We start from the raw sequence: 53,331 nt of genomic DNA, 5'->3' as shown, positions 1-53,331 counted from the left end.
ATGGGACGCCCGACGACGAGATGGTCGGCGCCTGCGCGCATCGCCTCGGTGGGTGTGAGCGTGCGCTTCTGGTCGCCGGCGGCGCTGCCGGCCGGACGGATGCCGGGGGTGACGATCACCATGTCCGGCCCGATCACCTCGCGCACGATCTCGGTTTCGGCCGCCGAGCAGACGATGCCGTCGATGCCGGCGCTGCGGGCCTGCTCGGCGCGCAGCCGTACGAGATCGCGCACGGCCAGGCCATAGCCGGCATCCTTGAGATCGCCATCGTCATAGGAGGTGAGAGCCGTGACGGCGAGCAGCTTCAGATCGCTGTCGCCGCGGCCTTCCACCGCCCCCCGCATGGTCTGCGGATAGGCATGGACGGTGAGAAAGGTGACCCCGAGCTTGGTCAGCGACTCCACGCCTTCGGTGACGGTGTTGCCGATGTCGTGGAGCTTGAGATCGAGGAAGACCTTCTTGCCTTCGGTCACCAGCTGGCGGGCGAGATCGAGCCCACCCGCAAAGGCGAGGCGATAGCCGATCTTGTAGAAGGTGACGCCGTCATCCAGCGTCGAGACGAGGCGGTAGGCGTCCCAGACGGTCGGCACGTCGAGCGCGACCATCAGGCGGTCGCGGAGGTCGTTGATCTTCTGCGCCATGGCAGGCTCCCGAGTTTCGAGGCAAGGCGCATGATTCGATCGGGGATGCAAGGCCGCTAGCCGCAGCGCGGCCGGTCCGCCGCGTGAGCGCGATCCATGTCCGCGGCTGATCGGTGCCATGACGGGTTGTGGCTCGATAGGGCGCGGCCGCCGCGCTAGAAGCGGGTACCCCGTCACCCTCGCCGGATCATGATCGCGATGAAACAGGACGATGCACGCCGAGGCCTGGACGAAGGCTTTCAGCCGCACAGCTCGCATTGGGGCGTGTTCTCCGCGCGCATGAAGGACGGCCAGATCGAGGTGCGCCCGCATCCTGCCGATCCCGACCCCAACGGCATCATCGAGAATTTTCCGGGCGCGCTGCGTCACCGCGCCCGCATCGGCCAGCCGATGGTGCGGCGCGGCTGGCTGGAGAACGGGCCGGGCCCCGACCGGCGGCGCGGCCGCGACGACTTCGTGCCGGTGAGCTGGGAGAAGGCGCTCGACCTGCTGGGCGGCGAGCTGAAGCGCATCCGCGACGGCGCGGGGCCGGGCGCGATCTTCGGCGGCTCCTATGGCTGGGCGAGCGCCGGGCGGTTCCACCACGCGCAGAGCCAGATCCACCGCTTTCTCAACATCGCCTGCGGCGGCTATGTGAAATCGGTCAACAGCTATTCCTCGGGCTCCTCGCAGGTGCTCGTCCCGCATATCATCGGCGACTACGAAGGGTTGACGAAGCGCAACGTCTCCTGGGAGCAGATCGCAGAGCACAGCCAGATCGTACTCGCCTTCGGCGGCATGGCGCTGAAGAACTCGATGGTCGCGGGCGGCGGCGTCAGCCGCCATGTCGAGCGCGGCGCGATGGAGCGGGCGGCGGCGCGCGGCTGCGAATTCGTGCTGGTCGGACCGCTGAAGGCCGATCTGCCGGAGGAGGCGAAGGCGGAGTGGATCGCCTCGATCCCGGCGAGCGACACGGCGCTGATGATGGGCATCGTGCATACGCTCGTCAGCGAAGGTCTGCACGACAGGGCATTCCTCGAGCGCTACACGGTCGGGTGGCCGGTGTTCGAGCGCTATCTGATGGGTGAGGCCGATGGGCAGCCCAAGGACGCCGCCTGGGCTGCCTCTCTCACCGGCGTCGCGGCGGAAGAGATCGTCGCGCTGGCGCGGCGGCTCGCGGGCAAGCGGGCGGTCATCGTCGTCTCGCATTCGCTGCAACGGGCCGAGCATGGCGAGCAGCCGGTCTGGATGGGCATGGTGCTCGCGGCGGCGCTCGGCCAGATCGGCCTGCCGGGCGGCGGCTATGCCTATGCGCTTGGAGCGATCGCCTATTACGGGCGGCGTTTCAATGCCGTCCCGCTGCCGACCTTTCCGCAGGGGCGCAATGGCGTCAGCGATTACATTCCCGTCGCGCGCATCGCCGACATGCTGCTGAAACCCGGCGAAACCTATCGCTACAACGGCCAGACCCGGACCTATCCGGCGATCAAGCTGGTCTATTGGGCCGGTGGAAACCCGTTCCACCACCATCAGGATCTCAACCGTCTTCGCGAGGCCTTCTCGCGCATCGACACGCTGGTCGTTCACGAACTGGCCTGGACCGCGACGGCGCGCCATGCCGATATCGTGCTCCCCTGCACGATGACGCTGGAGCGGGAGGATATCGGCGCCAATTCGAACGACCCGCTGCTGGTGCCGATGCGGCCCATCGCCGAACCCTATGGCCAGGCGCGAGACGATTACGACATCTTCGCCGATCTCGCGGAGAGGCTCGGCGCCCGAGAGGCCTTCACGGAGGGGCGCACGAGCCGGCAATGGCTGGAGCATCTTTACGAGCCGACGCGAGCGGGCCTCGCGGCCAAGGGGCTGCCGGCGCCGAGCTTTGCCGAATTCTGGCAAAGCGAGGGCTATGAGCTGCCGCAGCAGGAGGATGATGGCGGGCCGCTGCGCGCCTTCCGGCACGACCCGGAGGGCAAGCCCCTGCGTACGCCGAGCGGCAGGCTCGAAATCTTCAGCGAGACCATCGCAAGCTTCGGCGAGGCCGATTGCCCCGGCCATCCGACCTGGCTCGGGCCGGTGCATGTGCCGGACGAGGCCTCACCCTATGTCCTCGTCGCCAACCAGCCGCGCACGCGGCTGCACAGCCAGCTCGATTTCGGCGGGCACAGCGAGGCCGCCAAGCATCGGGGCCGCGAGGTGGCGCGGATGCATCCTCAGGACGCGGCCCGTCATGGCATCGGCGACGGCGATATCATCCGACTGTTCAACGAGCGCGGGGCCTGCCTCGCCGCGGTGAAGCTGACGCAGGATATCCGTCAGGGCGTCATCCAGCTGCCGACGGGTGCGTGGTACGATCCCGCCGATCCGAGCGAGGACAAGCCGCTCTGCGTCCATGGCAATCCGAACGTGCTGACCAAGGATGTCGGCACCTCGTCGCTGGCGCAGGGCTGCACGGGGCAGCTGACCACCGTTCAGGTCGAACGCTTCGACGGCAATCTGCCGCCGATCCAGGCCTTCGAGCCGCCGGGCGCGGCGATGGCGGCGGAGTAGCGGGGCTGCTGCGGGGGCTCCTCAGGATGAGGGCTGAGTTAATAGCCCTCAGAACTGCGGCTGCTCGTCCCGCTGGCGCTCGGCGAAGACCTGCTGGAAGACCTGGGCCCAGACATCCGGTGGCTGGGCGCCGGAGAGAGCGAGCTTGCCGTCGACGATGAAGAACGGCACGCCGGTGACGCCGATCTCGCGCATGCGGTTCTCCAGCCCGATGACGGTGTCGCGCAGCTCCTCGCTGGCGAGCTGGTCGCGCGCGGCCTGCTCGTCGAAGCCCTGCTCGACGGCGATCGCGACCAGCGTGTCCAGATCGCCGACATCGCGGCCGTCCTGCCAATAGGCCTTGAACAGCGCCGCCTTCATCTCGCTGCCGCGCTGCACCGTCGAGGCAGCGGCGACCAGCATATGGGCGAGGCGCGTGTTGACGCTCTTCGTGACCTTGCCCCAGTTGAACGTGACGCCGCTCTCCAGCGCCGCTTCCGACAGCCTGACTTCGATTTCCTTGCGCTTGCCCGGGCCGAATTTGGCGTCGAGATATTGCGTGCGGTCCATGCCCGCCGCCGGCATCTCCGGGTTGAGCTCATAGGGTAGCCAGGTGATCGCGAAGCGGTCGGCGAGGCCGAACTGGGCCAGCGCCGTCTCCAGACGCGCCTTGCCGATGAAGCACCAGGGGCAGGCGATGTCGGAGACGATCGCGAGCGAGAGCTTCTCCTGCATGTCGAAATCCTTCGTCAGGCGCCGGCACTGGCGCGGGCGGCGTGTGGACCCGGTAAACCCTGCTCACGACCTCGGATTCGAGGCCACGTCCGGTCTGAAGGCGGTGCTCTAGACGATCGCGCCGCCGAGGGGAATTGCCTGCCGGGCCCGAGCGATGCGACGGGCTGTGCAGGCCCGGGCCGGCGGCGACTCTCGGGCAGATGATGCTCGCGCTGTGCCGATTCCAGCCATCAGCCGCTGTCCGGCGGCGCGATCCGGCATCGGCGGCGGGCGCTGACCCCTTCCCGCCGTCAGGCGCCGGCCGGGATGCCGTAGAAGTCACGATACCAGGCGACGAAACGCGGTATGCCGACCTCGATCGGCGTGCTCGGGCTGAAGCCGGTCCGCGCGGCGAGGCCCGAGACATCCGCATAGGTCGCCGGTACGTCTCCAGGCTGGGCCGGCAGATGGTTCTTGATCGCCTTGCGCCCGCATGCCTCCTCGATCACCGCGATGAAGCGGTCGAGCCGCAGCGGCGTGTGGTTTCCGATGTTGTAGACGCGGAACGGCGCCGACGCCGTCGCCGGATCGGGCTTGGCGGGGTCGAAGGCTGGGTCCGGCTCGGCGGGCAGACCCGCCAGCCTGACGATCGCTTCGCGGATATCGTCGACATAGGTGAAGTCGCGGCTCATCTTCGCCTCGTCATAGACGTCGATCGGCCGGCCTTCGAGGATCGCCTTGGTGAACTTGAAATAGGCCATGTCCGGCCGGCCCCAAGGGCCGTAGACCGTAAAGAAGCGCAGGCCCGTGGTCCGAATGCCGTAGAGATGGGCATAGGAATGCGCCATCAGCTCGTTGGCGCGTTTCGTCGCGGCATAGAGCGAGACCGGGTGATCCGCCCTGTCGTGCTCGCTGAAGGGCACCTTGGCGTTGGCGCCATAGACCGAACTCGACGAAGCATAGACCAGATGTTGGACGGGGTGCCGGCGGCAGGCTTCAAGCACCGACAAAAAGCCGTCCAGATTGGCGCTGGCATAGGCGCGCGGATTGTCCAGCGAATAGCGCACGCCGGCCTGAGCGCCGAGATGGATCACGACCTGCGGCCGGAACGCGGCGAAAATCGCTTCCAACCCCTCATAGTCGGAAATGTCCTGCTGGTCGAAGGTGAAGCGCTCATGCCCCAGCAGCAGGTCGAGCCGAGCCTGCTTGAGGGCCGGATCGTAATAGGGGGTGAGATTATCGACGCCGCGGACCTCGATGCCGGCATCCAGAAGGGCCTGCGTGACATGGAAACCCACGAAGCCGGCCGCTCCCGTCACGAGAACCCGTTGGAAAGTGCCGGGGTTGTGCATGGGTCATCCTCGCAGGGTCAGCCGGTCGGCGTCGGCCCGATGGTGGAAAAGGGTGAATGGCCGGCTCACGCCGGGCGCGTCTGCGCAGCGGCGAAACCCAGATATTGGGCCATCAGCGCCTCCGCCTGCACCTGATCGGCGGCCTCGACATAGACGCGCAGCTCTGGCGCGTTGCCGGACGGGCGGAAGTGCACCGTCGCGCCGCTTCCCAGCGTCAGACGCAGGCCGTCGCGATCGTCCCGTGCCGCGACGCCGCCATGATCCGCAAAGGCACTGTCGCGGAAAGTCGGGTCCTCCGCGTCGAGCCGCGCGATCAGAGCCGCGGTCCGCTCCTGCGGGATTTCCTGCAGTCGGTTCGACAGGGCCACCGCGAAGCTGGCCTCGCCGGCGAGCGCGCCCAGCGTCGTACCTTGGCTGCGGGCCAGAGCCAGCGTCGAGAGGATCGGCAGCATGGCATCCCGCGTCGGCAGCGCAGGCAGGGTCTTGCCATTTCGGGTGACGTCGGAGCCGAGCAGGACGCCGCCATTGGCTTCGAAGCCGATGACGATCCGCGCGCCCTGCGCCTTCGCCTGGGCCATGCCGGCGATCACATAGGGCGAGCCCACGCGGGTACGGACCACCTGCGCGAAGGCGCTCGGCCGGTCCAGCGCGGAATTGGAGGTCACAGGGGTCACGATGGCATCAGCCCCGAGCAAGCGCGCGGTGAGCGCGCCCACGAGATCGCCGCGCAAAAAGCGCCCGCTTTCATCCGCGACCAGCGGGCGGTCGGCGTCGCCATCGGTCGATACGATGGCGTCGAGCCGGCGTTCACCCGCCCATTGGGCGGCAAGCTGCTCGTCCTCCGGCCGCAGCGCTTCGGTATCGACCGGGATGAACCGGTCGCTGCGGCCGAGGCTCACCGGAGTGGCGCCCAATGCGGAGAGAACCGTGCCGATGACGTCGCGACCGACCGAGGAGTGCTCGTAGACGCCGATGGTCATCCCGGAGAGGGCCTGGCCGAAAAAGCCGGAATAGCGGGCGACATAGCCGGAGAGCACGTCGCGGCTCGTGGGCGAGACAGTCACCTCCGGTGCCGTTTCGAGCCCGAGCGCTTGATGCTGCGCGAGGATGCGCTGTTCATCAGCCTTGTCGATTTCGCCCTCAGCCCGGTAGAATTTCAGCCCGTTGCGATCGTCCGGGATATGACTGCCCGTGACCATGATCGCCGGGCTGCCTGCCGTCATCGCGGCGAGCGCCAGAGCCGGGGTCGGCACCGCACCGCATGCGACCGGCACGAGCCCGACATCGGCCACCGCCTGGGCGCACTGGCTGGCGATCAGCGGGCTGGACGAGCGCAGATCCTGCCCGATCAGGATTTCACCGGAGACCCCATCCTCGCGCAGAACGGCACAAAACGCCCGGACATGCGCATAAGTCGGCAGGCCGACGAGCTCGGTCACCAGCCCGCGCAGGCCGGAGGTTCCAAATTTCAAGCTGGTCATGTCAGGCCTTATCGGGATCGTGTTCGCAGGTGCAAAATAGCCTGCGAACACGCTCGATGTCACGCCCCTAGACCGACACCGTCGGCGATGCCCCGATCAACCCGGCTCGGGTGACTGAGCCGGGTTGATGTCTGGGTCGTTCAGAACAGCAGTGCGCTCGCCAAGGCCTGAGCCTCGTCGGCATAGCCGGGTTCGGTCTCGTGGATCGCGTCGCGCATCAGCCCGAGGGCGTTGGCGTTGGCGAAGTTGACGAAGCGGGCTGCGTGATCGACGACGATGCAGCCCTGGCTGGCGCCGAGGCCGATCAACGCCTGGCGGAAGGCCTCGCGCTGGGCATCGGTGCCGTAGCCGCCGCTATTGCCGAAGGTCGCGACCTCCAGCACGACATCCGCTCCGGCCGCCTTGGCCTTGGTGATGATGTCGAGGATGTTGGCGGTGTAGGTTTCGACCGAAACGCCCGTGTTCAGGTCGTTGGAGCCGAGCTGGATCACGACCAGATCAGGCTGGAGCGTGGGTAGGAAGTTGGCCGCGTTCCAGTAGTTGGCGTTGCCGTTCGACGAATGATAGGCCGAGACCGTGCCGAAGGCGCCGCCATTGATGACATCCACGGCCGGGACCGTGCTGTCATAGGCGATCTGGCCGGCGAGCGAGACATAGCCGCCCGAGGTTCGCACCATGTTGAAGGTATGCGTGCCCTTGGTCAGCGTGGTGGTCGTCTTGATGAAGCCGTCCACGGTCGAGCCGCCATTGGGCGAGCCGTTGATCGTGGAGAGCGCCGATCCACCATCCGCCGACACGGTGAGGATGCCATCGTTCGCCCGCTGCTTGGAGAAGGTCACGACGGTGTCGACCTGACCTTCCGGGGTGAAGTCGAGGCGCGTCGTGCCATTGGTCGCCCACATCACGCCGCCGAGCGTCTGGTTGCCGCCGCTCCAGCCCGTGTTGATGACGAGGCGCGGGTCGTAGCCGACCTTGGCGGCCGGGCTTGCGAGCCCCGAGGAGGCGAACCACGCCTGCCGGTTCGCCGGGATGCCCGCCGCGTTCAGCAACCTAACGAGATGCGCGATCTTGGAGCGCTTCTCGGCATCGGTCGTCCAGGTGTTGGTCGAGTTGGTGCCTGCGCCGGCCGCCATCGTCTTGCTGTCACCGATGAAGACGATCCTGGGCCGATAGGTTCCGGCGCGGAGCTTGGCGAGCGCGGCCTGCCAGCGGCGCAGATTGGCAGGCGAGCGATAATAGACGGGCACGTTCTGCAGGGGCAGGATGGTGGGGAGGGCGCCTGCGGTCAGGGCGGTGCGGGTGTTGAAGCCAGCGTTCATGGTGCTCACCTCACGCATAGAAGGCGAGCGAGCCCTTGCAGGCGACAGACGCCCGAAGGACCAAGTGGGTCGGGACGGTGGTGCCGTCCGCCAGCGTCGCCGGAATGCGGCGCGCCGCCGGGTTCAGCTCGCTGCCGGACCCGTCGCTCGTCGAGGCGGCCGGCAGGGTGAAGCTGGTCGTGCTGATACCGGGCTTGGCCCTGAAGTCGCCGTCCACGGAAAAGAGCACGAACTGGGCCCCGGCCGGGATCGCGATGCGGACGAGGGTGTCCGCGGCGAGAACGACGTCTTCGACATAGTCCGACCAGGTCGGCGCCATCGACAGCCGCGAGGAGCTGAGCGGGAAGGTTTCGTAAAGGTCGCGCATGGGCCTCTCCATTGAAGGGAGGCGCAAGATAGGAGCACGCGGAGCGCCGGGGATAAGTCGGGCGGGCTCAGTTCGCCCGGAAGGCGCGCTTCACCTGATCGGCCAACGGGCTCGTCAGATAGGACATCACCGAACGATCCGAGGTCTTGATGAACGCTTCCACCGGCATGCCCGGCAGCAGCTTGCGCTCCCCGAGGCGCAAGAGGGCGTCCGCATCCAGCCTGATGCGCGCCGTATAGAAGCTCATGCCGCTGCGCTCGTCGCGTGTAACATCGGCGCCCAGACGCACGAGCCTTCCTTCGACGTCGGGCGTCGTGCGCTGGTTGAAGGCCGCGATCTTGACCATTACCGGCTGATCGGCATGCAAATGACTGATCTCGCGCGGCGTGACTTGCACGTCGATCATCATCGCGTCGCTGTCGGGGACGATCGTCATCACCGTCTCTCCCGGCGCGATCACGCCGCCGACGGTGAACACCGACAGGTCATGGACGATGCCGGCCTGCGGTGCGCGCAGATCGACCCTGGAGAGCTGGTCGCGCGCCGCGATGCCGCGCTCCACCAGTTCAGCCCGCTTGTCCTGCAGCTCGCGCAGTTCGCGCGCGGTCTCGCTGCGGATGTCCTGCTCAATCTGGAGAATCTGCAGATTGATCTCGTTGATCTTGCCTTTGGCCGCAGCCGTCGCGGACAGCAGCAGCCCGCGCTCCCCGGAGAGACGTGCCGCGTCGCGCTCCAGAGCGTTGACGCGCGTCACCGGCAGGAGGTTCTTGGCATAAAGCTCCCGCACGCCCGTGAGCTCATCGCCGATCAGTGCCGTCTCGCGCTCTTTCGCCCGCAGCTGCTCGCTCTGCCCGGCGATTTCGTTCTCCAACTGCCGGATGCGCTCTCGCAGCTGTGCCACCTGTCCCTGACGGGCAAGCCGGCGCAGCTCGAAAAGGCGGATCTCGTCGTCCAGCAATGTCACCCGCCCCGGATCGACCGGGCTCGCGGCGAAGCGCGCTGGCACCGTGACCGCCATGCGCCCATCGCGCTCGGCCAGCAGCCGGGCTTCCCTGGCGGCGAGTTGATCCAGCGTGTTCTCGACGATGGCGAGATTGGCGCGCGCGACCGTCGGGTCGAGCTTGAGAAGAATGTCGCCGGCATCGACCCTGTCGCCTTCGCGGACAGCGATGGCTCCGATCACTCCGCCGGTCGGGTGCTGGACCTTCTTGACGTGGGTTTCCACGACGACCTGCCCGGAGGCGACCACGGCGCCAGATATCTCCGTCGCGACCGCCCACCCGCCAAGGCCGAGGACGAGCACGCCGGTCAGCGCATAGCCCAAAAGAAGATATCGCTTCAGGGAAACGGCCGGGTCGGGTCGTTGAGCGCGCAGCATGGCTCAGACCGCCAGACGTCGTTGGTCGGAAGCGGGGCGGCTCGCCGGTTCGGGCCTGCCCGTCACCGCGGCGAGGACCTCGTCGCGCGGACCGAAGGCCTGGGCGCGGCCACCGGCCATCATCAGCAGCAGGTCGCAAGCCGCGACGGCGGCGGGGCGATGGGCGACCACGACGGCGATGCCGCCGCGAGCCTTGATGCCCTCGATGGCCTGCGTCAGCGCCAGATCGCCTTCCTGATCGAGGTTGGAATTGGGTTCGTCGAGCACGACCAGGAAGGGGTCGCCATACAGGGCGCGCGCCAGCGCCACCCTCTGGCGCTGGCCGGCCGATAGCATGGTGCCTGCCTCGCCGATCACCGTATCGTAGCCATTGGGAAGCCGCAGGACGAGATCGTGAATGCCTGCGGCGCGGGCGGCCGCAATCACCGCCTCGGCCGGGGCATCCTTGGCGAAGCGCGCGATGTTCTCCGCGATCGTTCCGGCGAAGAGCTCGCTCTCCTGGGGCATGTAGCCGAGATGAGGACCCAGAATCTCTGAAGGCCATTGCGCGATGGCAGCCCCGTCCAGCCGCACGGCGCCCTTTGCCGCCGGCCAGATCCCGACCAAGGCCCGCACCAGCGACGACTTGCCTGAAGCGCTTCGCCCGATCACGCCCAGCGCCGTGCCGGCCTGCAGCACGAACGACACATCGACGACGCTCGCTGTCTCGGCTCCGGGCGGGGCCAGCATGAGGTTCTCGACGGCCAGCGTGCGGCAGGGCGCGGGCAGCGCCATCGCCGCCATGGGTTCGGCGCCGAGCGTCGCATCGAGGCGTCGCCAGGCGGAGCTGGCCGCGACGAAGCCCTTCCAGTGGCCGATCACCGCCTCGACCGGAGCGAGCGCGCGGGAGACGAGGATCGAGGCCGCGATGATGATGCCGCCCGTCGCTTCCTGGCGAATGACCAGCCAGGCGCCCAGAGCGAGCACCATCGACTGCAGCGCCGTGCGAAACACCTTGGAAAAGGCGCCGTAGCCTGCGACGACGTCCGAGGCGCGACCGCTGGTTTCGAGATAGGCGCTGTTGGCCGCATGCCAGCGCTCGCCCATCGCCTGTCGCATGCCGAGCACATGAATGGCCTCGGCCGAGCGGCGAGAGGCCTCGGCCGCGAGGGAGCGCCGCATCGCATGGGCGTTGCTCGCCTGCGTCGCCTGTCGGGCGCCGCGATCCGTCATCAGCGTCAGGACGACCAGCACGGCCGCGCCAGCCATGGCGGCGGCGCCGATCCAGGGATGGAATGCGAAGCAGATCAGCAGATAAACCGGGATCCAGGGCAGATCGAGAAAGCCGACCGGGCCACCGCTCCAGAGGAACTGGCGCAGCTGATCGAGATCGCGTGAGGGTTGCTGCGGGTCACCCGCGCGCCGGCGCAGCGCCAAGTCGAGACCAGCGCGATAGGCCCGGTCGGAGAGGCGAGCGTCCAGCAGCGCTCCCATGCGAACGAAGACGCGCCCGCGGATCAGATCGAGCACGCCCTGAAACCCGTAGACGACCAGCGCGATGACACAGAGAGCGGCCAGCGTCGGCAGGCTGCGGCTCGGGATGACGCGGTCATAGACCTCCAGCATGAAGAAGGAGGAGGTCAGATATAGCATGTTGATGACGGCGCTCAGCAGCGTGACGCCGATCAGGGCCTGCCTGCATTCGGCGAGAGACTGTTCCGGTGCGGGAGCCGAGGCCGGCCTCGGCGCGAATTCGCGCTCGACCCTGCTTCTGAGCTGCGAAACGGAATTCTGGTTCAACAGGGCGATCTCCGCCGCGCGCGCCGTCTGGCGACCGCCCTGCCATTATGGACCCGCGAGTCACCAAAGCTTTAACCGGGGGAGTTTTTGCCGGGTGGGCGCAATCTCGACGGCTTGGGCCTGCATTCCGATCGCCGCCGCCCCGGGGTTGATGCTGCCGAAGCAGCTGAGCCCTGATGCGCCGGCATGCGAGGGGCGATAGCGCTTGCGGCTCACGGCCGAACGAGCCGGCGGCGCGAGGCAAGCTGAGCTGGGCAGTGTGTTCCCGGCGCGGGCCGCTACAGTGCGGAGGGGGGAGCGTCTGCGATCGGGCGCACCCGGCCCATTCCTTCGTCGCAGATGGTCGAGCCGCAGGCTCTTCCGCGCCTGCGATCAGTCGTTTCCGGGCCGAGCCGGGCATGAACCCGGCCGCTGCGAAAGTGTATGCACTTTCCGGCAGACCCCCGACGCCGCAGCGGGCAGGCGAACCTGGATCAGCCGGCTCGATGGCGCGCAGCGGCCCCAGCATCGATCAGCAGAGATAGCGCCCGCCAGCCCTATGGAGAGACGGCGGGCTGTCCATGCCGGCTGGCCCGGATCAGGCCGCGTCGCTGTCGGCGACGGCGGGAGCGGCCGTGCCACGCCCGATATCGGCGTAAACGAAGCCTTTCGCCCGCACCTGATCGGCCCGATAGACATTGCGCAGATCGACGAGGACCGGCTTCTTCATCAAGGTCCTGGCCTTGTCGAGGTCGAGTGCGCGGAAGATGTTCCATTCCGTGACGAGCACGGCGGCATCCGCGCCTTCCAGGCAGTCATAGGTGCTGGTGCAATAGGTCACCTGCGGCGGCAGCATCGGCTTGGCCTGATCCATGCCCTCCGGGTCGAAGGCCTTGATGATGGCGCCGCCATCGAGCAGCGTCGCGATCACCGACAGCGAGGGAGCGTCGCGCATATCGTCGGTGTCTGGCTTGAAGGTGAGGCCCAGCACCGCGATCGTCTTGCCGCGAACGGAACCGCCGCAGGCGGCTACGACCTTGCGGCCCATCGCGCGCTTGCGCTGGTCGTTCACGGAAGCGACCGCCTCGACGATCCTCGACGGCGTGCCGTAATCCTGAGCCGTCTTGATCAGGGCCAGCGTGTCCTTGGGAAAGCAGGAGCCGCCATAGCCCGGCCCCGCATGCAGGAACTTGCCGCCGATGCGGTTGTCGAGGCCCATGCCGCGGGCGACGTCCTGAACATTGGCGCCCACCTGCTCACACAGATCGGCCATCTCGTTGATGAAGGTGATCTTGGTCGCGAGGAAGGCGTTCGCCGCATATTTGGTCAGTTCGGCCGTGCGGCGGCTGACGTTCAGGATCGGCGCGCTGTTGAGATAGAGCGGCCGGTAGACCTCCGCCATCACGCCGGTGGCGCGGTCGTCATCGGCACCGATGACGATCCGGTCCGGCCGCTTGAAGTCCGCGATCGCCGCGCCCTCACGCAGGAATTCGGGGTTCGACACCACCGAGAATTCGGCGTCCGGCCGCAACTCCCGGATAATGCGCTCGACCTCGTCACCGGTGCCGACCGGAACGGTCGATTTCGTGACGATGACCGTGTAGCCTTTCAGCGCCTGAGCGATTTCCCGCGACGCCGCGTAGACATAGGACAGGTCTGCAAAGCCGTCGCCGCGCCGGGAAGGCGTCCCCACCGCGATGAACACCGCGTCTGCCGCGCCGACGGGGCCGGACAGGTCTGTGGTGAAGGACAGCCGTCCGGCTTCGGCATTGGCGGCGACCAGATCGGCAAGGCCGGGCTCGAAGATCGGGATCTCGCCGCGCTTCAGCGCCTCGATCTTGCCCTCGTGCTTGTCGACACAGATGACGTCATGCCCGAAATCGGCAAAGCACGCCCCGGACACCAAGCCGACATAGCCTGATCCCACCATCACGATCTTCATCGAACGCTTAATCCTCTTCCAAAGAGCGAGAAGAATAGATCCCCTTGGCCAGCGAAGGCGAGCCTGGGCCGCCAACGAAACAACCTATGATGGCCCGGAAGGCGACGAGCAAGAAAGAGCTCTCATCGGCAACCGGGGTCGATCGCGTCTCACCGGACGGGCTTTAACGCGGGAGCTTGGTGTTCTTGTGACGAAATGAACTGCACGGTCGTCAGCCTCGTCTCTGCAAAGGGGACGGTTGAAGGCAGCAAAGCGCAAGCCTCGTCGTTCACTCCCGCGCCTCTGTAACCAGCGTGCCGCGCGAACTTGAGATGTCTCGCTCCAGAACCGCTCAGTAGGCGGTTTTCTGCCTGAGGACGACGACCATCGTGCGCAGGATGATCGAGATGTCGAGCCAGATCGACCAGTTGTTGATGTACCACAGATCCTTCTCGATCCGTGCCTCCATATTCTCGATCTTCGGCGTCTCCCCGCGCAAGCCCTTGACCTGCGCCCAGCCCGTCAGGCCGGGCTTGGCATGGTGGCGAAACGCATAGGATTCGATGAAGCGGGCGTAATAATCATCATGCGCGACGGCGTGTGGCCGGGGGCCCACGATCGACATCTGCCCCGCCAGCACGTTGAGCAACTGGGGCAGTTCGTCGATGCTGGTGCGCCGGATCAGCTTGCCTACGCGGGTGACGCGCGCATCGTTCTTCTTGGCCTGTTCGATCGAGGCGCCATTGTCGGCGACGGTCATGGACCGGAACTTCAGAATGTTGAAGGTCTTGCCGCCGAAGCCCCGGCGCCTCTGCTGGAAGAGGACAGGGCCCGGCGTGTCGAGACGAACGAGGATCGCGGTCACGACGAAGAGCGGGCTCAGCAGGAGGAGGCCCAGGCTGGCGACGACCAGATCGAGGACCCGCTTCTGCACGCGCTCCAGCGCCGTAAGGGGAGCGCGCTGATACTCGGCGATGAGGAGCCCGCCGGCCCGGATCATGCTGCGGTCGTAAATGGCCTTGATCCGCGGGGTCAGCATCAGCCGGATCGGCACGGGTATGACCCGAAACGCTTCGAACAGCGGATCCACCTTAGCGGCGGTCTCATCCGTCGGCGCGACGATGATCTCCTGAATATGGCCCTGCCGCATCAGCATTTCGGCCCTGGCGACGGCGGCGGCAATGTCTTCCGCGGTCGGTTCCGCGGGCAGTTCCTCGACGAAGGCTGGGCGCAGGCCGCGGGTGTTCAGATCCTGCAGCCGGCGAAGAGAATCGTGCTCCTTGCTGCCCCCGACGCGGAAGACGATGACCTTCGTCACGAAGACCAGATCGCGGGCGATCGCATGTCGGACGACGTCCGGCCACCAGCGTCGGAGACCGATCAGGGCGATACCGCCGCTTGCGGCGTAAATCGCGACGGTTCCGCGTGAGAAATCGGCGCCGATCTTCAGCATGAAGGCGCACAGCGCCATGAAGCCGAGAGCGACCATCCAGAGGCGAAGCGCTAGAAGTGCGCTGCGCCAGACGCCGTATCGTCCCGGCTTTCGCGGCTCGTAGGCGCCGGTGAGATAGGACAGCGACACGAATGTCAGGGTCGAGACGAGGCCGAATCCGATGAAGCCGCCGATATCGGCCGTTCCCGGCACCAGCGCGCCATAAATCCAGGGTGCCAAAAAGGCCGAGGCCATCAAGACGAAGGCGTCGGCCGCGCAAGCGATCGGAGCGAGCGCTCCCCACCCCAGGGACACAGGGGCACGCCGCGCTTGGGTGCCGTCAAAATACAGCGTGTTTCCGACAGGTTGCATAGTCGCCTCTTCGGACCGCTCAATCTTCGAGTTCACGTTAGCACAGGATTAATCATGGAAACAGGCAAAATTGTGCGCCGCATCAAAAATGGCCGCCGGGCGAGTTTCGTCTGCTGATCCTCTCGCATGAGGGCCGGCTGATCCTCTCGCATGAGGGCCGGCGCGGACCGGGAGCGGTGCCGGCTCGCGGCTCACCATCTATGCCAAGGCCGTCGAAGTGTATGCCTTTGCCGGTATTCATGGCTTTTCTTGGCCTTGATCGCGCAAAATTGATCGCTGCCTAATTCGGCGCCGAGCAGGAACGGGGCCGCCCGGTCATCCGCCGATTGTCGCGTCGCATGGGGGCGGCCGAGGGGGCAGGGGGCCTTCCAGAGCCCGCAGCATATGGTTTATTTTGCAGTGCGACATAACTATGCCATACAGTTTCGCTCTGGAGATGCGCGAGCGTCTCCATGAATGCGATGCAATGAGAAAGACCCTGTGCCGAACACGACGTTCCGGATCGCGCTCTGCCTGGCTGCCTTCCCCCTTGCTGCGCTGATGCCGCAGGACGTGGCGGCCGAGGCCAGTTGCCTCCCGGTCGGCGACCGCACCGCCCGCTCCGAACTCGATCGCTTCAAGCAGGCGCCCGGCGGATTTCTGGCCGATATTCGCAATGACCCCGAGAAGATCAGCGGACTGATTTCGAGTTTCGTCGCGAGCGATCCCGGACTTCTGGACGCTGTAAGGCAGCTGGTCGCCTCGTCCGGAACAGCGCAGCGGCGCGCCATCGGCATGGGCCTTGCCAGCGCTGCCGCACGCTGTACAGCCACCCGTCCGGTCGCCGCATCGACGATATCGGACTTCGCGCGCAAGGGTGAGTCGAACGTGACGGTGGGCTTCCTGTCACAAGGCGATGTCGGCCGGGCTGCGCTTCCCCCCAGTTCGCGCCCCAGGCCGTCACAGGGCGGAGCCTTGATCGAAGGCGAGTTCGGCGAGAAGCTGAAAGACCCGTTCGCGGATCCCGAAATTCCATGATCCAAGATTCCCTGATCCGACACCTGACGAAAAACGGCCTGGCGAGGCACGGAAAGACAGAGGCTTGACGATGTACATGCCGCGCGAGCCGCTTCAGCCGACGGGCCAGGCTTCATCGATGGGGCTTCCCGCCATTCTGACGCCCAGTCAGATCCTCGATGTCTTCAGGCGCCAGTGGCCCTTGATCGTGGGGTTGGCGGCTGCGGTCGTCGTCATCGTCGCAGCCTATGTCCTGACGGCCGCGCCTCGGTTCACGGCCAATGCCCGCATCCTGATGGACACGCGGCAGAATCAGCTTCTGGAAACCCAGAAGATCGTCGGCGCGGCGTTCATCGATACCGGCGTGGTCGACAGCCAGGTCGAACTGCTGATGTCCGAGAACCTGATCTCGTCGGTCGTCCGCACCAACAATCTTGTCTCCGACCCCGAGTTCAATCCCAAGCCCGGCCTGGTGTCGACGCTGCTGTCCCATCTGTCCTCGGGCGGCAGCGCTCCTGCCTCCGAAGAACGGCGCGTCCAGAAAGTCGTGGAAGCGATCCAGAGCAATCTGAAGGTCGATCGCGTGGGCACGACCTATGTGCTCTCCGTCAATTATACCGCCCTCGATCCGGCCAAGGCCGCCAGCATCGCCAATGCGATCGCCGAGGCCTATATTCTCGGCGGCCTCGAAGCCAAATACGAATCGACGAAGCGCGCGGGGCAGTGGCTGCAGGCGCGCAGCGTCGAATTGCGGGACGCCGCGACACAGGCCGACCGGGCGGTCCAGACCTTCAGGGCGCAGAACAACATCGTCGGGACGAGCCGCGGCCTGATGAGCGATCAGGAACTGACGGACGTCAACAGTCAGCTGACGCAGGCCAAGGCCGCGACAGCCGAGGCGAAAGCCCGACTCGACCGTGTCAATTCCGTCATCGACAAGGATGTCGTGCAGGCGACGGTCAGCGAGGCGCTGAACAATTCGGTGATCACCCGTCTGCGGGCGCAGTATCTCGATCTGTCCGCGCAATATGCCGATTGGTCGAGCCGCTTCGGAGCCAACCATCAGGCCTCGATCAACCTCGCGAACCGCATGACGGAGCTGCGCAAGTCGATCCAGGACGAAGTCAGGCGCATTCGAGACGGAAGCCAGAGCGATTACGAAATCGCGCGGGCCCGGGAGCAGAGCGTCCAGACCCAACTCGACACGCTGGTGAAGCAGGCCAGCAGCTCCAGCCAGACCCAGGTCGAACTGCGCAATCTGGAAAGCGCGGCCGACACCTCGCGGACGCTCTACAACAACTTCCTCGAGAAGTACCAGCAGGCGACGCAGCAGGAGACCTTCCCGATCACCGATGCGCGCATCATCGCCACCGCGGTTCCGCCGGACAGGAAGAGCTCCCCCAAGACACTCCTGCTGCTGGCGGTCGGCAGCGTCGCCGGCCTGCTTCTGGGCACAGGAGCCGCCTTCGCCCGAGAGTTGATGAACGACGTCTTCCGTACGCCGGGCGATGTCGAGGACAATCTCGGCATAAAGTGCCTGGGAATTCTCCCTGCCGTGCCTGCCGCCGCATCCCTCGAGCGGCGCGGCAATGACGGTGCGGACAGCCGGCGCTACATGTCGGATTTCGTCGTCGGCAATCCATTCTCGCGCTATGCGGAGACACTTCGCAGCATCAAGGTGTCGATCGACGCCGCCCAGATGGGCCGGCCCATGAAGGTCGTCGGCATCGCGTCTTCGCTGCCCAAGGAAGGAAAGACGACGGTTACCGCCAATCTGGGGCATCTCGTCGCGATGACGGGGCACCGCACGATCGTCATCGATGGGGACCTGCACACCTGCTCTTTGACCCGCACGCTCGCGAGCGATGCCAAGGCAGGGCTGCTGGAGGCGCTCGCGGCTCCCGCGGATGTTGCCAGCTTCATCCAGACAACGGGCACATCGGGGCTGCATGTGCTGCCGGCCGTGGTGCCGCAGCGGATGATCAATGCCGCCGATGTCATGGCTTCGACCGCGATGGCGGAGCTGCTGGGCAAGCTGCGCGAGAGCTACGACTACGTCTTCGTCGATCTGGCGCCTCTCATGCCGGTGACCGATGCCAAGGCGAGCAATCACCTGCTGGACGGCATGGTCTATGTGATCGAGTGGGGGCGCACGCGCCGCAGCGCCGTGGTCGAGTCGATCGGAGGTGCAGGCGCGGTGTATGACAAGATCCTGGGCGCGGTGCTCAATCGGGCCGAGAGCGGTGCGCTGCGCCGGATCGAGGGCTACAAGGGCGTCTACTACAACCGGTATTACGTCGAGAAATAAGGTCCGCCGGGCCGAGTGATCGGCCTATCGGCTGCCCGCCGCTCGCCTGCGGGGCAGTCGAATTCTGCCCCACGAGGCGAGGCGCGCTCGGTGCAGAAACCCTTCATTGCCTTTCGCATGACGTGCTGGGTTCTGGCGTTCGCAGCGCTCGGCTGGGCTGTGCTCACTCTGAGGCACATCCCAGCGCCGGGGCTGCTGGGCATGGCGCAGGCGGTTCGGCTCGGGCAGACGTTCGATACCGAGACGCTGCATGCCATGGCTGCGGAGGAAGACCAGCACATCTGCCTCGGCGAGGAGGGAAACAGCAAGCTGCTGATCGAATTCGCGCTGTTCGATCGGCTCCATCTCGCCGGTGGGCGTGTCTCCGACGAGGCTCTTTCCGGCCTTCGCGATGCGGCACGGATGCGCTTGCGGTGCAGCCCGACCGACGCGCTGGCATGGCTCGCGCTTTATGTCGTCGCCATTCGCCAGGAGGGACTCGGCCCGAGCGCCCTCGCCGCGCTGAGAGCGGCCTATCGCAACGGGCCGCACGAGGCGTGGCTGCAGATGCTGCGCCTCCCAGCGGTGCTCACAGCCTGGAACGGTCTGCCTCAGGACTTGCGAGATGCCGCCCGGACCGATTTCGCCGATCTTCTCCAAGCGGGGCTGGACGGTGCGGTGGCCGGCGTGATCGTCAGAGCTCCAGCCGCGAGGCGCGAAGCGCTGCTGGAGACGATCTGCCCCCTCAACCGGGCGCGGAAGCTGGCGATCGCCTGGCAGATCACAAATCTGCGCGCCCATGTGGAGCATCGTTGCCTGGTCGATCCAGCGCTACCCGTCTTCCTGCGCTGAAGGTTAATTTTCGACAAAACGCTGATCGTTCAAATGCGACCTGACGACTTAAGGCTCCTCTGTCGGGTTGCTGTGTATATCGTCTTCCGCATCCCATGGGATATCGGAACGACATGGCACTCTCTTCTTCGAATACTCCGGTGTTATCTGCCGGTCAGTTCGTCGGCTCGATTGCCGTCAATACACATGTCGGCTTCGGCTGGCGGGGATACGATAATTCCGCCCTGGTCAGCAAAAGCATGGACTATCTCGGCATCACCACGATGCGCGATGGGCTGGCAGGGTTGGCACAAGCTGCACCGGTGGCCTCGGCCTTGGCCCAGGCAGGCTACAAGTTCGATCTGGTGGTGGGTTCCGGCGTCCCGGGCGGTGGCAGCACGGCCCTGAAATCCTATGTGGCCTCACTCCAGGATTTCGCCAAGGCGAACCCAGGCAGCGTCATCGCGCTCGAGGGCCTGAACGAGGCCAACATCCAGGCTTTCAGTTATAATGGCTCATCGAGCATGGCGGCAGCCGGGGCGTTCCAGCGCGACTTCTATCAGGCGGTCAAGGCCGACACCGTTCTGAAGGATATTCCGGTCTATAATCTCACGCTCGGGCATAACAGCGCCGCCGACTATGCCGCGCTGGGCGACATGTCGCAGTGGTCGGATTATGCCAACGCCCATTCCTATGTGAGTACGAATTCGACGGTTTCGGCGGCGCTCGAGACGTCTCTGGGCGTCGCGCGGCCGAGCGCGGGGCAGGCGCCGACCGTGATCACCGAGACGGGTTATACGACCCGCGCCGCGACACCCGAGATTGGCGCGAGCGAGACGGCCCAGGCCAAAACAATTCTGAACACCGTCGTGACGGCATTCAAGGGCGGGGTGGAAAAGACCTATCTCTACGAATTGCTGGACCGCAACGTCGATCCGGCCATGGTCGACAAGGAGGCGCATTTCGGTCTGTTCGAGCTCGACGGCACGCCGAAGCTGGCGGCCAAGGCGATCCACAACCTGACCTATGTGCTTGCCGACGACGGCAAGGGCGGCGTTCAGGGCGGGAGCGGCCCGAGCTATCAGATCAATGGGCTGCCGCCCGCCGGCGATGCGATGATGCTCGCCAAGAGCAATGGCGCGTTCGATCTGGTGGTCTGGGCGGCGCCCAAGGTCTGGAACGACGCCAGCGACCAGGACATCGCCAATCCCACGAGCCAGGTCACCGTGCAGTTCGGCTCCGTGCAGTCGAAGGTCTATGTCTATGACCCGCTGCAGGGCTCGAGCCCCGTCGCGGTCTACGACAATGTCGCGCAGGTGGTGCTGCCGATCAGCGATCATCCGCTGATCGTGGAGATCGGCGGGCCGGGTCCGCGCGTTGAGACGCCGGTGACGACCGCGCCGATCGTGACCGGCAGCGGAGCGCAGATCGTCGCGCAGCTGGCCACGCTCGATGCATCGACCACATTGCAGAAGATCACGCTCACCGACGGGCCGACCATTCCGGTTTCGTCCAAAGCGACGCTCTCCTACATCCTCGATCATTATCAGGGTGCCTTGGCCAAGATCGCCGGCGCACACCAGTTCTCGATCACCCAGACCAGTTCCAACTGGCAGAAGGTCGAGGTCTACGATGCGGCGGGGGCGTGGCTGTCGACGACGGATCGCGGACTGAAGAACGGCATCGTCACCACGGAACAGACGAAATTCGCCGATGGCACGATCGACAACGCCAATTACGCCAATGGCGTGAAGGTCAACGAGCAGATCAAGCACCTCGATGGCTCGAAGGAGAGCTATGTCTACGGGGTCAAGGGTCTCGATTATGCGACGGAGCATTCGAGCTTCGATGCCGCTGGAAAGCTGACGGCTTTCGAAAGGCTGCGCGCGGACGGAACGAAGTCGTTCAGCGAGGTCCAGAGCGGCGGCCATAAGGTCGCGACCTGGTACGACGCTGCCGGCCTGCCGAAAACGGTCAATGACTGGGCGCCGGATGGATCCTTCAGCTCGAAAATCTATGTGCAGGGTGTCCAGACCCGGCTGTTCTTCACCAACGCCGACAAGAGCGGCTACAATACCAGCTACGGCATCAAGGGCCAGAGCTACGTCACGGAGACGCAGAAGACCGATGCGTCCGGCAAGGTCTACGAGGTCATCCGCTCCCATGCGGATGGCTCGCCGGATTATCGGGCGCTGACCAAAGCCGACGGCACCAAGATCACGACGGTCTACGATGCGACCGGCCACAAGCTGAACACGGTGACCGTCGCCACCAATGGCGACCGCTCGACCGATTTCTTCAATCCGGCCAATGGCGCGCTGACCCGGCAGGTGTTGCAGAACAAGGCCGGCGACTTCACGACGAAGGAGTATGCGGTAGGCGTGCTGACCACCGCCACGACGGCGCATGCCGATAAGTCAAAGGACACTCTCTGGTATGACGCCAAGGGTCTCGTCACCAAGAGCTTCCATCTGGAAGCCAATGGCTATGCCGAGACCAAGCTGTACGAAGCAGGCGCGCTGACCCGTCTGTTCGTCACGAATCCGGACAAGAGCGGCTCCAGCACCAGCTACGGCATCAAGGGCCAGAGCTATGTCGCCGAGACGCAGAAGACCGATGCATCCGGCAAGGTCTATGAGGTGATCCGGTCTCATGTCGATGGGACACTGGATTATCGGGCGCTGACCCAGGCCGACGGCACCAAGATCACGACGGTCTACGATGCGACCGGGCACAAGCTGAACACGGTGACCGTCGCCGCCAATGGCGACCGCTCGACCGATTTCTTCAATCCGGCCAATGGCGCGCTCACCCGGCAGGTGTTGCAGAACAAGGCCGGCGATTTCACGACGAAGGAGTATGCCGCGGGCGTTTTGACAACCGTCACAGTCGCTCACGCCGACAAGTCCAACGACATCGCCTGGTACGACGCCAAGGGCATCGCCACCAAGACCGTGCATCAGGAAGCGAACGGCCTCGTCGAAACGAAGCTCTATGCCGGCGGGGTCCTGACCAGGCTCTCGATCACCTATGCCGACAAGAGCGGCTCGAACACCAGCTATGGCATCAAGGGCCAGAGCTACGTCACCGAGATGCAAAAGACCGATGCGTCCGGCAAGGTTTATGAGGTGATCCGGTCCCATGCCGACGGCACGCCGGACTACCATGCCGTCACCAAGGCGGACGGTGCGAAGATCACGACGGTCTACGATGCGACGGGGCATAAGCTGAACACGGTGACCGTCGCCGCAAACGGCGATCGCTCGACGGATGTCTTCAATCCGGCCAATGGTCTGCTCACCCAGCAGGTGCTGCAAAACCAGGCCGGCGACTTCACGACCAAAACCTATGCGGGCGGCATCCTGACGACGGTGACGGTCGCGCATGCCGACATGTCGAGCGATGTCACCGCCTACGACGCCAAGGGCCTGGTGACCAAGGCGACGCATCAGGAGGCGAACGGCTTCATCGAAACCAAGATCTACGAGGCAGGCGTCCAGACCCGGCTCTTCGTCACCAATCCCGACAAGAGCGGATATACGACGAGCTACGGGATCAAAGGGCAGAGCTACGTCACCGAGACGCAGAAGATCGATGCCGCCGGGAAGGTCTACGAAGTCATCCGCGCCCATGCGGATGGCAGCCCAGACTATCACTTCGCGCTGGCGCCCGACGGCAGCAAGATCACCACGGTCTTCGACGCGGCCGGGCACAAACTGAACTCCGTCCTCGTGGAAAGCGACGGTGATCGTCAGACCGAGATTTTCGATCCGGCCTCAGGCCTTTTGACGCGGCAGATCCTCCAGACGGCTGGCGGCGAGACGACGACGCGGGACTATGTCGGCGGCACCCACACCACCACGCTCGTCAACCATGCCGACAAAACGACCGATATGAGCTGGTACGACGCTTCGGGGCTGATGACCAAGGCGACGCATCAGGAGCCCAACGGATATTTCGAGACCAAGCTCTATGTCGGCGGCGTGCAGAACCGCCTCTTCGTCACCAATGCCGACAAGAGCGGATACACGACGAGCTATGGCATTCAGGGGCAGAGCTACGTCACCGAGACCCAGAAGACCGACCCTTCCGGCAAGGTCTACGAGGTCATCCGCTCCCATGCCGACGGCACCTTCGATTATCACTGGACGCTCGGGGGCGACGGAACCCGCACCACCACCAATTTCGATGCGGCCGGCAACCGGACGATGGAAACGATCGTCAATCCCGATGCGTCGAAGGATGTCTTCAAATTCGCACTGGCCGACCAGCCGGGTGCCAGCCGCCACGAAATATACGACATCGGCGGAAAGTTGACCTCGATCGATGTCACGAACGCAGATGGAAGCCACACGCTCTATGCGCAGACGGGAGGCGTGACCCTCGCCGGCGGTGCCGGCAACGATGTCGTGCAGATGTTCGGGCAGGGCACTTTCGTCTTCACCGGGGGCCACGATGCCATCACGAATTTCCATGCCGACGAAACACTGGCCAATCACGATGTGATCAAGGTTTCGACCAGCATGGCGAGCGGCTTCGAGGCTCTCCATGTCTCGTCCGTCGGGGCCGACACGCTGGTGGCCTTCAACGACCACGACTCGATCCTCCTCAAAGGGATCGCGGCCGCGCAGCTGAGTTCGGCTGACTTCCTCTTCGTGTGATCGGACCTTTGTGCAGGGGCCGACGATGCCTGCGCTTCAGAGCAGCCGCAGCCTGTCCTCCTCGATCACGAGGCAGGACAGGCGCCCTGTGGCGTAGGCGCCGGTGTCGATGTTGAGGCGATTCCGGTCCAGGACGACGGCCTTGGTCGGCGTGTGGCCATGCACGAGAACCACGCCCTTCTCGGATAGCGGGTCCGGTCCGGAGTCCCGGATCATGGTGACGATCGACTGATCCTGCTCCGCCACCGGCCGGTCGGGAGCGATCCCGCCATGCGCGAAGAGATATCCGCCCAGGCTGAAAGTCAGGCCGAGCGTCGTCAGAAAATAGAAGTGCTCGTCCGGCAACGCCTCGGCGAAGGCTTGCGACGCCGCTTCGAGGCCGGCAGGGTCAAGCTGCCAGGGTGGCGAAACCCCGTAGGATGTCAGGGTCTGACGGCCGCCGAGCTCGAACCAGGCCTGTCCGGTTGCCGGCGTCTGCAGGAAGCGCAAGGCATAAAGTTCGTGGTTCCCGCATAGGCAAACCGTCGCCACGCGACGCCGCAGCGCCAGAATGATGTCGATCACCCCGGCGGAATCCGGACCGCGGTCGAGATAATCACCGACGAAGACGATCATCGGCATGCGGACGGGGTGGTCGGCGAGGTCCTGGACCAGACGGCTCACCACGCTCTTCAGCAGATCAGCGCGCCCATGGACGTCCCCGATCGCGTAAATCCGGGTGTCAGCAGGAAGCCAGCCGCCGTCCGGCACGGCGAAGGCCGCTTCGCCTAGGTTTGAAGCCACGCGCCACTCCTTGAGGCTGCAACGATCCGAAGGACAGGCCAAGCCTTCGCCTTATCCCCGCCAAGACCGCGAATCGCGCCATTCCGAGATGCAGGATTGGGCACACGCCACGGTTTGAGAAGCCGCTCAATCATGTTGCAGTGCCGCAAAAAACGGTTGATCTGCGATGAGGCGAAAACTATGCTCCGGCCATGTCTAATGTCGGCGCTATAGAGCCGACGCAGGCTGTATCGAACTGGCTCGATCTCTTGTCGCACCATCGGCACTGCGCCGGATCGACCAAACCGTCGCAGCCTCAGGTCGCGACCTCTCGAGCGCCGAGGCACAGTCCGTCTTGAAACTGATCTTCGTCAATACGCTCTACCCGCCGACTATCATCGGGGGGGCCGAGGTATCGGTGTCGCTGCTCGCCCAGGCTCTCGCGAAGCGAGGGGCGCAGATCGGTGTCGTCACCTTTCATGACGCTGACGAGGAGACCGAGGAGACGGTCGAGGGCGTGAAGATCCATCGCGTCCCGCTGGATAACATTTACTGGCCCTTCGGCCTCACACAGCGCCCCACGGCCGGACAACGCCTGCGGTGGCACGCCCACGACGTCTGGAATAGCCGAGCAGCCGCGCGATTCGGTCACATTCTCGACCGGGAGCGTCCCGATCTCGTACATACCCACAATCTGATCGGATTTTCCGCGGCGATCTGGGCCCAGACCAAGAAGCATGCCGTGCCGCTCGTCCACACCCTTCGGGACTATACGGCGATCTGCAAGCGCTCGACGCTGTTTGCGCGAGGCCGGACCTGCGAACGACGCTGCGCGCCCTGTGTCGCGATGACGGCCGGTTTCAAGCTGCGCGCCTCGGCCGTCGATGCGGTGATCTCGAACAGCCAGTACATGCTGGAGGCGCACACCAAACGCGGCTATTTTTCGCAGGCCCGCCAAGCCGTGATCCGCAATATCGTGAACACGAGCGCGGCCGGAGCGGGCCCCGGAGAGACCGACATTGTTTTCGGCTATATCGGGCGCGTGGAAGACGAGAAGGGGATCGAGGTCGTTCTGGAGGCGACGAGGCTTCTGCCCCCCACCGGATGGAAGCTGCGTGTCGCGGGGCGCGGCATCGACACCTATATCGAGGCGCTGAAGCGCCGCTACCCCGATCCCCGGATCGAATGGCTCGGCTTCACCCGGCCGGCGGATTTCTATGCCGGGGTGGATGTCTGCCTCATCAGTTCGATCTGGCCCGAGCCGCTGCCGCGCACATTGATCGAAAGCATCGGCGCAGGGCGGGCGACGATCTGCTCGACCGCCGGCGGCATCCCTGAAATCGCGGAGCATTCCGCTCTCATCGGCATGTATGAACCGCGCGACGGCAAGCGCCTGGCGGACCTCATGATCAGTGCGATGGAACAGCCTGATCGCTGGCGCGGCAGCCATCCTGCTTCTGACGAAGTGTTGAAGATGTTCTCGGCCGAAACCATCGCGACGGCTCATTTAGATATATATGCTTCAGTCCGGTCCAGTTTGTCGACCTAACCTTTGAGAAGGCCTGCCACAGTGACGATCGACCTCGGCCGGATGCGGCCTGGCTTGGGCGACGTATGCGTATCTTGATGAGCACTTCGCTCTATCCGACACCGAGGGCTCCTTACATTTTCGGTGGCGCTGAGCTCTTCGTTCAGCGGCTTGCGGAGCGTTTCGTGGCAGAGGGGCATGAGGTCGAGGTCATCCGCGCGCATCCCCAGGGCGATGGAGCGCCGGAGACGGTGAATGGTGTTCCTGTCCATTCCGCGCGCCAGAGCAATATCTACTGGGCCTATGGTCCGCGCAAACCGGCTCCGGTCAGGTTCGCGTGGCACATGATCGATGATCGCGCCGGTGCCGATGAGTTGATGGCGCAGCGGATCGAGACGTTTCGCCCCGACGTGCTTCATTCGAACACGCTGGTTGGGCTCGGCGCCGATATCTGGCGGGTGGCGCAGGACCGGAACGTGCCGGTTGTCCACACTCTGCACGATTATTATCTTACCTGCGCGCGCGCGTCGCGGTTCAGCGGCGGCAAGGTCTGCGCGACGACTTGCGTCTCCTGCTCGGTGCTGACGCGGACGAGACGCCGCAGAACACGCAGCGTTTCGGCGGTGGTCGGCGTCAGCCAGCGCATCATCGACATCCATCAGCGCGAGCAGCTCTTTCACGATACGCCCATCCGAGCGGTGGTGCGCAATGCCTCGCCATGGTCCGGGCCGGTGCCGCGGGATCTGGCTGGCCCCGGAGGCGGAGCCTTCTCGATCGGCTTCATGGGCCGGCCACATTACGAGAAGGGCATCAGCCAGCTCGTGCAGGCTGTCGCGAGGTTGCCTGCGGGGATGGTGAGACTCGTCATCGCCTGCCGGCTCAGCGACGACGAAAAGGAGGCCCTGTGCAAGCTGGCGGCGGGGGCCGATATCCTTTTTCTCGGCTACGTCCAGCCGGATGTCCTGCTCAGCCAGGTCGACATCGTCATCGCGCCCTCGCTCTGGGAAGAGCCGGGCGCGCTGGTGATCGAGGAGGCGCTGTCCGCCGGCCGTCCCGTCATCGTTTCGCCCTATGGCGGATCTCCGGAAGCGATCGAGCCAGGCATCAATGGCTGGATCGTCGCGCCCGAGCCCGATGCGATGGCCAGCCTCTTGGCGACGCTGGCGCGCGAGCTTGAGAAGATCCGCGCGATGCATCACCGGCTGATGGCCCGTGGCGCCCGGCGCACGATGGCCGATGTCGATGCGGCCTATCGCGAAATTTACGACCGTGCCATCGCCGCCGCGCGGGCCGGCTCGCGCAGGTGAGGCCGTCCGGTCCCTGGACGAGGTTATCGCTGCGCGTCGGTGTCTGCCGATGACGAAACTCTTCGTACTGGGCGGCTATCTTTACCAGAGCGTGGCCGCGATCGGGCTCGTCTTCGCTGTCAGTCATCTCGTCGAGAGCAGCGCCTACACCCAGTTCTCGCTCGTGGTCGCACTCAGCCAGTTCATCGCGGTCCTTGCCTTCGAATGGCTTCAGATCGCGGCGACCCGCTTTCTCGCCGGCGCGCCCGAGGGCCGGAAGCAGCGACTGCGCAGTGCGGTTCTGAGCGCCTTCGCACTGAGTGCCGCCGCCTTGCTGGTGGTGGGCCCGATCACCTTTCACTTCACCGCGGCGCATCGGCTGACGGCGGGGCTGGCGCTCGGCGTGGCCATCGCCCAGAGCCTGGCGGACCTCCTGCTGACCGTTCTGCGGGTCGATAATCGCCTCGCGGCTTCGGCGGGGCTGGCGATCATCCGCTCCACCTGCCTCGTCACCTTTGCCGCGATCGGTGCCTGGCTTGGCGGTGGTGCCGAAGCAGCATTGGCGGGGATGCTGCTGGCGCAGATCTGCGGCGTTTCGGCGACCCTCGCCTATGACCGGACGCTGATGCGCTGGCGGCGCGATGAGGTCACGAAGAGTAATCTGGCCGCCTTCGCAGGCTACGGCATGAAGGCTGCCGCCGCCTCGGTCATGCATCTGGGCGCCGCAGTATCGCTGCGCTTCCTCGTCGTCGGCAGACTCGGGCCGTCGAGCACGGAGGCGGCTGGGTTTTCGCTCGCCTTCGACCTGTTGCAGCGGCCGTTCTCGGTGCTCGTCGCTGCTGTCCATATGGTGTCCTTCCCCGAGGTGGCGGCGAAATACGACCGCGGCGGCCGGGCCGAGGCGCAGCCGGCGACCGCCAAGCTGTTCGCCTTCCTGTTCTGCTGCACATCCCTCCTGATGGCGGGCATGATCGCCTTTACGCCCGATTTCGCCTGGCTGTTCGTGCCGGCAGCGGCGCTGCCGGCCTTTCTCGCCGTTGCGCCGGCGGTCACCTTTCTCGCCTTCGTCAACACCCATCTCCAGGTGACCGGCGCGGTGGTGGTGCATCTCCTGAAGCAGACCCAGCGGCTGATTCTGGTCGCCTTCGGACAGTTGCTGTTCACGGTGCCGCTCTGCTGGTTCGTACTCGCGCAGCGCGGTTCGGCTGCCTCCGCACTCTGGCTGGTGGGCACGGCGACATTGCTCTGGGGCTTGGCCATGGCAAAGCCCACGATCCGGTTCGGAGCCCGCCCGGCGGCAGGGCCGATGGCGTTGGGCGCCGCAGCCTCGATCGCCGTTCTCGCTTTGGGGCTGGCTCCCTCGGCGCCGGTCCCGCTGCTGGTCGCCAAGCTCGTCTTGGCCGGGGCCGCGACGTTGTTCGTTCTCTGGCGCGGGCGCTTTCTGCACAGTGGGGTGGCGCCAAGCTAGTTGCGATCACGATGCTGCCATGCTTTCATTGTGCAGTGCAGCAGGGATCGGCGGATGACCGGTCGGAGGAGATGCGGCTGGCCATGCGCGCCCTGAAGACGATCGCGGCGACTGCGCTGCTCATGGCTGTGTCCGTTTCGACATCGGCCATGGCGAGCGACTTCATTTTCGGTGTGGGAGCGCATTTCGCGTTCACTCCCCAGCGCGGTTATCTGCCCGAAACGCAGAAACCACTGCTCGCCGATCTCGGCGTCAGCAGCTTTCGCGACGACGTTCATGAAGGCGCTTTCACCGTTGCCGAGCCGGACCATCCGCTCGGAAGGCAGCTGGGGCGCCTGAACGAGGTTCTTCTCAGCCGCACGCTGCAGCCCGTTCTCATCCTGAAGGGGCGCCAGCTCGCAGCCACGCCGATCGTGCGCGACGCGCCGACCTCCCCGCGCGAACGCGAACTCTTCGCCAATTTCGCATCGCGCGTCGTTGCCGGGACGCGCGGATACAACGCGATCTACGAGATCTGGAACGAGTGGAACATGGGTTGGCGGCCGCGCAAGCCTGTGATCGGCCCCATGGGGCCGGTCTCGGAGAACAGCGATTACTCGCCCGAGAACTATGTCGAAACCGCCAAGGCCGCCTATCAGGCGATCAAGGCGAAGAACCCCGACGCGCTGGTCCTGACCGGCTCCATCGGCGACGATGACGGCTGGGTCTGGTCCAAGCGGGCCATGGCGGCCGGGCTCGCCGAGACGGGCGATGGCATTTCGGTCCATTTCTACAATCATTGCAACCGCCCGCCCGATCGCACCGCCGAGAATCTGATCGGGAAAGTCGAATCCTTTCATCAGGCGATCCGTTCGGCGGCGCCGGGCCGCATGCTGCCGCTCTACATCACGGAGTTCGGCTGGCCGACGGATAAGGGCCCTTGCGACATCCCGCCCGATCTGGCTGCCGCCAATCTCGCCCAGTTCACGCTGTGGGCGCCGACGCAGAGCTGGATCAAGGGCATCTGGGTATACGAGCTGCGCAACAGCGGCACGAACCCGATCGAACGCGAAGATAATTTCGGCCTGTTCGACTACGACAACAAAGCCAAGCCCGGAGCCTGCCTGTATCGGGAGGCGATCAAGCTCTCGCGCTCGCTGGAGGGGGCGCAGTTTCGCCGGACCCAGCCCGGCCTGCGTTGGCTTGATGGCAAGGACAAGAGCGGCCGGCCCGTCTGGGTCATCTGGACCACGGCGCGCGATTCCGCCGGAAAGATCAGCTATCGCGACGGGTCCCCTGCAGCCGGCCGGCGTCTTTGCGACCCGGGGCAGGGCGGGAGCGATCGTCTTTCCATGGTGCCGCTGGTGATCGAACCCGGTTCCAAGTCCGCAGATCAGCTGGTGGTCCAGCTCACGGCCCCTTGACCTGTCCTGCAATCGCCTTCCGGCGGGTCCAACCGCGCGCGCCGGTCGAGATCATCGTCTCATGAGCCAAAAACGCATCCTGATCCTGACCTACGAGTTTCCTCCGCTTCTGGGTGGGGTCGGGACCTATTGCGTCGAGATCGCAAGGGCTGCGACCGAGCTCGGCCATCAGGTGACGGTGGTCGCGCCGGCCCATGACACCGACAATGCGGCGTTCGATGCCGCATTGCCCTTCGCCGTCGAACGCCTTCCGATCGCTCATTACACGCGCCATTCCTTGCGCTCGCTGCTGACCTATGTCCGACGGCTGCTCGCGGCGGATGTCGGCCGCTACGACATCGTGCATCTGGCGGATTGGCCGCTGATCATCGCCGCGCGGTTCGTCGCCCTGCTGCGGCCGCTGCGGTTCCGCGTGATCCTGCATGGCACCGACGCGCTGCTGCTCAACCAGGCGCGGCTGCCGCGCCTGGTCGGAGCCGGTCGCACGCTCGGTCTTGCCGAAAAGGTCGTCGCCAACAGCCGCTATACCCTGACGATTGCGCGCCGCGAGCATCCGGCGATCACCGATGCGCGGGCGCAGGTGGCCCTCCTGGGCGTCGGACGCAACTGGTTCGCGCCGGCCGGCGACGCGGCCGAGCTGCGCCTGCGCCTTGGCATTGCGGCCGACCGGAAGCTGCTCCTCAGCGTCTCCCGGCTCGACGAACGCAAGGGTCATCGCCATGTTCTCGCCGCGCTGGAGCATCTGGCGCCGGAGGAAAAAGACCAGCTCGCTTACGTCGTCGTCGGCAAGGCCGGCGATCCGGCCCATGCCGACGCGCTGAAAGCGCAGGCTTCGACGATCGGGCTGCCTGTCATCTTCACCGGGCCGCTGGCCGAAGAGGATGTCCGCGGCCTCTACGCGCAGGCTTACCTGTTCCTGCTGCTGGGCGAGGACCGCAGCGACAAGATCGAAGGGTTCGGCCTGGTCTATCTCGAGGCGGCGGCCCAAAGCGTCCCCAGCATTGCGTCCCCGGTCGGGGGCGTGCCGGAGGTCGTTCTCGACGGCAAGACCGGGCTGCTGGTCGATTATCGCGACCCGCGGGCTGCCGGGATGGCGATCAGCCGCCTGCTGGCCGATCAGCCCGAGCGCGACCGGCTCGGCGAAGCGGCCCGCGCCTGGGCCGAAAGCCTGACATGGCGCCGCTGCGCCGAGCAGACGTTTGGCTGAGTTGTGACCCCGCACCCCCCGAAAGGCATGAGCATGTCCTCCCCCGTCGAGGCCGAAACGCCTCTCGTGACCGTTGTCATCCCGGCCTACAACGCCGCCGGCTGCATCGGGCGCGCGGTGAAATCCGTCCAGGATCAGAGCTTGCAGAATTTCGAGCTCGTCATCGTGGACGACGTCTCCAGCGACGCAACGGTTGAGGTCGTCGAGGAGATGGTGAGGATCGACGGTCGCATCCGGCTGGTGAAGGCGGAGACGAATGGGGGGCCCTCGGCAGCGCGCAATCTCGGCTTTCGCCATGCGAGAGGCGAGTGGATCGCGATCCTGGACGCTGACGATGCCTTCAAACCCACGCGGCTGGAGACGTTGATCGCCCGTGCGCAGGCAGAGAAACTCGACGCGATCGCGGACAATATCGACATTCACGATTATCATGCGGATGCCACCATCCCCGCGGTCATCAACCGGCTGAAGGACTTCGGTGGGGCCTATTTCACGCTGACGCTTGAAGAATTCCTCCGCTACGATTTTGTCGAGAGCGGCTATCAGTTCGGCCTGATGAAGCCGATATTCCGGTCGGATTTTCTGAAGGCCAATGATCTCGCCTATCCTACTGCCTATAGGCATGGTGAAGATTCGTATCTCTACTCCGCGCTGCTCGCCTGCAAGGCCAGGATGGAGATCGCGAAAGAGGCATTTTACATCTATACGCCGACCTTTGGGCCCGTATCGCGCAAGATATCCGAGTTCTCCCGCACCAAGACCGATTACATCAAGAAGGCCAAGTCGTGCGACGACTTCCTTCAGGCCTATGGCGCCCGCATTTCGATGGCGGCCCGGCGCCTGGTCGAACAGAGGCGGGCGCGGATGCTCGCCTTCAACGAATTCCTGATTACTCTCGAGGCGCGACGGAATCTGGGTATTATCGGCACCCTGAAACGGCTGGCCGCGCATCCGTCTTCAATCCAGTTCCTGCCCTCACTGGTCCTCCGAAAGCTGCGCTCGCTTTTGCCTTTCGGTGCTCAGACAGCGGTTAAATCCTGATGGCGGCTCGGGGCGCAGGGCGGACGGCGTCCGGCGTCGTCTGGATGATGCTCGGGACGGGCGGGCAGACCGTCTTCCAGTTCGTGCTGTTCATCGTGCTGGCGCGACAGCTCGGGCCGGAGGCGTTCGGCCTGGTCGGGATCGCGGCGGTCTTCATCGAGCTCAGCGGTGCGCTCGGCAGGGCCGGGCTCACCGAGGTCGTCATCCAGCAGAAGGTGCTGCATGACGACGAAGCGAGCACGGCTTTCTGGTCCAGCATCGGCATTGGCGGGTTTCTCACCGCCGCGCTCTTCGCTGCCAGCGGCCCGATGGAAGCGGCATTTTCGGCGCCGGGCCTGCAGCCCGTGATGCAATGGCTCTCCCTGACCTGCCTGCTGTTCGCGGCTGGTGCGGTCTACGAGGCCATGCTGCGGCGGGAATTCGGGTTCAAGGCGTTGGCGGGCCGCAATGTCACCGCGACATTCGTGAGCGGGGTGGTTGCGCTGGCCATGGCGCTGACCGGCTTTGGCGTCTACAGCCTCGTGGCGCAGAGGTTGATCTACATGGTCTGGCTGCTGGTCGCGATGATCTATGCGACCGGCTGGTGGCCGCGCCTGATCTGGAAGGCCGGGGTCGCGTCGCGCCAGCTCGCCGGCGGGTCGACATTGGCGGTCGCCTCGGTGCTGGGCAGCGGCAACCAGCGGATCATCGATCTGATCGTGGGCTATGTCCTGGGTCCCGTCGCCCTCGGCTATCTGCGCATCGCGTGGCGGGCGCTCGATCTCCTGCAGGAGCTTTCGATCCGGCCGATTACGGCCGTGACGCTCACCTCTCTCTCGCGTCTGCAGGACGACAGGGCCGCATTCGGCCGCGCCTATCTGCGCCTCGTGCAGATGACGGCGGTGTTCGCCTATCCGATGTTTCTCGGCGCGGCCATCATCGCGCCGGAGCTGATTGCCCTGATGTTCGGCGCGAAATGGGCTCCGAGCGTGCCGCTGATGCAGATCCTGACGCTGACATCAATCTTCATCCCGCTGATCTTCTACAAGTCGAATGCGCTGATGGCGGTCGGTGCGACGCGCATGGTTCTGGCGATCAACGTTTTCGAGTTCGTTGCCAGCGCGCTGGTGGCCTATCTGTGCGCCCGCCATGGTGTCGAGGCTGCTGCTGCCGGCAACATCATTCGCCTAGCTGTCGTGACACCCGCGATCTTCTGGACGATGTCGCGGTCGACGGGGGTGCAAGGCGTCGCGACCTTGCGCGCGGTCGCCGCACCGCTGCTCGCCACCGGCGTGATGATCGCGGCGCTTCTGGGGCTGAAGAGCCTGCTGCCGGCCTTCGGGCCCGTTCCGACCATTCTGCTCTTCGCGTCGGCCGGTGTGGCGATCTATGCGGGTGCGCTGTTCGTCTTCAAGCCTGCCCTGGTGAAAGAGGTCGTCGGCATGGTCCTTGCGATGGCCGGCAGGCCGGCCCGCATCTGACAGGAAAACGAGCAGGCCATGTCATTCAACACCTTCCGTCGCAAGTGGGGCTGTCAGATCGGCAATCTGGTCGCCAATCTGCTGCCGGCCGACAGCGTCAGCAAACATCTGCGCAACGGCATCTATCGCCTCATGGGTGTCAGCATCGGGCCGGGCACGGCCTTCGCCGGTGACAGCTACATCAATCTCGGCCCGGTCGCGCGGCTCTCGGTCGGGCGCGACTGTTTCGTCAATCGGCAGTGTTATTTCGACCTTTCGGCCGATATCGCCATCGGCGACGGGGTCTTTATCGGCACCCATTGCGCCTTCGTAACCGCCGATCACGAGATCGGACCCGCTAGCCGGCGAGCGGGCAAGGTCGCGGCCAGGCCGGTCTCGGTCGGCGCCGGGGCGTGGATCGGAACCCGGGTCACGATCCTGCCTGGTGTGACGATCGGCCGGGGTGCGATCGTGGCCAGCGGCGCGCTCGTGCGCGAATCCGTGCCCGACAATGTTCTGGTCGCCGGCGTTCCGGCGGTGATCAAGAAGTCGCTCGAGGCCGACGGCGTAGCCCCGACAGCCGTTCCGCTCCATCAGGAGCCGACGTCTTGAACCCTGCGCAGCCGCCGGAGATCTTCATCAACGGGCGCTTCCTGTCGCAGGCGCTGACGGGTGTGCAGCGTTATGCCACCGAGCTCGTGAAGGCGCTGGACGAGCTGATCGTCGCGGGTAGCCTGCCAGCCCCGCTGAACGGCGCCCGCTTCACCCTGCTGCTGCCGCCGAATGCCGCGACCGAGCTGCCGCTGGCGGCGATCCGGCAAAGGCGGGTGGGGCGCATGAAGGGCCATGCCTGGGACCAGATCGACCTGGCGCGCGCCGCGCGGGGCGGAATCCTCGTCAGCCTGGCGAATTCCGGGCCTGCTCTGCACCGGCGGCATCTGATCGTGCTCCACGACGCCCAGGTCTATCGCCATCCGGAGTTTTTCAGCCGCAGCTACCTGCTGCTGCACCGCACGCTGGGCCGGCTCTATGCGCGCATGGCGCAGCTCGGGACGGTCTCCTATTTTTCGCGCCGGGAGCTGGCTGCGGCCCTGTCGGTTCCCGAGGATCGGCTCAGCGTCATCCCGAACAGCGCCGAGCATCTGCGCAGCATCGTTCCGGACGGCTCGATCATCGGCAAGCTCGGCCTGGCGCCAAAGCGTTTCTTCCTGGCCGTCGGCTCGATGAACCGCAACAAGAACATCGCCGTCGCGATCGAGGCGGCCAAGCTGTTGGCGCGCCCGGATTACCCGTTGGTCGTCGTCGGAGGCGGAAACCAGCAGGTCTTCGGCGGCGGGCAGGGCTCGGGAGACGGTGCGATCTGGGCGGGGCGGCTGTCGGATGCCGAGATCGCCGCGCTCTACCAGAATGCGACAGCCTTCGTGTTTCCGAGCCTTTACGAGGGCTTCGGCCTGCCGCCGCTGGAGGCGATGACGTTCGGCTGCCCCGTGCTCGCCTCGACCGCCGAGGCTCTGATGGAAGTGTGTGCAGAGGCGGCGTGTTATTTCGATCCCCGCGATGCGGCGGCTCTCGCGCGGTTGATGCAGGAGCGGATCGATGGCGTTCCTCCGCTCGATCTGCTCGAAGCGAAGCAGTCGCAGCGGCTCGCGCATTATTCCTGGCGAGCCTCCGCCGAAGCATTGACCAGGGCCGTTTCGGCCCTCGCGGGGCGCTAGAATGACCGATCCTGCCCGTATCGGCTCATCGTCAGCGCGCCAGCCCATCCTCGCGGCTCCAGCCGTGCCGATGCACCACGTCGCCATCGCCAGCCTGCGCCTCGCGGCTATGGCGGCTTCGACGTCCGACCTTGCCTGCGGAGATTTCTCATGACCGACCGCTCGAGGCCGCCGAGAATCCTGCATGTCGCCGAGACGGTGCGTGGCGGCATCGCGACCTATCTGAACGAATTGCACCGCCACCACGCGGTCGCGCTCGGCGAGGAGAATCTCGCCTATGTCATTCCCCAGGATCACAAGCGCGACCTCGATGCGGTGCCGGATGCAAGCATCACGACCTTTGTTCGCAAAGGCCGGGATGTCAGCAGCATGTCCGGCATGGCGGTCAGCACCTGCAGGGCCATTCGCCGCTTCCGACCGGACGTGGTGCATCTGCACTCGACCTTCTCGGGCATCCTGCGGCCTATGCTCAAACTGCTGTTTCCGAGGCTGGCAGTCGTCTACTGCCCGCATGGCTGGGCGTTTCTGCGCGAATCCAGTACGGCCAGCCGGGTCGTCACGCGGACGATGGAGCGTCTGCTCGCCCCGCTGGCGGACCGGATCGTCTGCATTTCCGACTGCGAACGGCGCGCGGCCCTCGAGGCAGGGATCGCGGACAGGCGTCTGGCGTTGATCTACAACGGCATGAGCAATGAGCGACCCGACTATCCCGCCGCCGAATGGTCCGATGAGCGCCTGAAGGTGCTGTTTATCGGCCGTCTCGATCGGCAGAAAGGATACGATATCCTGTTGGAAGCCGCGGCCGATCTCCAGACAGAGGTCCACCTGCGGATGATCGGCTCGACGGTGGTCGGGCGCGAGCAGGCGCTGGAGCATCCCGCCAATGTCGAGATGCTCGGCTGGCAGTCACCCCAGATCATCGAGGCCCAACTCGATGCTGCCGATCTCGTGGTCATCCCCTCCCGTTGGGAGGGGTTCGGCCTGGTCGCGCTGGAGGCGATGCGGGCACGGAGGCCCATCGTCGCATTTGCCGTCGGAGCCTTGCCGGAAATCGTCGAGGACGGCGTGACCGGAATTCTCTGCTCGCCGCCCGGCGCAGAAGCGTTGGTCGCCGGATTGAAACGGGCTCTGGACATGCCGCTCCGGCCGATGGGCGAGGCCGGCTTCCAGCGCTTCAGGCGCCTTTTCCTGGTCGACACCATGCAGATCAAACTTCAGGAACTGTATCGGGAAACCTCTCCAGCTCATGAGCCAGCCAGTCATTCAGCCGCTAACGTATCGGCAGATGCAAGGAATCCGGCTAGAAACGCGGCACGGTGATCGAGTCCCGGCCGTCGCCGACGCTGGCATTGCAGAAACAATGCCGTGGCCCTCGTGCCACAGATTCCGGCCTATACTGCAGGTGCGAACGATAAAGGTGGTTCGAGGTCGATTTAGCTGTTAAGGCCGAGTGCCGGATCTATTCATAAAGGAACGGGCGTGAGTGAGTTGATTACCATCGGGTCTTCGGTCCAAGCGCTTGGCAGGCGGACCCGCACTTACGCCGTTAGCTCGCTCGCGCTTTTGCTGTCCGCCTGTGCGGGCGTCACACCGCAAGATACGCCCAACATCCAGTCCGTTCAGGCCAATGCGCAGCTCTCGGTGCTGTCGGATGAACGGGTCAATTACGCGCTGGTTTCGCTCACGCCGGAGCTTCTGCGCTCGACCAATGGCGCCACCGCTTCGTCGCTCGGCTCCATGTCGAGCCTCGGTGGCGGCAAGCGAAGCGGCGACGTCACCATCGGTATCGGCGATATCGTGACAGTGACGGTTTTCGAAGCCGCCGCGGGCGGGCTTTTCATCCCGCGCGAAGCCGGCTCCCGGGCCGGTAATTTCGTCGATATCCCGCGTCAGCAGGTCGACCAGTCCGGCAGCATCGTCGTGCCCTATGCCGGCACGATCCGGGTCTCGGGCCTGACCGCGAGAGAAGTCGCCGCGGTGATCCGCGAGCGCATCAAGGATCGTGCGATCGATCCCCAGGCGGTCGTTTCAGTGGTCGAGCAGCGCGGCAACCAGATCAGCGTCCTCGGCGATGTGAGCGCGCCGCTGCGCTTCGCCATCGATCCCGGCGGCATCCGTCTGCTGGGCGCGGTCGCCCGCGCCGGTGGTGCCCGCTCCCCGTCCTACGAGACCGTGGTGACGGTGAAGCGCGGCAGTCGGCTGGTCCGCCAGATGCTGAGCGATATCATCAAGCGACCGGCCGACGATATCTTCATGGCTCCAGGCGACGTGATCTATCTGTCGAAGGAGCCGCGCTTCTTCCTCGTCTTCGGCTCGACTCCCTCGCCCGGTTCGATCGGGGGATCCAACAACCGTCGCTTCAGCTTCGAGAATGACCGGATGATGCTCGCCGAGGCCCTCGCCAAGGCTGGTGGGCTCGACGGCTCGCGCGCGAACTCGAAGGCGGTCTATGTGCTGCGCGCCGAATCCCGCCGGATGCTCGAACGTGGCGGCGTCGATATGTCGAGCCTGATCGGCGAGACGATCCCGACGGTTTACAGCCTCGATTTCAGCAAGCCGGACGGATTGTTCCTCGCGAACTCCTTCCAGCTGCGCGACAAGGATGTGATCTTCGTGTCGGAAGCGCCCTCGATCGAAGTGATCAAGCTGTTGAACGTCGTCAGCCCGATCACCTCCAGTGCCGCGAATATCGACGGCATCGGGCGCTGAGGATCGGTTGGAACTGAGCTGTCGCAACGGATCGGGAACAGCTTCGGCGTGAGCGTCCTCGCCAAAATCCGCATGGATATCGAGGCTTACGCTCGTGCCGAACGCTGCGAGCCGAACGCGGCCTTCTGGCTGCGGATGGTGCTCGTGACGCCGGGCTTCCAGTTCGTGCTGTCGCACCGCTTCCAGGAGGCCTTGCTTGCCATTCCGGTGCTCGGCCGGATCGTGCGGCGTGTGGTGTGGTGGCTGACCTGTCTCCTCTTCAGCGCCGAAATCGCGATGGCGGCGACGATCCAGGGGGGACTCTACATTCCGCACCCCTATGGCATCGTGGTCGGCCGGGCGCAGATCGGGCGACGTGTCTCGATCATGCAGAACGTCACCATCGGGACCAAGAGCGTCTTCGAGCTCGCGACTCCGGAGATCGGCGACGATGTCGTGCTCGGTGCCGGCTCTGTCGTGCTGGGGCAGGTTCGTCTTGGAGCCGGGTCTGCGATCGGCGCGAATGCCGTCGTCTTGTCGGATGTGCCGCCCGGTGCCGTCGCTGTCGGCGCACCCGCCCGGGCCATGTCCAGCCGCAGGCCTCAGGATGGTGTGGCGTCAGGAGCGGGGCAGGCGACCCAGGCGGGGCAGAGCTCGAACGGCTGACACATTCCGGCGGATCAGCTGCCGCATCCGAACCTCGATCATCTCGTAGCTCGCGGCCGCTGCGATCAGGCTCGCGGCCACGCCGAGCACCGCGAAGCATGCGAAGACCGTCCATGGCCCGAGACCCAGCGCGACGAGGCGCCTTGCCATCGCAAGACAGGCGAAAAGAATGAAGGGGTGGACGAGATACAGGCTGTAGCTGATCTTGCCGACGAATTGGAGCGCCGCCGTCTCCAGCAGCCGGGCGAACCCGTTTCGCCCCGACAGGACCATGGCGAAGAGGAGCACGGCCGGCGGTAGGCCTGCATAGGGCGATACATATTCGCAGAGCCCGAACATCACCACGAGCAGGGCGAGGCCGGCCGACAAGCCAGCCGCTCCGGGCAATACCAGCCGTATCGGCCGCCAGGCCATCAGCATGCCCAATCCGAAATAGATGGTTCGCGGAAAGAACCAGACCAGCGGCAATGCCACTGCCGCCAGGCACACCGCCAGAGCGAGCCTGCCACGCGCGAAAGCGGTGAACAGCATCGCGAACCAAATGTAGAAGACCCACTCATAGGTCAGGGTCCAGGCGTTCTGCTGAGCAATCGGATCGCCGACGAAATCCTGAATGAAAAACAGGTTGGTCAGGAAGATGCGAAGATAGGAGAGGGGATCGATCCCGGCGAAGAATTTGTAGCCGATGACCGGGCCGATGACGAACAGCACCACATGCAACGTGACGAAGACGGGCATGATGCGCAGCGCCCGGTCGAGGAAGAATTTCGACAAGGCGCCGTGCCGGACCAGGCTGGCCGGAATGAGATAGCCGCTGATGATGAAGAACAGCTCCACGCCCCGCCCGCCCGCGGCCAGAGCGAGATCCGCCCATTGCGGGAAGCCCGGCGGAATGAGGCCGGCGAGATAAGGCATCGCATAGATGTGGCTCGCGACGACGGCCAGCGCGGCCAGCCCGCGCAAACCCTGGATCGCCGGAATGAAACCGTGATCGGACACTTGCGACGGAGGCTGTGCCCGGGCTAGCGCCTCCGGTTCGGCGTCGCTGCCCTGAGCGCTCACTCGGCCGGCCTCAGGGACATCGGCCCAGCGGTCGAGCGGGTGGGCAGGCGCATTGTCGTTCCGGCCGTGAAATAACGCCCCTTGGGCGGAGCGAAAACCTCGCTGAACGCGAAGCCCAGCATCAGCAACCCGCTGGCCGGCCCGTATGCGAGAACGGTCACCGTATAGATATTCATCACGAAGCAGATCGTGAGCTTATCGATATTGATCGTTTCGCGCAGTGATTTAATGACGAATATCATGAATACGACGAAAATCGGACCGAACATCAAATAGGTTCCGATATAGAAATTATCAACAGGCATAAAATACTGCCTGGTCTCAGGAGAGAATAGCTGCTGAGGATAATTGAAGCACCCGAGGCCACATCCTGTGATGAAGCCGATAGGCATGATTTTTTCCATATAGATGAACGGCTTTTGCCAGCTGTTGTTGACGCGGTCCATCAGGCTGAACCAGGACGACGCCATCGTGACGTCGGTTCCGGAAAACACCACGATCAGTGCAATTGGGATCAGAATGCAGCCGAAGGAGCCCAGCGCCAGCATGCGCAGAGCGCGAAAGCGCTGGATTTCGGGGAGGAACCTGACGAAGAGCAGCGCCAGCATGTAAATGCACAGAACGCCGAGGGCGGTCTTGTTCGTGGTGAGCCGCACCGTGGCGATGGCGACCGCTCCCCAGACGAAGATCCACCAGAGTTTGGCTCTCGCGGAGCAGAAAACGAACGTGATCAGAATGAAGAAGCTCGCCATCGTGCTGTCGGCCGCGAAACCTGACAGGCGAACCTCCGATTGCGACCACCAGAGCCGGCCCGCCTCGCGGGTCGCGCCGAACGACTCGTAGGAGAAGCCAACCCAGGGAAATTTGATGAATTTCGATGCCACGACGCCGAAGATCGAACTGAAAAAAAGGACACGGATCAGGGGCATCAGCCAGGGTGTGTCATCGATGTTACGCTGGCAGAAGCAGAAGCCCACGAAGATCGGCGCGAACATCTTGAAAGCCGAAGACATTCCCGCAAAGGTTCCAAGGAAGACATAGCCGAGGATCAGCGCGATGCCGGTGTAGAAGACCAGCATCGTTGCCAGAATGCTCCTTCCGCGAAGGCAGTAGCGATAGACGAAAACGCCCATCGTCACGATCGCCAGCAGGTCCGGAATGAACCACAGCGGATCCAGCCGCATGACGTTCAGATAATAGCGCATGGCGCCGGCGAAAGCGTCGCGGATGAAGTAGAGCGCAAGCGCGACGGCTTCGATGCTCCACAGGGCCCTGGACAGCGGGCGCTCCGCTTGCGGCCGTGCAGGCATCCCGCCAATCTGCCGCTTGAATGCGCTGGCTGCCGACTGCGCCACGTTCTCGTCCATCTTTCAGATTGCGGCCGACCTCAAGGAGCCTGCCGGGCCGAGGATACACCAACTCGGCGCGGCAATTCTACCGCATCTGCGAAATAGCCGGGAGCCGCCCCCCGGCCTTGCCTTGCCTCGGGCTTTGGCGTCGACTAATCCACGGCTCGGCCCTTGCATCATGACGCCGGGCCGGCCGTAGACCCCTCTCTCCGGTCGCTCGCTCGAGGCAGGGCATGATGCGGAAGGACAGGGCTTTTCACCGCGCCGTGCGGCGTTGGCTGCATCGCGGCTCCCGCATTCTGTTTCTCGCGGTCATCGCCTTGGCGCCGCTGCCCTTCGGAGCGACAGCTCCGGTTCCGCTTGCCCTGGCCCTGGCCGGGTTGGCGCTCAGCCTGCTGACTGCGGATCTGCGCCACGTGACCGCAACGCATCTGAAAGGCTTCTGGGTGGTTCTGGCCGCCTTCGCCGCCTATGTCGGAATGGCTGCGTTGCAGCATCTGCCCGCGGCGGCAGGGCTTGTTCCGGCCGCGCCCATTTGGGCGGAGGCCGAAGCGTTGCTCGGCATCCCGCTGACGGGTCAGGCGGCATGGTCGGCTTCGGTGTCGTTCGCGATCGTGGGCGCGCCGCTCGCCGGGCTCCTCGCTTTCGCCAGGGCGCTCGCGCTGAGCAGCGAGCGCAGGGGTGCCCTTCAGTTGTTCGCGGCCATCGCCGTGTCGGGAGCAATCTATGCGGTCTATGGCATCGCCGCTCATGTGCTGACGCCGGAGCTGCTGCTCTGGCGGGCGAAGACAGCCTATCTGGACGCCGTGACCGGGACGTTCGTCAACCGGAACACGGCCGCGACCTATTGGGGCAGCTGTGCCGTCATCTGCCTCGCGATGGGCCTGGATCATGCGGCGAAACGCGCCGGCCGCTCTTCGGTCAACGGGGAGGGCAGCGGTCTTTTTCGCATTCTGCCCTGGATCGGCCTCGTTCCATGCCTTCTGGCTCTGGCAATGACCGGCTCACGCGCCGGCGTGATCCTGACGCTGCTGGCGCTCATGCCGGTGGTCGCTATCAGCCTGAGCGGAATGGGGCATTTGAAGAGCCTCACGATGGGCCGGCTCGCGCTGCTGTTGCCGGGCATCGGTGCGCTGCTGCTCACGCTGGGGGCCGCCGCGGTGGCGCGCGTCCATGTGTACGGGCTTTATGACGAGCATCGAGCCGCGGCCTACGCCGATATTCTGGCGATGATCGCAAGGCATCCCTGGACCGGTGTGGGGATCGGAGCCTTCGGAGCAGTCTTTCCGCGCTTCCGCTCGGCCGAGCTCGGGAGCAGCGGCCTTTGGGACCGGGCGCATAGTACACCGCTCGAAATCGCAGCCGAGGCCGGCCTGCCGGTAACCATGTTGATCGTCGCGACTTGTCTATTCATAGTATACGTATTATTAAAAGGTTGTTTTGAGCGGCGTCGTGATCGGTTCTTCCCGGTAGCGACATTTGGTTGCGTCCTGTTGGGGTTCGGGCATTCCTGCGTCGATTTTTCGTTGCAGATTCCCGGTTATGCCATTGTGTTTGCCTCCATCGTCGGATGTGGGCTCGCGCAATCGGTGCCGACCCGACAGATTTTCGGTGAGGGTGGCGCTCGAGATGAAACAACTTCTCTGCAGCGCGGCCTTTCTCGTCGTTTTCGCGTCCACCGCGAGGGCGCAGGTCGGTAACGGCGCCTGCGGCACTCTGCCGGACATGACGGCGGAACGGGCTGCCGCGTTCCTCAACCAGCCAGCGGCCCTTCTGGGGCAGGCATCGAATATCGGCGGCAGCCTGGCCGCTGCGATCCGGGACTTCGCCATCACGCGGCCTGAGACATTGAGTGGTGTGCCGGCGCTCGCAAATGATGCATCTGCGGACCAGTTGCGCGCGATCGGGGCAGGGCTCGGCACCGCGGCGGCGATGTGCGCGCTCTCGCAGCCGAATACGGCGCTGCGCATTCAGGAAACGGTGCTGGCCACCAACAAGCCCGAGGTCGTCAATGCCTATACGAGCATCGTCGGCGATGTCGCGACCGAGGCGATCCCCGAACTTCCGGCGACCGGAGAAACCACCGCTGGCGGCGCGCGGGCCCGCGGGGTGACGGCTGACGCGACCGGTATTCCATCGAACGCCACACCGAACTCGTTTTTCGGTGTCGTCGGCGGCGTCAGCCGCCAATCGAGCGTGTCGCTGCTTTCCGTCAGCCCCAGCAATTGAGCGAGCCCCCACCCCAGCGCGGATGTGAGTTGATAACCAATATCGGAGGCAGCGCTGTCTCGGCGGCAGATGCGCCCCGGTTCGCTGCAATTTTAGCGGCTTTCTGAACGCGGCTCTCAGCGCTGCCTTGGCATAACCGGTTCGACAACGGATCGGGACGACCATGAAACGCGCAGTTCTCGGTGCTGCCTTTGCCCTGCTCTTGACGGCCGGCGCCTCGCGGGCGGCCTCCGTGGTCGAGCCCTTGCCGGTCGGCAACGAACCGTCCCGGGTGGCATCCTACGGCTACACCCTGGCGCCACTACCCTTCGTCAAGTTCTGCATGCAGCAGGCGCCGGAATGCCAGCCCGCCACCGGATCGCAGGAACCGACGGACGAGATGCTCGCGCGGATGGTGGAGATCAACCGCGAGGTCAACCGCTCCATCACTCCGATGCGCAAGCCGACGCAGCCTCTTCTGACGAGCTGGACGATCGCGCCGGAGGCGGGCGACTGCAACGATTATGCGGTCACCAAGCGCCACCGGCTGATCGCGGCGGGCTGGCCTTCGAGCCATGTCCTGCTGGCTGCGGTGGCGACGCCGGAAGGGCAGGGCCATCTCGTCGTCGTCGTGCGCACGGCCGAGGAGGATCTGGTGCTCGACAATCTGACCGACGCGATCCGGCGCTGGGACAAGACGTCCTTCGACTGGATCTCGATGCAGTCGGAAGAGGATCCGCGTTTCTGGCTCGCTGCGGGCGAGCGTGGCCGCCAGCGGCAGCAGCGCCTGCAAGCGGTTGCGGCAGGCTTTGCGACGGCGCGCTGATCGAAGCAGCTGCACCGGGGCGGCGGCAACCGCCGGCCGGCCCAGCCGCAGCGTTCTCACCAGGCGGCGAGGTCGATCCCAGGCATCGGCGTCACGCCGTCAGCTGCGGGCATAGATGTCCTCGATCCGGACGATATCATCCTCGCCCGTATAAGAGCCGACCTGCACCTCGATCAGTTCCAGCGGAATCTTGCCCGGATTGGCGAGGCGATGGGTGCAGCCGATCGGCAGATAGATCGACTCGTTTTCGTGGATATAGGACACCGTCCCGTCGAGCGTGACCTCGGCGGTGCCGGAGACGACCACCCAGTGCTCGGCACGGTGGAAATGCTTCTGAAGGCTGAGCAGACCACCGGGCTTGACGTTGATCCGCTTCACCTGGAAGCGCCCGCCCAGATCGATGCGCTGGTACCAGCCCCAGGGGCGGTACATCCGCAGATGCTCGGTGGCCTCGCGCCGCCCTTCCTTCTTCAGCTGCTCGACCAGACCTTTCACTTCAGCGGCACGCGCCTTCGTGGTGACGAGCACGGCGTCGCGTGTGGCGACGACGACGGCATCCTCGAGGCCGATCACAGTGGTTAGGACCTCGTCGCTGCGGATCAGCGATCCTTTGGTGCCGATCGCGACGACCGGCCCTTCCAGCACGTTCCCGTTCCCATCCTGCGGACGGATCGCCTGGAGCGAATCCCAGCTTCCGACATCCGACCAGCCGAAGCTGGCGCGCAGAACGCCGGCATATTTGGTTTTTTCCATCACCGCATAGTCGATGGAGACCTTCGTCGCCTCGGCGAAAGCCTTGGCGTCGAGGCGCAGGAAGTCGAGATCCTCCACCGCGCCGGCCAGCGCGCGACCGGCTGCCGCCAGCATCTCGGGCACGAAGGTCTCGAGCTCCGCCAACATGCGGTCAGCCGCGAAAATGAAATTGCCGCTGTTCCAGAGAAAGCCCTGCTCGACATAGGTTTTAGCGATGTCGGCGCTCGGCTTCTCGACGAAGCGCGCTACCGCGTTGGCGCCTTCGGCCTTCAGCGGCGCGCCGGGCTCGATATAGCCGTATCCGGTCGCCGGCTCCGTTGGGACGATGCCGAAGGTCATGATCGGCCCTGATGCGGCGAGCGCTGCGGCGCTGCGGCAATCGCGGCGGAAAGCCTCGACATCGGGGATGACGTGGTCGGCGGCGAGCGCCAGACAAAGGCCCTTCTCGTCGCGGCGCGCGACCAGCAACGCCCCGATGGCGATGGCGGGCGCGGAATCGCGCCGCTCCGGCTCCAGCACGATGTCTCCGGAGACGCCGACCGCGCGCATCTGCTCGGCGACGACGAAGCGAAACTCATTGTTGGTGACGATGATGGGCTTGTCGAAGCCCTCTCCCTGCACGCGGGTCAGCGTCGCCTGGAAGGTCGACAGGCCATCGTCCAGCAACGGGATGAACTGCTTTGGCATGGAATCGCGCGACAGCGGCCACAGCCTCGTGCCGGCGCCACCGGCCATGATCAGGGGGGTGATGAGACGGGACGTCATGAGATCACGATTCTCCGGTGCGGTTGTCGAAGCCCTCTTCGGTCGGGGCAGTTTTCGTGCCGCCGCGTTCCGAATGCGGCTGAGAGGCAGAAAGAACAAGGGCGCCCCGCCGGCGCATCGGCGCGCGACCAAGGTTGCGGGGAGGGGGAAAATCAAAAGACCAAGACTGAGCGCCCATCCCGCTAAAACCCGATCCAGCCGTCATGAACGTCATGGCGCCTCCGATGCATCTGCAGCCTCGCGCGCCGATGCGATGATGTCACGACGCTCGTGGACGCCCAGCGCCGATCGTCACGTTTGCACTGCACAATGGACTAGCGCGTTCGGCCCCCCTTTGCCAACCTTCGTCGCCCGATATGGGCTGAGGAAGATCATCGGCGCCGGCGAAAAAGCGCATATCGGTAAAATCCTAGCGATCGCTTCGACCAAGCTGAAAAGGTGCGCGCGCTATCGAGAGCCCAGTCTTTCGGGGGCCTCTCTCGTGTTCATCTCGCTCGGTATTATCTGGTTGGGCTGCGCGGCCATCTTCCTGGAACTGGCTGAGCGCGCGCCCTTGATCGAAGACTGAAGGGGCTGGCGCTGCCGGAGCGCGCCCTTGCCGCGATAGGGCCTATTTTGCTCGCGACTTTGCCTGCCTGCCGTCTATAACAGCGGCGACACAGGCTGGCCTGCAACGCGAGACGCTTCATGACCGACACCGTGAGCCCCCATGCCGGACAGCGGCTGGCCCCCTCTCAGCTCGTCGATGTCGCGGCGCTGCAGAACGCCTATTTCGACCAACCGGATCCGTCCCAGCGCTCCCAGCAGGTGGCCTTCGGCACCTCCGGGCATCGCGGCTCCTCCTTCGCCAGATCCTTCAACGAGGCGCATATCCTCGCGATCGCCCAGGCGGTCTGCCTCTATCGCCGCGAGCAGGGCACCGACGGCCCGCTCTTCCTCGGCATCGATACACACGCCCTCTCGCGCAACGCCTTCGAGACGGTGCTCGAGGTCTTCGCCGCCAATGGCGTCACCACGATCATCGACGAGAATCTCGGCTTCACCCCGACGCCGGTGATCTCCCATGCGATCCTGACGCATAATCGTGGCCGCTCCTCCGGCCGCGCCGACGGCGTCGTCATCTCGCCCTCGCATAATCCGCCGGCCGATGGCGGGCTGAAATACAACCCTCCCCATGGCGGGCCTGCGGATACCGACGCCACCGGCTGGATCGAGAAGAAGGCCAATGCCTTCCTGCTCGACAAGCTCGCCGGGATCAGCCGCATCCCTTACGAGAAGGCGCTCGCGAGCGAGCATGTGCGGCGGCACGACTACATCACCGGCTATGTCGCCGATCTCGCCACCATCCTCGACATGGAGGCGATCTCCGGGGCGGGCGTGAAGATCGGCATCGATCCGCTCGGCGGGGCGGGCCTCGAATATTACCAGCCGATCATCGACCGCTATCGGCTGAACGCGACCATCGTGGACAAGCAGGTCGACCCGACCTTCGGCTTCATGACGGCGGACTGGGACGGCAAGATCCGCATGGACTGCTCCTCGCCCTATGCGATGGCGAGCCTGATCGGCATGCGGAACCGGTTCGATGTCGCCTTCGCCAACGACACCGATGCCGACCGCCATGGCATCGTCACCCGTTCGAGCGGGCTGATGAACCCGAACCATTATCTCGCTGCCGCCAGCGCCTTTCTCTTCGCCAACCGGCCCGGCTGGCGCGCGGATGCCGCGATCGGCAAGACGGTGGTGTCGAGCGCGATCATCGACCGGGTGGCAACCAAGCTCGGCCGCAGGCTGGTCGAGGTGCCGGTCGGGTTCAAATGGTTCGTGGACGGGCTGATTTCCGGCGATTTCGGCTTTGCGGGCGAAGAAAGCGCCGGTGCGTCCTTCCTGCGCAAGGATGGCAGCGTCTGGACCACGGACAAGGACGGGCTGATCCTCGGCCTGCTCGCGGCGGAAATCACGGCGAAGACCGGTTCTGACCCCGGCGTGCTCTATGACGGGCTGACGGCCGAACTGGGCAAGCCCTGCTACGCCCGCGTCGATGCGCCTGCGACGGCGGCGCAGAAGGCGGTGCTGAAGAATCTCACGCCAGCCCAGATCGAGACGCGGGAACTGGCCGGCCAGCCGATCACCGCGATCCTGAGCAACGCACCCGGCAATGACGCCGCCATCGGCGGGCTGAAGGTGGTCACGGAAGAGGGCTGGTTCGCGGCCCGCCCTTCGGGCACCGAGGAGGTCTACAAGATCTATGCGGAGAGCTTCCGTGACGAGGCGCATCTCGCTCGGATTCAGGACGAGGCGAAGCAGATCGTCGGCAAGGCCTTCGCCGCGGCCTGAGGCTCGAAAGCCGGACTGCTTGGGGGATCGCGCCATGGCGCGATCCCGACGTCGAACGGGTGAGCCTCCGTCAGCCGCTCAAGATTTGCGTTTACGCAGGGGAATGGTTTCGAAAACCGGGGCGCGATTGGCGAGTTCGAGAAAGATCGCGGTGCAGACCAGCCAAGCGATCCCAATCCACACGATCATCGTTTCCCCCATCTTGTCGCAGACCTGTTCCGCCCAGGCCTTGCTACGAATATGTGACAGGTTCGCTCCTGGTTGCAACTGCGACTTTTGATCACTCGTCTTATTCAGCTCCCTCGAGCCATGAGGATTCCGGCGCGGTTCTGGCTCCCAAGCTCATGACGCGCATCGGCCGCAGCGACCCTCAGCACCGTCAGGCGCCATCGGCGCCTTGGACGAGCGAGGACAGAAAGATCAGGTCTTCAGCGTGACCAGACTCACATCGATGGTCTTGGCCCGGAAGCCGGCCTCGCAATAGCAGAGATAGAATTCCCAGATGCGCCGGAACGGTTCGTCGAAGCCGAGCTTGGCGATTTGCGGCCATTGCTGAAGGAAGCGGTGGCGCCATTCCTTGAGCGTCAGCGCATAGCCTTCCCCGAAATCCAGCCGCTCGCCCGTCGCCATCCCCTGGGACCGTGCCGATGCCGCGATCGCCTCTAAAGATGGCAGGCAGCCGCCCGGGAAGATGAAGCGCTGAATGAAGTCGGTGCCGCTCTGATAGGATTCGAACAGGGCCGGATCGATGGTGATGGCCTGAAGCACGGCCGAGCCGCCCGGCTGCAGGGAGCGCGCGATCGTGGCGAAATAGGACGGCCAATAGGCCCGGCCCACCGCTTCGATCATCTCGATCGAAACGACCCGGTCGAACCGGCCGGTGACGTCGCGATAGTCCTGAAGGCGCAGCTCTACGCGGTCGGCCAGGCCTGCACGGTCGATCCGCTCCTGCGCGAAAGCGAGCTGCGATGGCGAGAGGGTGATGGCCGTCACGCGGCAGCCGGCGCGGGCCAGGCGCTCGGCCAGCGCGCCCCAGCCACAGCCGATCTCCAGCACATGCTCGCCGCCCTTCAGATCGAGCATGGCGACGATGCGGTCGAGCTTACGTTCCTGTGCGCGTTCCAGGCTCTCGGCCGGAGACTCATAGAGCGCGGCGGAATAGGTCATGCTCGGGTCGAGCCAGTGGCCGTAGAACGCATTGCCGAGGTCGTAATGCGCCGTAATGTTGCGGCGGCTGCCGGCGCGGCTGTTGGCGTTCCGCCGATGGCGCAGCCGGTTGAAAACTCTGGCGAGCCAGGTTCCGGAGACGAGGTCGCGCACGGTCGCATCGTTGCGGGCGCCGAGTTCGATGAGGGCGGTCAGGTCCGGCGTGCTGAAATCCCCGTCGCGATAGGCCTCGGCGAGGCCGATATCGCCATCGAGGATCAGGCGACGCATGGCGCGCCAGCGATGCAGCACGATCACCGCATGCGGCCCGGGCGCGGCCGGCCCGCTGGAAAGCCTCTCGCCCTGCGGCGTCACGATGCTGAGCCGGCCGACGGCGATGCGGGCGAGGAGACGGCGCAGGAACCAGGCGGAGAGGCCAAGGCCTTCGGGCAGAGAGAGGGCGGCGTCATGGGCGCTCGCATGGTCGTTTTCACGCCAGGTCATGGCTGCAGCGATCCTTTCGCCGGGGACGTCACGAGATGGGCGGGGCTGAAGGGCGTCTCGGGGGGCGCCGGGTGGTTCCACCAGGGGATGCGCTTGGCGAGCAGCCGCAGCGCATGCCAGTGGATAGCCGCCGTCACCTTCAGCGTCAGCAGCGGGTGGCTCGCCAGCAGGCGAAGCAAGGTGCGGTCGTCGATCGGCCGGCGGGTGCCGCTCATCGTGGCGGAGATGAGCCGGCCTTCGCCGTCATGGCCGTCGATCGAGATCGCCATCCTCTCCGCCGGAGGCTCGACCCGGAAGGCGTAGCGCATCGACAGCCCCATGAAGGGCGAGACGTGGAAGCGCTTCTCGGCTTCCTGCCGGACCAGATTCGGCTCGCCCCCGGCCGGCGCGACATAGCTGTGGATCTCGCCGAAGGTGTTGTGGACCTCGTAGATCGTCGCGCGCAGAGCGCCGTCCCGCCCATAGCAGAACCAGGTGCTGAGCGGGTTGAAGGCATAGCCGAGGATCCGCGGCATCGTCAGCAACCGCAGCGGGCCACCATCCCAATCGATACCGGCCTTGGCCAGTGCTTCTTCCACCTGCCCGCGCAGCGGCCTGCCGCTGCGGTCGCCGTAATCGGCATCGCGGAAGCAGTAGAGATTGAAGCGGTTGCGTGAAAAGAAGCGGTTGCGGGCGGCCAGCGTGTCGATCTCGTCGAGATCGAGCAGCATCCAGAAGACGCGGTAGGCCAGCGCGTGGGGTTTGGGCCGGAAGCGGTGATGCCGCACGCGGCCGACATAGAGGGCCGAACGAAGGCTCATGCCGCCAGCTCGCGCAGGGTCTTGCGCGGGATGCGGCCCGATTCCTCTGCCACCTGCCAGGGCCGGCGCACGCCGCCGAGCTCCTCGGCGACGGCCAGGCCTGATTGCAGGCCGTCCTCATGGAAACCGGAGCCGAAATAGGCGCCGCAGAACCAGCTGCGGCGCGTGCCCTGAAGATCCCACAAGCTCTGCTGGGCACTGAGCGCGGCGCGATCGAAGACCGGGTGCTCGTAGACGTCTTCACGCAGGATCGTCTCCTGCCGAAGGCTCTCCGGCGGGTTGAGCGTGACTAAGAGCGGGTTATCGGCCGGCAGGCCCTGCAACAGGTTCATCCAGTAGGTGACGGCGCAAGCGTCATGCGGCCGGCTGCGGTCGCCGAGATGGTTCCAGCTCGCCCAGGCCCGGCGGCGCCGAGGCATCAGGGCGGCATCGCTATGCAGCACCGCACGGTTCACGCTGTAGCGGAAGGCGCCGAGCGCCCGCTGCTCCAGCGGGTCGGCATCGGCCAGCATCGCCAGCGTCCGGTCGGCATGGGTGGCGAAGACGACATCGTCGAAGCTCTCGCTCCAGCCCTCGCCGGCGACCGTGACGCCCGTCGCCAGCCGCCGCACTTCACGGACGGGCGCCGACAGGCGGATCTCCCCGGCAAAGTCGAGCGCCAGCTTGTCGACATAGCCGATGCTGCCGCCCGACACGGTGCGCCATACCGGTCTATCTGTCAGCTGCAGCAGGCCGTGATTGTGGTGAAAACGCAGGAAGGCCTCGGCCGGATAGGCCAGCATCTCGGCGCAGGGCGCAGACCAGATCGCCGCCGCCATCGGCAGCAGATGGTCGTCGCGGAAGGCAGCGCCGTAACCGCCGGCGGCGAGGTAGTCGCCGAGCGTCGTGCCCGCGCTCAATCCCGTTTGCGCGTCCTGTGTCGCACTGCGATAGAAGCGCACGATATCCTGGAGCATCGACCAGAAGCGCGGGCTCGCCAGATTGCGCCGCTGCGCAAACAGCCCGGACAGGCTGGTGCCGCTGTATTCGAGCGCGCCGCCGTCCAGCGAGACGGCGAAGGACATCTCGGTCGCGCAGGTGGCGACGCCGAGATGGGCGAGCAACGCGACGAAGTTCGGATAGGTCTTCTCGTTGTAGACGATGAAGCCGGTATCGACGGGCGTTTCCCCGCCCTTTCCGTCCGGCACGCGCACCGTGTGGGCGTGGCCGCCGAGCCTCGGCTCGGATTCGAACAGGACGACGTCATGGGCCTTCGCCAGCAGCCAGGCCGAGGAGAGCCCAGCGACACCGGCACCGATCACCGCGACGCGCCTGCGCTGTTGTCCATTCCGCTGCATCGTCACTCCCGGACCTAAACTGGTCTTTCAGGAACCTATACGCGGGCAGGTCTGGATTGGATCTGCCCGATCGCCCGCTTTCCCCCGCCTCATCGTCCCCTCCAGGTGACCTGCGCGGCCGCCGCATCCGTATGAGCCGGGTGAGGAGATGGCAGTGATGCTGGCAAGTGCATGGACGAAGATGGCCGGGGCGATCGGCCGCTTGAGCTCGCACCCGGATGGGCGAACCGCTCTCGCCAATACGGTGGCGCTGGTCATTCTCTCTAACCAGCCCTTCTATCCGCTCTATCTGCGCTGGGCGGTTTCGCCCGTCATCTGGCCATCCTTCCTCACCTTTCTCTCGACGCCCCTCTTTCTGGCCGCGCCGCTGCTCGCCCGCCGCAGCGCGCTTCTGGGGCGCGGCGTGATGCTGGCGGCAGGCATCGGCAATACGCTGCTCTGCATCGCCGCCTTCGGCGCGGCCTCCGGCGTCGCTGTGTTTCTGTTCCCGTGCCTGATCCTGTCGATGCTGCTGTTCATGCCGGAACGGCGGGGCCTGGCGCTCGGCTTCGCGGCGCTGTGCTTCGCGATCCTGCTCGCGCCAATCGAACAGTTTATCGAGCCGCTGCATCACTACACGGCTGACGAATATGCCGCCTTCCAGCGGCTCAATCTCCTGAGCGCCGCCTCGCTTACAGCGCTGATCGGCTGGGTCTTCGCCCGAGAGCGCGCGAAATCGCCGCGCGATGCGTGAACCGGATGCGGGGGCGCCGCGTAGATGTCGGCAACGCTACGGAAAGGACAGGACATGAAACGCTTCCTGCTTGCCGCAATGCTCATTCTACCGAGCGCCGCCTTCGCCTCCCCGCAGGCTCTGGACGGCACCTGGATGCGCGATGACGGAAACGCCCGGGTCCGCATAGCCCCCTGCGGCGACAAGATCTGCGCAACCAATCTGTGGATCGGCGACACCAGCAAGGGCGAGGCTCCCGGCGACAAGCTGGTGATGGACCTGTCGCAGCAGCCGGACGGCAGCTTTTCCGG

Annotated in this window: 41 protein-coding genes (1 of these 41 running past the window's edge); 24 read left to right on the top strand and 17 right to left on the bottom strand. The window is 65.2% G+C overall.

Going from position 1 to position 53,331, the window contains the following annotated elements; genetic code table 11:
- On the bottom strand, positions 1-641 hold a 641-nt coding region (pyrF, locus tag ACOJTB_RS15915), incomplete at its 3' end, for an orotidine-5'-phosphate decarboxylase (RefSeq protein ID WP_420103499.1).
- Between the two features lie 198 nt (positions 642-839).
- Between pyrF and ACOJTB_RS15910 the strand changes: the two genes are divergently transcribed.
- The gene (locus tag ACOJTB_RS15910) at positions 840-3,170 is read left to right on the top strand and encodes a molybdopterin guanine dinucleotide-containing S/N-oxide reductase (RefSeq protein WP_420103498.1); all 2,331 of its coding nucleotides are present in this window, start codon (positions 840-842) and stop codon (positions 3,168-3,170) included.
- 48 nt (positions 3,171-3,218) lie between these two features.
- Here ACOJTB_RS15910 and ACOJTB_RS15905 read toward each other — a convergent pair whose 3' ends face one another.
- From ACOJTB_RS15905 to ACOJTB_RS15865, 9 genes are all read right to left on the bottom strand, one after another.
- Complete coding sequence (locus ACOJTB_RS15905; protein WP_420103497.1) at positions 3,219-3,884, bottom strand: DsbA family oxidoreductase; 666 nt, start codon at positions 3,882-3,884, stop codon at positions 3,219-3,221.
- Positions 3,885-4,174: 290 nt separating this feature from the next.
- Positions 4,175-5,215 carry an NAD-dependent epimerase gene (locus ACOJTB_RS15900; RefSeq protein ID WP_420103496.1) on the bottom strand — a complete coding sequence of 347 codons (1,041 nt, stop codon included), beginning with the start codon at positions 5,213-5,215 and terminating at the stop codon, positions 4,175-4,177.
- Between the two features lie 65 nt (positions 5,216-5,280).
- A complete protein-coding gene (locus ACOJTB_RS15895) occupies positions 5,281-6,696 on the bottom strand; it encodes a phosphomannomutase (protein WP_420103495.1) in 1,416 nt (471 codons plus the stop codon).
- 140 nt (positions 6,697-6,836) lie between these two features.
- Positions 6,837-8,015 (bottom strand): SGNH/GDSL hydrolase family protein, encoded by a 1,179-nt coding sequence (locus ACOJTB_RS15890; RefSeq protein WP_420103494.1) that lies wholly within the window; start codon positions 8,013-8,015, stop codon positions 6,837-6,839.
- A gap of 10 nt (positions 8,016-8,025) precedes the next feature.
- Positions 8,026-8,382, bottom strand: coding sequence for a hypothetical protein (locus ACOJTB_RS15885; protein WP_420103493.1), 357 nt, complete (start codon positions 8,380-8,382; stop codon positions 8,026-8,028).
- A 67-nt stretch (positions 8,383-8,449) separates the two neighbouring features.
- Positions 8,450-9,706, bottom strand: coding sequence for an HlyD family type I secretion periplasmic adaptor subunit (locus ACOJTB_RS15880; RefSeq protein WP_420103492.1), 1,257 nt, complete (start codon positions 9,704-9,706; stop codon positions 8,450-8,452).
- A 57-nt stretch (positions 9,707-9,763) separates the two neighbouring features.
- Positions 9,764-11,539, bottom strand: a complete 1,776-nt coding sequence (locus tag ACOJTB_RS15875; RefSeq protein ID WP_420103491.1) for a type I secretion system permease/ATPase — start codon at positions 11,537-11,539, stop codon at positions 9,764-9,766.
- A gap of 577 nt (positions 11,540-12,116) precedes the next feature.
- A complete protein-coding gene (locus ACOJTB_RS15870) occupies positions 12,117-13,460 on the bottom strand; it encodes a UDP-glucose dehydrogenase family protein (protein ID WP_420103490.1) in 1,344 nt (447 codons plus the stop codon).
- A gap of 331 nt (positions 13,461-13,791) precedes the next feature.
- Positions 13,792-15,243, bottom strand: coding sequence for an exopolysaccharide biosynthesis polyprenyl glycosylphosphotransferase (locus ACOJTB_RS15865; RefSeq protein WP_420103489.1), 1,452 nt, complete (start codon positions 15,241-15,243; stop codon positions 13,792-13,794).
- Positions 15,244-15,723: 480 nt separating this feature from the next.
- Between ACOJTB_RS15865 and ACOJTB_RS15860 the strand changes: the two genes are divergently transcribed.
- The 4 genes from ACOJTB_RS15860 (at position 15,724) to ACOJTB_RS15845 (ending at position 24,018) form a co-directional block, all read left to right on the top strand.
- Positions 15,724-16,260 (top strand): hypothetical protein, encoded by a 537-nt coding sequence (locus ACOJTB_RS15860; protein ID WP_420103488.1) that lies wholly within the window; start codon positions 15,724-15,726, stop codon positions 16,258-16,260.
- A gap of 70 nt (positions 16,261-16,330) precedes the next feature.
- The gene (locus ACOJTB_RS15855; RefSeq protein ID WP_420103502.1) at positions 16,331-18,547 is read left to right on the top strand and encodes a GNVR domain-containing protein; all 2,217 of its coding nucleotides are present in this window, start codon (positions 16,331-16,333) and stop codon (positions 18,545-18,547) included.
- 90 nt (positions 18,548-18,637) lie between these two features.
- Positions 18,638-19,378, top strand: coding sequence for a hypothetical protein (locus ACOJTB_RS15850; protein ID WP_420103487.1), 741 nt, complete (start codon positions 18,638-18,640; stop codon positions 19,376-19,378).
- Between the two features lie 113 nt (positions 19,379-19,491).
- Positions 19,492-24,018 (top strand): RHS repeat domain-containing protein, encoded by a 4,527-nt coding sequence (locus ACOJTB_RS15845; protein ID WP_420103486.1) that lies wholly within the window; start codon positions 19,492-19,494, stop codon positions 24,016-24,018.
- A 36-nt stretch (positions 24,019-24,054) separates the two neighbouring features.
- Here the strand turns inward: ACOJTB_RS15845 and ACOJTB_RS15840 are convergent, their stop codons facing one another.
- Positions 24,055-24,768: a metallophosphoesterase gene (locus ACOJTB_RS15840; RefSeq protein ID WP_420103485.1), complete on the bottom strand. Its 714-nt coding sequence runs from the start codon at positions 24,766-24,768 to the stop codon at positions 24,055-24,057.
- Positions 24,769-25,135: 367 nt separating this feature from the next.
- Here ACOJTB_RS15840 and ACOJTB_RS15835 point away from each other — a divergent pair, with 367 nt between their 5' ends.
- From ACOJTB_RS15835 to epsC, 12 genes are all read left to right on the top strand, one after another.
- The gene (locus tag ACOJTB_RS15835; RefSeq protein WP_420103484.1) at positions 25,136-26,329 is read left to right on the top strand and encodes a glycosyltransferase family 4 protein; all 1,194 of its coding nucleotides are present in this window, start codon (positions 25,136-25,138) and stop codon (positions 26,327-26,329) included.
- Positions 26,330-26,394: 65 nt separating this feature from the next.
- Positions 26,395-27,615 (top strand): glycosyltransferase family 4 protein, encoded by a 1,221-nt coding sequence (locus ACOJTB_RS15830; protein ID WP_420103483.1) that lies wholly within the window; start codon positions 26,395-26,397, stop codon positions 27,613-27,615.
- Positions 27,616-27,664: 49 nt separating this feature from the next.
- Positions 27,665-29,062 carry a polysaccharide biosynthesis protein gene (locus ACOJTB_RS15825; RefSeq protein ID WP_420103482.1) on the top strand — a complete coding sequence of 466 codons (1,398 nt, stop codon included), beginning with the start codon at positions 27,665-27,667 and terminating at the stop codon, positions 29,060-29,062.
- A gap of 83 nt (positions 29,063-29,145) precedes the next feature.
- Complete coding sequence (locus tag ACOJTB_RS15820; RefSeq protein WP_420103481.1) at positions 29,146-30,465, top strand: cellulase family glycosylhydrolase; 1,320 nt, start codon at positions 29,146-29,148, stop codon at positions 30,463-30,465.
- A 61-nt stretch (positions 30,466-30,526) separates the two neighbouring features.
- The gene (locus ACOJTB_RS15815; protein WP_420103480.1) at positions 30,527-31,672 is read left to right on the top strand and encodes a glycosyltransferase family 4 protein; all 1,146 of its coding nucleotides are present in this window, start codon (positions 30,527-30,529) and stop codon (positions 31,670-31,672) included.
- 33 nt (positions 31,673-31,705) lie between these two features.
- The gene (locus tag ACOJTB_RS15810) at positions 31,706-32,713 is read left to right on the top strand and encodes a glycosyltransferase family 2 protein (RefSeq protein WP_420103479.1); all 1,008 of its coding nucleotides are present in this window, start codon (positions 31,706-31,708) and stop codon (positions 32,711-32,713) included.
- Positions 32,713-34,173: a lipopolysaccharide biosynthesis protein gene (locus ACOJTB_RS15805; protein ID WP_420103478.1), complete on the top strand. Its 1,461-nt coding sequence runs from the start codon at positions 32,713-32,715 to the stop codon at positions 34,171-34,173. The genes ACOJTB_RS15810 and ACOJTB_RS15805 overlap by 1 nt, the downstream gene beginning before the upstream one ends.
- A gap of 18 nt (positions 34,174-34,191) precedes the next feature.
- On the top strand, positions 34,192-34,764 hold the full coding sequence (locus ACOJTB_RS15800) for an acyltransferase (protein ID WP_420103477.1): 573 nt from the start codon (positions 34,192-34,194) through the stop codon (positions 34,762-34,764).
- Positions 34,761-35,867, top strand: a complete 1,107-nt coding sequence (locus ACOJTB_RS15795; RefSeq protein ID WP_420103476.1) for a glycosyltransferase family 4 protein — start codon at positions 34,761-34,763, stop codon at positions 35,865-35,867. Before ACOJTB_RS15800 ends, ACOJTB_RS15795 begins: the two co-directional genes overlap by 4 nt.
- Before the next feature lie 150 nt (positions 35,868-36,017).
- Positions 36,018-37,187, top strand: a complete 1,170-nt coding sequence (locus ACOJTB_RS15790; RefSeq protein ID WP_420103475.1) for a glycosyltransferase — start codon at positions 36,018-36,020, stop codon at positions 37,185-37,187.
- Between the two features lie 159 nt (positions 37,188-37,346).
- Positions 37,347-38,576 (top strand): polysaccharide biosynthesis/export family protein, encoded by a 1,230-nt coding sequence (locus tag ACOJTB_RS15785; RefSeq protein ID WP_420103474.1) that lies wholly within the window; start codon positions 37,347-37,349, stop codon positions 38,574-38,576.
- Positions 38,577-38,624: 48 nt separating this feature from the next.
- Positions 38,625-39,221, top strand: a complete 597-nt coding sequence (gene epsC / locus ACOJTB_RS15780) for a serine O-acetyltransferase EpsC (protein ID WP_420103473.1) — start codon at positions 38,625-38,627, stop codon at positions 39,219-39,221.
- Here the strand turns inward: epsC and ACOJTB_RS15775 are convergent.
- Positions 39,174-40,220, bottom strand: coding sequence for an acyltransferase family protein (locus ACOJTB_RS15775; RefSeq protein ID WP_420103472.1), 1,047 nt, complete (start codon positions 40,218-40,220; stop codon positions 39,174-39,176). The two genes, epsC and ACOJTB_RS15775, sit on opposite strands and share 48 nt — an antisense overlap.
- Positions 40,221-40,279: 59 nt before the next feature.
- Entirely contained in the window at positions 40,280-41,650 is a 1,371-nt protein-coding gene (locus ACOJTB_RS15770; protein WP_420103471.1) for a hypothetical protein, read from the bottom strand.
- A gap of 215 nt (positions 41,651-41,865) precedes the next feature.
- Between ACOJTB_RS15770 and ACOJTB_RS15765 the strand changes: the two genes are divergently transcribed.
- The 3 genes from ACOJTB_RS15765 (at position 41,866) to ACOJTB_RS15755 (ending at position 44,666) form a co-directional block, all read left to right on the top strand.
- Positions 41,866-43,332 carry an O-antigen ligase family protein gene (locus ACOJTB_RS15765; RefSeq protein WP_420103470.1) on the top strand — a complete coding sequence of 489 codons (1,467 nt, stop codon included), beginning with the start codon at positions 41,866-41,868 and terminating at the stop codon, positions 43,330-43,332.
- The gene (locus ACOJTB_RS15760; protein WP_420103469.1) at positions 43,262-43,861 is read left to right on the top strand and encodes a hypothetical protein; all 600 of its coding nucleotides are present in this window, start codon (positions 43,262-43,264) and stop codon (positions 43,859-43,861) included. Before ACOJTB_RS15765 ends, ACOJTB_RS15760 begins: the two co-directional genes overlap by 71 nt.
- 163 nt (positions 43,862-44,024) lie before the next feature.
- Positions 44,025-44,666: a transglutaminase-like cysteine peptidase gene (locus ACOJTB_RS15755; RefSeq protein ID WP_420103468.1), complete on the top strand. Its 642-nt coding sequence runs from the start codon at positions 44,025-44,027 to the stop codon at positions 44,664-44,666.
- A 99-nt stretch (positions 44,667-44,765) separates the two neighbouring features.
- Here ACOJTB_RS15755 and ACOJTB_RS15750 read toward each other — a convergent pair whose 3' ends face one another.
- Positions 44,766-46,184 carry a mannose-1-phosphate guanylyltransferase/mannose-6-phosphate isomerase gene (locus tag ACOJTB_RS15750; protein WP_420103467.1) on the bottom strand — a complete coding sequence of 473 codons (1,419 nt, stop codon included), beginning with the start codon at positions 46,182-46,184 and terminating at the stop codon, positions 44,766-44,768.
- Here ACOJTB_RS15750 and ACOJTB_RS15745 point away from each other — a divergent pair.
- Positions 46,183-46,752, top strand: coding sequence for a hypothetical protein (locus ACOJTB_RS15745; RefSeq protein WP_420103466.1), 570 nt, complete (start codon positions 46,183-46,185; stop codon positions 46,750-46,752). The genes ACOJTB_RS15750 and ACOJTB_RS15745 overlap by 2 nt on opposite strands.
- 119 nt (positions 46,753-46,871) lie before the next feature.
- Positions 46,872-48,521, top strand: coding sequence for a phosphoglucomutase (alpha-D-glucose-1,6-bisphosphate-dependent) (gene pgm / locus ACOJTB_RS15740; protein WP_420103465.1), 1,650 nt, complete (start codon positions 46,872-46,874; stop codon positions 48,519-48,521).
- Between the two features lie 420 nt (positions 48,522-48,941).
- On the opposite strand, the gene ACOJTB_RS15735 is transcribed toward pgm, so the two are convergent.
- The 3 genes from ACOJTB_RS15735 to ACOJTB_RS15725 are packed head-to-tail and all read right to left on the bottom strand — an operon-like array spanning position 48,942 to position 52,308.
- On the bottom strand, positions 48,942-50,171 hold the full coding sequence (locus ACOJTB_RS15735; protein ID WP_420103464.1) for a class I SAM-dependent methyltransferase: 1,230 nt from the start codon (positions 50,169-50,171) through the stop codon (positions 48,942-48,944).
- Positions 50,168-50,971, bottom strand: a complete 804-nt coding sequence (locus ACOJTB_RS15730; protein ID WP_420103463.1) for a DUF1365 domain-containing protein — start codon at positions 50,969-50,971, stop codon at positions 50,168-50,170. Before ACOJTB_RS15730 ends, ACOJTB_RS15735 begins: the two co-directional genes overlap by 4 nt.
- Positions 50,968-52,308 (bottom strand): NAD(P)/FAD-dependent oxidoreductase, encoded by a 1,341-nt coding sequence (locus ACOJTB_RS15725; RefSeq protein ID WP_420103462.1) that lies wholly within the window; start codon positions 52,306-52,308, stop codon positions 50,968-50,970. The genes ACOJTB_RS15730 and ACOJTB_RS15725 overlap by 4 nt, the downstream gene beginning before the upstream one ends.
- 157 nt (positions 52,309-52,465) lie before the next feature.
- Between ACOJTB_RS15725 and ACOJTB_RS15720 the strand changes: the two genes are divergently transcribed.
- Both ACOJTB_RS15720 and ACOJTB_RS15715 read left to right on the top strand, forming a co-directional pair.
- Positions 52,466-53,041, top strand: a complete 576-nt coding sequence (locus tag ACOJTB_RS15720; protein ID WP_420103461.1) for a hypothetical protein — start codon at positions 52,466-52,468, stop codon at positions 53,039-53,041.
- Positions 53,042-53,095: 54 nt separating this feature from the next.
- Positions 53,096-53,331, top strand: partial view of a DUF2147 domain-containing protein gene (locus tag ACOJTB_RS15715; RefSeq protein WP_420103460.1) — the 5' portion only. 133 nt of this gene lie beyond the right edge of the window; the window shows 236 of its 369 coding nt (coding positions 1-236); its start codon is at positions 53,096-53,098; its stop codon lies beyond the right edge, outside the window.

Origin of the sequence: Allobosea sp., from assembly GCF_048595345.1 — a bacterium.
In the GTDB taxonomy this organism is placed as follows: Bacteria; Pseudomonadota; Alphaproteobacteria; order Rhizobiales; family Beijerinckiaceae; genus Allobosea.
Note: the sequence above shows the minus strand (reverse complement) of the source record. Positions and strands in the feature narration are given on the sequence as shown.

What these genes read in the sequence shown, in the direction of transcription:
- ACOJTB_RS15830 (WP_420103483.1), top strand. Translation starts at nt 26,395, where the DNA reads ATGCGTATCTTGATGAGCACTTCGCTCTATCCGACACCGAGGGCTCCT.
- ACOJTB_RS15725 (WP_420103462.1), bottom strand. Translation starts at nt 52,308, where the DNA reads ATGCAGCGGAATGGACAACAGCGCAGGCGCGTCGCGGTGATCGGTGCC.
- ACOJTB_RS15820 (WP_420103481.1), top strand. Translation starts at nt 29,146, where the DNA reads ATGCGCGCCCTGAAGACGATCGCGGCGACTGCGCTGCTCATGGCTGTG.
- ACOJTB_RS15805 (WP_420103478.1), top strand. Translation starts at nt 32,713, where the DNA reads ATGGCGGCTCGGGGCGCAGGGCGGACGGCGTCCGGCGTCGTCTGGATG.
- ACOJTB_RS15870 (WP_420103490.1), bottom strand. Translation starts at nt 13,460, where the DNA reads ATGAAGATCGTGATGGTGGGATCAGGCTATGTCGGCTTGGTGTCCGGG.
- ACOJTB_RS15810 (WP_420103479.1), top strand. Translation starts at nt 31,706, where the DNA reads ATGTCCTCCCCCGTCGAGGCCGAAACGCCTCTCGTGACCGTTGTCATC.
- ACOJTB_RS15800 (WP_420103477.1), top strand. Translation starts at nt 34,192, where the DNA reads ATGTCATTCAACACCTTCCGTCGCAAGTGGGGCTGTCAGATCGGCAAT.
- ACOJTB_RS15910 (WP_420103498.1), top strand. Translation starts at nt 840, where the DNA reads ATGAAACAGGACGATGCACGCCGAGGCCTGGACGAAGGCTTTCAGCCG.
- ACOJTB_RS15745 (WP_420103466.1), top strand. Translation starts at nt 46,183, where the DNA reads ATGAGATCACGATTCTCCGGTGCGGTTGTCGAAGCCCTCTTCGGTCGG.
- ACOJTB_RS15825 (WP_420103482.1), top strand. Translation starts at nt 27,665, where the DNA reads ATGACGAAACTCTTCGTACTGGGCGGCTATCTTTACCAGAGCGTGGCC.
- ACOJTB_RS15885 (WP_420103493.1), bottom strand. Translation starts at nt 8,382, where the DNA reads ATGCGCGACCTTTACGAAACCTTCCCGCTCAGCTCCTCGCGGCTGTCG.
- ACOJTB_RS15895 (WP_420103495.1), bottom strand. Translation starts at nt 6,696, where the DNA reads ATGACCAGCTTGAAATTTGGAACCTCCGGCCTGCGCGGGCTGGTGACC.
- pgm (WP_420103465.1), top strand. Translation starts at nt 46,872, where the DNA reads ATGACCGACACCGTGAGCCCCCATGCCGGACAGCGGCTGGCCCCCTCT.
- ACOJTB_RS15890 (WP_420103494.1), bottom strand. Translation starts at nt 8,015, where the DNA reads ATGAACGCTGGCTTCAACACCCGCACCGCCCTGACCGCAGGCGCCCTC.
- ACOJTB_RS15755 (WP_420103468.1), top strand. Translation starts at nt 44,025, where the DNA reads ATGAAACGCGCAGTTCTCGGTGCTGCCTTTGCCCTGCTCTTGACGGCC.
- ACOJTB_RS15865 (WP_420103489.1), bottom strand. Translation starts at nt 15,243, where the DNA reads ATGCAACCTGTCGGAAACACGCTGTATTTTGACGGCACCCAAGCGCGG.
- ACOJTB_RS15720 (WP_420103461.1), top strand. Translation starts at nt 52,466, where the DNA reads ATGCTGGCAAGTGCATGGACGAAGATGGCCGGGGCGATCGGCCGCTTG.
- ACOJTB_RS15790 (WP_420103475.1), top strand. Translation starts at nt 36,018, where the DNA reads ATGACCGACCGCTCGAGGCCGCCGAGAATCCTGCATGTCGCCGAGACG.
- ACOJTB_RS15905 (WP_420103497.1), bottom strand. Translation starts at nt 3,884, where the DNA reads ATGCAGGAGAAGCTCTCGCTCGCGATCGTCTCCGACATCGCCTGCCCC.
- ACOJTB_RS15845 (WP_420103486.1), top strand. Translation starts at nt 19,492, where the DNA reads ATGGCACTCTCTTCTTCGAATACTCCGGTGTTATCTGCCGGTCAGTTC.
- ACOJTB_RS15750 (WP_420103467.1), bottom strand. Translation starts at nt 46,184, where the DNA reads ATGACGTCCCGTCTCATCACCCCCCTGATCATGGCCGGTGGCGCCGGC.
- ACOJTB_RS15730 (WP_420103463.1), bottom strand. Translation starts at nt 50,971, where the DNA reads ATGAGCCTTCGTTCGGCCCTCTATGTCGGCCGCGTGCGGCATCACCGC.
- ACOJTB_RS15760 (WP_420103469.1), top strand. Translation starts at nt 43,262, where the DNA reads ATGAAACAACTTCTCTGCAGCGCGGCCTTTCTCGTCGTTTTCGCGTCC.
- ACOJTB_RS15815 (WP_420103480.1), top strand. Translation starts at nt 30,527, where the DNA reads ATGAGCCAAAAACGCATCCTGATCCTGACCTACGAGTTTCCTCCGCTT.
- ACOJTB_RS15770 (WP_420103471.1), bottom strand. Translation starts at nt 41,650, where the DNA reads ATGGACGAGAACGTGGCGCAGTCGGCAGCCAGCGCATTCAAGCGGCAG.
- ACOJTB_RS15735 (WP_420103464.1), bottom strand. Translation starts at nt 50,171, where the DNA reads ATGACCTGGCGTGAAAACGACCATGCGAGCGCCCATGACGCCGCCCTC.
- ACOJTB_RS15855 (WP_420103502.1), top strand. Translation starts at nt 16,331, where the DNA reads ATGTACATGCCGCGCGAGCCGCTTCAGCCGACGGGCCAGGCTTCATCG.
- ACOJTB_RS15765 (WP_420103470.1), top strand. Translation starts at nt 41,866, where the DNA reads ATGATGCGGAAGGACAGGGCTTTTCACCGCGCCGTGCGGCGTTGGCTG.
- ACOJTB_RS15900 (WP_420103496.1), bottom strand. Translation starts at nt 5,215, where the DNA reads ATGCACAACCCCGGCACTTTCCAACGGGTTCTCGTGACGGGAGCGGCC.